Consider the following 55,831-nt stretch of genomic DNA (forward strand, 5'->3'; position numbering starts at 1 on the left):
AATGACGGCTATAGCTAAAGCATCTAAACTTTTATTCAAAGATTTAGTCGATATGCTGACTTAAAAAAAGTGCGATCGCTATTTTAGCGATCGCTTAAAAAATTGGAAGAATCTGCTAGAGTGAAAAAGGAAGTAAAAAGAGAGGCTCGATCAGCGATTTAACCAATCTGAAAATTGATAAACAAACAGCTTAAAAATGTAAGTTGGGCCGTGAGTAAAAACATATAGATCACGGCTCGTTTTTTGAAAATTGTGAGAATTAAACCGATCGCTTTGAGATCGATCGTGGGGCCAAAAACGAGAAATGATAACAGCGACCCACCCGTAAAGGTGGAGGCAAAGGACAGCGCAAAAAACGAGTCTACCGTCGAACAGATCGAAACGATCGCCGCCAAAATCATCATCGCCACAATCGAGCTTACAGGTCCCTGTCCCAAATTGAGAATAATATCGCGAGGAACCCAGACCTGAATGATCGCAGCGATCGCACTGCCCATGATGAGGATGGCTCCTAACTCCCGCATTTCGGCAAGAGTATTATCTAAAAGGAGATTTAGGCGATCGGGCAAAGATTTGGTTACGACTTGATTACTAGCAGCAACATAACTCGCCAAATCTAGGGACTGACTGCGATCTTCACCTAAGAAAAATGTTCCCACAGGCACAGCTCCCACCTTCACTTTCGGAGATGGCAACGCGATCGCAATATTGGGTTGTAGGATGGCTCGCAGATCTTTTTGGGTACTAAATACCATCGAAACAATTGTAGCGATCGCGAAAGATAACACAATGCGAAGTACCGCAATTTCAGGCTGATCGCGAAAAGCCGTCCAAGTCGACCAAATCACCACAGGATTGATCGTGGGAGCCGCTAACAAAAAGCTGACCGCAACGGAGATCGGTGCGCCCTGAGAAATCAGCCGCCGCGCCACGGGCACATTGCCGCATTCGCATACAGGAAACATAAATCCTAAGGCGCTACCCGCTAATGCACCTAAAAATGGATTTTTGGGCAGAATTGCAATTAGTTTGCGCTCATCGACAAATATTAATAAAGCTCCAGATAACAAAACCCCCATCAACAAAAATGGCATGGCCTCAACAAGGAGACTCAAAAACAAAGTAAAGGCGCTGAGAATTTGGTTCATAGTTGCGCAGATTCCTAGTCCCAGATCTAAAACCTGCGGCGCACGCGCAGCGTGCGCCGCAGGTTTTAGGGTTTTATATTTAACTAAGCCCACTTAACTTAATAGGCTAATTTTAAGCTTATTAATTATAGGTGTTTTAGCGGCTTCACTATGCTACTTTCGCAAGCTCCTAAAACTACACATTGTGGTTCAAATCTAAGTGCTGCATAGATCCTATCTATAATTTAAGGACATATTAATGGGCAAATCCCCCTAGAGTTTAGAATTTTTGGGAACTCTTCTCGTAAAATGTAATGTTAATGCAGTTAAACTTAGCTTTGCTGCAATGGGTGACGGGACTAAACCATGTACTAATCATGACTAATGCTTAATAGGATGCTTAATAGGACAGCCGCTATGACCGCACAAGATCCGCAATTACCCGCCCCAAAAATCCCCAATGCTTCTAAAATCAACCCACCGAAGCTGGAAGATTATCGGATTCCTGTGTCTCCAGGGTATGCATTGCCTGAAGATCGATATGTCATGTCTGCGCCTGAACTGGGGGGAGAATCAGCAATTTTGGCTGAGTTTGATGCGGCGGCGCGTTCCGATCAATTTTCGATCGCTTTGCAAAAGCTGATTCGTTGTCGGGATAATGTACTGCCCGCCTTACTAGAGCGTCTTGATAGTGATGAGGTTGCTATTTCTAAAAAAGCAGCGATCGCCTTAGGATATTTGCGATCGCCACAGGCGATCGCGCCCCTGATCGCCGCCACCAAAAATCCCCATCGGCAAATACATTGGCAAGCTGCCGCGGCGCTGAGTTGGATTGGTAGTAACGAGGCGATTAGTGCCTTGATCCAGTTGCTACGTCACCCCTCCATTCAAGTTCAAGCCGCCGTAGCAAAGGCTCTCGGTCGCGCCAGTTTACCTGCGGTATCCCCCCTCGTGGAGGCTTTAAAACATAGTGATGATATGGTTAAAGTCCATGCCGCCCATTCCCTCGGACAAATTAGTTCGCCCCTCGCCGTCACTACCCTCATTACCGCACTGGAGCATGGTAGTAAATCGGTTCGTTTTGAGGCAGCTTGGGCGCTCGGACAGATCAAATCACCATTATCCGCCAATTCCCTAGCCAGTTTGCTGACGGACAATGATATTAGCGTTCAATCTCAAGCAGTACAGGCTCTCAAAAATATCGGTGTCCCCGCGATCGCTCCCGTAGCAAGAATGCTCAATAATCATGCTAGCCATACCCGCAGCGTAGCCGCCCGTACCTTAGGGCAAATTGGCATGGAGGAAGTTGTGCCCCTCCTTGCCCAAGTGCTCCGTGATGATGAATACGCCTATGTGCGTTGTGATGCAGCGCTTGCCCTAGGGGAAATTGGTTCCCATGATGCTGTGTTCTATCTTTCTCAAGCCCTTAAGGATCGCGATCGCTCAGTTCGCAGTGCGATTTTGAGAGCCTTAGCACAGATTAATTCTCCCGAAGCACAGGAAGTTTTGCACAATCTAAAGCACAGCGTATCTATCCCCAATTATTCCGTGTCGAATATCAGAGATTTTGGGGACGAATCAGACTTTACCACTATCCAAGGCTAGAAATAGTTACAGCGCTTCGCGCTGCAACTATAGAGAGAGTAACGCCCGCGCAGCGGGCGTTACTCTCTCTATAGTTGCAGTCACTTGAATGAGGACAAACCCCAAGAATTGAGTGGCGGCGCTTCGCGCCGCCACTCAATTCTTGGGGCTTATGTCCTAATATATTTGGCGACAGCTATAGCTCATGATTTCAGTTTTAACTGTTCCACATTCCATAACGCCCCCGATACGCCTGTGCTTCCCGCCAGTGAGGATGGTTGAACGTTCTCAACGCGATCGCGTACCGCAACCAGATAGAGGGGAACCGTTAAATGGATTAAGGGTAGTTGTTCTTGCACTAATTGCTGATATTCAGCATAGATGGCTTTCCGTTTAACCTCATCAAGTTCCTGTGCGCCTTGAATCATGAGACTATGGATTTTCTTTTCCCAATCCGCCACTTCCCTTCCCTCAAAAGGCTTCTCATCACCTACAGGACCTTTGTTAAACATATGCGAATCCCCATCGGTTGCCCAAAGATTAATCGCACTATTTGGTTCCGCACCCCCTGTAAAGCCCAGTAGAGTGGCATCCCATTGTTTCGAGTTATCCAATTTATCGGTAATAATCCGAAAGTCAACGGGATTAAAATCAATTTTCATGCCGATCTTTTCTAGATCGCTTTTAATTTGCGCTCCTAATAATACGCGACCGCCCGCAGGAGCCATCAGCGTAAATCGAACGGGATTATTTTGAGGATCTAGCAATTGTGGTGCGGAATTGCTATCATTGCTCTTGCCATCATTGCTGTATTTATATCCAGCTTGCAAGAGAATTTCCTTGGATTTTTCGGGCTGATAATCGTAAACCTTAAGCCCTTTTTCGGGCGGCAAAAAATAGGGACTAGGAATAGATATCGGTGAATTTTGGGTTTGAGCTAGCCCGCGTGATAGGTTGGTAATCATGGCTTCACGGTTGAGGGCATAGGCGACAGCCCGCCGAAAGTTCACATCATTGAACCACTTAGATTTAATGGGATCGACAAAAGGCTCGTTGGTTTTTGGATTTTTTCCTTTATTCAAGTTGAACATGATAAATGCTTGCCCTGTTGCGGGACCAGCATTGTAGATTTTGTAGTTATCACGTTTTTCAAAACGTTTGAGCAATTGGAAATCTTCCCCCCGCAAGCGATACATATCTAACTCCCGCGAGCGAAACCTGAGTAGCGCCGTATCGGGAGATTCCACAATCTGCATTACAAATTTTTCGATATTGGGAGTTCCCTTTTTCCAATAGTAAGGATTGGGTTTGTAGATGATGCGTTCGGAAGGACGATATTCTTGGATAATATAAGCGCCACTGCCCACCAGTTGATTAACGGGCGTATTGAGAGTCCATGTTTCTAAGAACTTTAGTTTTTTACTATTCGGATTTTCAATGAGGGTGGGCGCAAACACATGTTTGGGTAAAATGCCAATCCCGCCAATGGTGCGGAGAGCTGGGGCGAAGGATTCACTCAGCAAAAAGGAAACTCGGCGATCGTCAAGTTTTTCCACTTTGGGTAGGGTTCCCGATTGCCCCACGCGCAATACATCTCTGCTACCAGAGGGAATCTTTTCATTAAAGAGAATATCTTGATAGGTAAATAGAACATCATCAACGGTTAAAGGCTCACCATCTGACCATTTCAGGTTCGGGCGCAGAGTAAAGATAAGTTGCTTGCCATCCTGTTGAAATTCCCATTTTTCGGCTAGTTCTGGTTCGACTTCTGAAGTGATTTGATTCTCAGAGATTAGTCCAGTGAGGGTGTAGCCAATGGCGATCGCACTATAGGCATCATTGTACAAAACGGGATTAAAGGTTTTGATATCACTATCAAGGGGAACTACCAACCGATTTTTGAGCGCTTCTGGTTCGATCGCACAACCCCAAAGTAACAGCGAACACATACTAATTAATAGTAGTACTAGAACTGCTTTCCATGGTTTAACTTTGGTTTGTTTTTGACTTCTTCTCACGATCGCTCTTGCCCTCTATTTCTTAAACTCTTTAATTCAGATATTTCTTATACCAATTCACGAAAGTGTGACAATACTTTTGTGAATTAAACACCAAACCCAGTAAGGTTTTGAGATTCTCAAAATGGCAACGCCATTTTGGGAATTGGTATTAATCCTTTGGGATTTAATTATTAAGTATAGCTATAGTCGTTAGGACAAAGCCAAAGTGCAATAGAGAGTTGAGCCGCAAAGCGGCTCAACTCTCTATTGCACCAGCAAAACTACAGCATGAACGGCGATCGCCTCTTTTTGACCGATCGCATCCATGCCCTCATTGGTGGTTGCCTTGACGCTAACGCAGTCGATCGGTAAATTCATGGCTTGGGATAGGCGATCGCGCATCGCCTTAATATGGGGCTTGAGCTTTGGGGCTTCTGCAATTACCATGGCATCTAAGTTATTCACCCGCCAGCCCTGCGCCCCAATCAGTTCCTGAACCTGTTGTAATAACATAATGCTATCGGCTCCCGCCCATTGCGGATCGGAGGGGGGAAAATAATGTCCAATATCCCCAAGGGCAAGCGCTCCCAACATGGCATCCATGATCGCATGGGTCAATACATCGGCATCGCTATGTCCCAACAACCCTTTTTCGTAAGGAATTTCGACCCCTCCAAGGATCAAACGGCGATCGCTAACGAGTCGATGCAGGTCATAACCATTACCAATGCGGATATTCATAAATAATTTATTTGGCTTACTAACTACAATCTTAAACCTATTTTTAAACCTATTTTTAACGTGAGTTCGGGATACTTTGCAACGAGCTTGGAGAGAGGGTTTGCTACGCAAACCCTTTCTCCAAGCCCAAAAGTAAAAGCTTTGCTATGCAAAGCTTTTACTTTTGGGCTTTTAAAATTTGCCAACTTAACCCGAAATGACGTTATTTTTGACGTTATTTTTGACGTTATTTTTATGGTTGTCGTCGCTTATCCTCCCCAGAAGAGGACAAGAAGAGAACCAGAAGAGAAGCGTCGAGATCTAAAAGACCAGTGGCGGCGTGAAACGCCGCCACTGGTCTTTTGGGGTTTATGTCCTAGACAAAAATTTCATTACGAGATTGCGAGATTGAGGAATTATTTAAGGTTCCCAGTTTTGACAAATCACCAATATGCCCTATTCTCAATTAGTTTTATAGCTGCCATAATCTAGCTTAGTTTCAAATTACCCTTATGAGCCATCGCCTGCCAAGCAATAAGACTACAGACAAACCCTTTGCAATCTCCAATTTGTGTCACACCCTAGATGGTTGCGTATTAGTTGTCGATGACAATCCCACAAATTTGAGCGTACTGGTCAATTTATTGCGGGATGTAGGATTGCGGGTATTAGTCGCAACTGATGGCGAAAGTGCGATCGAACAGATTGACTATATTAAGCCCGACCTGATTTTGTTAGATGTCATGATGCCTGGTATTGACGGGTTTGAGACTTGCAATCGACTGAAAACGAATCCTGAGACTGCCAAAATTCCGATCGTGTTTATGACAGCTCTTTCGGAAACAGTAGATAAAGTACGGGGGTTATCCTTGGGGGCTGTGGACTATGTAACTAAGCCCTTTGAACATGAAGAGGTTTTAGTAAGGATTCGCACCCATTTAACGATCGCGAAGCAACAGCAAATGATCGAGATCCAAAATCTAGAGCTACAGGCGGAGATCGCCGAACGCAAACGCGCCCAAGACGCTTTAACAATTTTTCTCCATGCTGTTTCCCATGACCTGCGCAATCCAGTCACAGGTCTGCTAATGGTATTGAATAATTTGGCTAAGACTACAGATTCTACCGAAGCAAATATTCCATTGCCCCGAACTACCCTAGAGCGAATGCGCCAAAGTGGCGATCGCCAGTTAGCCCTAATTAATTCATTACTAGAGTCCCATGTAAATGATGTGCATGGAATGTCAATTCATCCAGAACCAGTGGCGATCGCCACAATTATTCAAGCAGCCGTTGCCGATCTGCAACCACTGTTAGAGCAGGAAGATGCTGAGGTAATCTTACAGATTCCGCAGGACTTGCCCTTGGCTTTAGTCGATCCATCGCATACCTGTAGGGTTTTTCAAAACTTACTGGCTAATGCCATTAAACATAATCCACCTAGCCTTAAGCTGACTATTTCCGTGGAAATATCTTTTAATTCTATATATGAGGGGATTGAATATAGCGTTCTATCCCCTCATATGCTTTGTACGGTTGCTGATAATGGGGTGGGGATGACTAGTGAACAAAGCAAAAATCTTTTCGATCTCTATACTCAAGGTAAAACCCAGAATAAATTGCATCGGCGATCGCTCAGTCTAGGGTTAGGGCTGTATATTTGCCGCCAGATCGTGCAAGCTCATGGTGGTGCGATCGGTGTAATCGGCGAACCAAATGTGGGTTCTCGTTTTTGGTTTACCTTACCGATAAATAGTTAATGCCAATTCCCAAAATGGCAACGCCATTTTGGGAATTGGTATTAGTTAGTGGAGGGGTGGAAGTGCTCGTAAATATGTTGGGCTAATTTTTTGCCAATTCCTTCTGTTTCTGCGATCTGCTCGACGGTGGCTTGGCGAATATATTCAACGGAATGAAACTTCTCCAGCAATACTTTCTGGCGATGATGTCCTAAACCTGTAATCTGATCGAGATGTGATCGCTGCATCCTCTGGGTACGTTTTTTGCGGTGAAATGTAATCGCAAAGCGGTGAGCCTCATCGCGCAATCTTCGTAACACCTGTACCCCAGCCCGTTCTGGATCGCCGCCAATCAATGGCTCCGACTGTTCGGGTAAGAAGATCTCTTCCCGTTTTTTGGCAAGGCTAATGACCGTAAGGCGATCGCGTAACCCTAATTTATCAATGATTTTCATCACCGATGAAAGCTGTCCTTTTCCGCCATCAATCATGACGACATCGGGTAAATCATCTTCTGGGGAATTGGGAATTGGGGAATTGGGAATTGGGGAATTGGGAATTGGGGATTGGTAATTGGCGTGATTTTTAAATCTTCGGGCGATAACTTCTGCCAGACTGGCGAAGTCGTCGGAATGCCCCGTTTGAATATCGGGATTGCGGATTTTGTAGTGACGATAATGCTGTTTGGCGGGAATGCCGTCAATAAATACCACTTGACTCGCTACGGCATCCGAGCCTTGAATGTGGGAAATATCATAGCCTTCAATCCGATGGGGAAGACTATCTAGATTGAGAATTTCCGCAAGGTCTTCTAATCCTTGTAAATTGCGATCGCTTTGTTTTTGGATTCGGGCTAATTCATATTGGGCATTGCGTTCTACCATCTCGATGAGTTCGGCTTTAAGCTGGCGTTGGGGGGTGGCGATCGCCACTTTACGCCCCTTGCGATCGCTCAGCCATGACTGCAAGATTTCGACTTCGGGAAGTTCCAATTGGGTATGGACTTCATTGGGAATTTCTACGGAATCACAATTTTGATAGTGAGCCTCTAAAGTCCGTTGCAAGATCGCTTCGGGGGTATCACTCTGACTATCCGCGACAAAAGCCAAACGTCCCACTAAGCGTCCAGCCCTAATCTGAAAAAGCTGGATGCAGGTATGTTGAGCGTCGTAGGCAAGGGCGATCGCATCGCGGGAAACCGTATCATCGGGCAGCGATACTTTCTGATCGGCTCCTAAATTTTTCAACACTTGAATGCGATCGCGGAGATCGGCAGCCTTCTCAAATTCCAAATCTGCGGCAGCAGTTTCCATCTTTGCGGTAAAGGATTCGACCAACTCACTCGACCGCCCCTGAAAGATCATCGCCACTCGCATGACGATCTTCTGATAATCCGCTGGTGAAATCTTTTCCTGACATACTCCAGGACATAAGCCCATGTCATAGTTCAGGCAAGGACGATCCTTAAACATGGGCACAGGTCTTTGCCGTAAGGGAAAAGCGCGTTTGATAATTCCTAAAGTACGTTTGAGATTAAATACATCCACGTAGGGACCATAGTACTTATCCTTTGTGCCGCCCATCCTCCGTTTGCGCGTAATAAAAATGCGTGGATAATCTTCCGACCAAGTGATACAAACGTAAGGATATTTCTTATCGTCTTTGAGAAGAACGTTGTAATAGGGTTGATATTGCTTAATTAGATTGGCTTCGAGGGCAAGGGCTTCGGCTTCGGAGTCAGTAACAATAAATTCGATTTCATGTACTAACTGCACCATCATAGCGATGCGCGGCGATAAGTCCTGACTACTGCGAAAATACGATCGCACTCGATTACGGAGGGCTTTGGATTTGCCAATATAGATCACCCCATCTTGGCGATCGCGCATAAAATAAACCCCTGCTTCCAAAGGGATTTCCTTTAATCGCGCCTGTAGTTTTTCAGGATTTTGCAATAGTGGATCAGTCATAAATCCAATCATATCAAATCCTTATATCGCTGTCGCCATTCGTTTACCTAATACCAATTCACGAAAGTGTGACAACACTTTTGTGAATTAAAAACTAAACCTAGTAAGGGTTTTTAAGTTAAGAAATGGCTACGCCATTTCTTAACTTGGTAATAAGAAGAGAAAGCGGCGCGAAGCGCCGCCTTCTCTTCTTGGGTTTTAATTATGATGATTAGGCGATCGCCAAAATTACTAACTAAAAGTCAGGCTAGCTTCAGGCTAATTTTGGACAAGCAGATGCTGCCAAGCTTGCTGTTGGGCATTGGTGCGCTAAGCATGGCTGCGTAAAGGCTTCATCCAGTTCTGGATCGGTGGGCATTTGTCCAAAGATCATTTTGCAACTGAGGTCTTCAAAGTTGGGGGTCATGGTGAGTGGAATTCCAAACTTCTCGGTAAAAAATACTTGCGTGGGTACTTTACACATATTGACGCACATGCCCACACAGCCACTATCAACCAGATAGCGACATTTTTTAATATGAACTGCCGATGGTTGCGATCGCAGGGTTCCATCTTCCAAATTGATCTCGGCTTCAATAACCTCGCAGGGACCAACTAACCACTCAAACATTTGCGCCGCAAACCATGCATTGAGAACACATACAAGCCTTGTCGGAGAGAAAAAAGTACGGATTGCCCAGAGCGCTGGCGCAGGTACTAAAGATTGCAAGACTTTAGCAACTAGGAGCTGCTGTTCTTGGGCATTACGTCCCTGCATAATTTGTTTTGATAGCTCGACAAAACCCTCGTAGCCCCCTATTTTCGTCCCTTTGCCTAAAGCTTCTGACATTTTCCGAGAAAACAGCCAGATAAACATGCGATCTATAAAATTGTCATTGTATTCATCTCTGACAATGGTTTGTAGGGCTTTAGGCTGCATAGATTCAGTTAAATCAGACTACCAATATTTGCTGTAACGATTTTAACTGAATTTGCAATCATATGGATCCTATGAATGGTGTGAATGGTGGAGCTAGTCCTATCTCAAACGTCTTATGACTTAGCGATCGCTTGATAGAGCAATGGGGATAGATTAAATCTCCTTAAGCATTCAAATTATGCCAAGGGGTTAGAGCGATCGCTTAAACTTCTTGGGGATTAATCACCAACACGCGCACTTTAGAACTAGTTGTGGCAATGTCTTCGTCAACAGGATCGTTTTGATTTTGTTTTAAGTTAAGTTTTAATCCCAGAAATCCCAAGGATTGACAAATAAGTTCGCGGACAATCTCCGAATTCTCACTTAATTCCGACGTAAACACGATTGCATCCATACCACCTAGACTCATCAGCATAGAACCAAGGCAAGATCTCAACCGATGAATGTATATATCTAAGGCTTGTTTTGCTCTAGAGCGCTCTGTATCGATCACAGATGCCACAGATTTTGGATTGTCAGATTTCGTAGAAGTAGTAACTAAACTCGATTCCCTGTCTGCTTCTTGATTGGATGAAGATTGAGGATCATTGTCCTGTCGCATCATCTCATTCAAAACATCAGTATCAATTGAGCCAGAGCTATAGTCGATCATCAAACCTTCTAAAGGGGTAAATCCAGTCGCCGTATCGATAATCTGACCATTATGAATGGCGGCAAGAGAACAACCACTATCCAAATTACAAGTAATCAGTCGTAATTCTCTAATATCTCGCTTTAAGACTTCAGCGGAGCGCTGAGCGCAATAATAGTGAATGCTTTCATTTAGTCCATAATGTCGCTTATCCACTTCTATAGGACTACTAGAGAGGGTAGAGATAGTAGTAGCTAGATTAGCAATAGGAGAAGCAGTTTGAGGTTTATCATCGGTCATGTCATCGTCTTCCTCTAAGAGTGGCTTGACCACAATCTCCTCCCAATCTAAATCAAGCCTTGCACAAATTTCAAAAAATACGTATCGATCAACAGGCTTCCCTGCAAAAAAACGCCAAATCGGCTGCCTTGTTTTGATACCTACTTCCTCGGCAAGATAATCTTGCGTCCAACCTTTATGAGCAAACCGCTTTTTAGCCTGCTTGATACCTGCTGCTGATGCTTTTAATGATCGCTTAGAGATAACAGGAACCCCCTATTCTTAATTTTAGTAATACATATTAATTCTAGCTAAAAGTTAATAGATTCAATGTATATATTTAAAACAAAATCAAACATTTTTGAGCAAATCAAACATTTGTCATTATAGCAACAAAAAAATAGCTAGGACTAATCACAACCCAAAAGGGAAATGGTGATGAGAAGTGCAGCCACCACTTGCCTTTCAGGTCTATGTCCTAAGCAGATATTCCGTTACTACATATAAAAAAGATAGTCATAATATTTTGATTTTTCAAGAGAATTGTTTGATTTTAAAATTAATGTTTGATTTTGACTGACAATCTAAAATTAGTAACTATAAATCAACAAACAAACTGGGATCGACATGGAAGAATTCACCAAGTGACTTCGCTTGCCCTTTACTAATAGTTCTTTTATCGTTAACAACCTCAGAAACCACACCACGAGAGCCAATCACACCTACAAGGTCAGCTTGTCGCAGTCCTCTTTCTTCCATTAAATGTAACAAGATCGAATGAGGTGTTGAAGCCGCTAACTGATAATGTTCATCTTCAAATTTCTCAATCAGTGTTACTAGAAGACGTAGTATCTGTTCTTTCTCTGGAGATAGATTTTCTTCAGCTAGCAGACTTTCTACAATGCTTAAAGCGCGATCGTTTTCTTCTTCTGTAGTAACGCCTTGTATTTGAATGTTGGCTAATGCTCCATTGTTATACATGTTTCTCTAATGCTAACTCAACAAGCCGATCGCATAGTTGCGTAAACGGAATTCCTGAGTACTCCCATAATTTGGGATACATGCTGAGGGATGTGAATCCAGGAAAAGTATTGATTTCATTGATTAATACCGTTCCCGTTGCTTCGACATAGAAAAAGTCAACTCTGGCTAAACCTGAACCAGCCACAGTCTGAAAAGCTTTTACCGCCATTGATTGCACTGCTTGAGTTACATTGTCTGGTAACTTGCTCGGAATAATTAAATCTGCCTTACCTGCGGTGTACTTGGTTTCGTAATCGTAGAAATCACTCGTGAAAGTAATTTCACCGATCGCCGAAGCTTGGGGTTGTTCGTTACCAAGCACCGCACATTCGATCTCGCGAGCCGTTACGCCCTGCTCGATGATGATGCGCGGATCGTAACTGGTCGCCCTAGCGATCGCTTCTTTTAACTGTTGGCGATCGCGTACTTTAGAAATCCCCACCGACGATCCTAGATTAGAAGGCTTCACAAAACAGGGATAGCCAAGAGTCGCCTCGATATGCTCGCTCCATGATTGCTCGTCCTGCTGCCATTGCCAGCGGTTCAGCGCCACATATTTAACCTGAGGCAAGCCCGCATTCGCAAAGATCGCCTTCATCGCAATTTTATCCATGCCCACCGACGAGGCAAGCACGCCATTACCAACATAGGGCTTATGCATCAATTGCAATAGCCCTTGCACTGTTCCATCTTCCCCATTCGGTCCATGCAATACGGGAAACCATAGATCGACTTTTTGCACTTCCGTAGGCAAGAAAAAAGCCGCATCCGTTAATAATTCTGAATCCTGCAAACCTTTGCCAGAATCTAAAACCTGCTGCGATATATCGGGACTGCGCCATGTGCCGTCCCGTTGAATGTAGAAGGGTTGAACCTGATAGCGGGAATTTTGGTTGAGGGCTGAGGCGATCGCTCTTGCCGATGTAATCGATACATCATGTTCGCCCGACTGTCCGCCAAATAACAAGCCGACATAAAGAGGAGACTTTACCGCCAAATCTTGCATACCCGCCATTAGTAAACACCCTCACCAAATTAATCGCAAACTTTTAGTACTGAATACTTTACCTTATTGAGTAGCTATAGCTATAGTCACTTGACTTAGGACAAATCAAACCCCAAGAATTGATTGGCGGCGCTTCGCGCCGCCAATCAATTCTTGGGGTTTATGTCCTAGACTTGGCGACAGCTATAATATCAATTCACCGAAGTGAGACAACACTTCAGTGGATTAAAAACCAAACCCAGTAAGGTTTTGAGATTACCAAAATGGCAACGCCATTTTGGTAATTGGTACAAGACCCTTGCAGATAAAAATGTTCCACCTAGCCAACGTTAACTGAGCAATGTCAGTTCGGGTTAAGTTAGCAAATTTTAAAATCCCAAACGTAAAAGCCTTGCTAAGCAAGGCTTTTACGTTTGGGGTTAGAGAAAGGGTTTGCTACGCAAACCCTTTCTCTAACCCCGTTTCAAATTATCTCGAACTTACTTTTTTTTTAAGCTGCGATCGCCTTTGTTTTAGTACCCAGAGATTCCATTACCAGTTCGGCTAGATCGTTGATAAATATAGGATGACTGTTTAAGGCAGGAACGCGATCGAAATTGTGAATGCCAGCTTCTTCAGCGACTTCTCGATATTCAATGTCAATTTCCTGCAAAGTCTCAATATGTTCCGATACAAAACTAATCGGGACGACCAAAAGATCGTTAATACCGCGCTTAGCCAGATTCTTAATTGCTTCCTCCGTATAGGGTTGCAGCCACTCTACGGGCCCGACACGACTTTGATAGGCGAGGGTGTGGGCATTGTAGCGATGGTAATCACGACGGAGCGCTTTCATGATCCCATCGACACAGTTTTCCATTTCTGACTGATAGGGATCGCCATATTTAGTTACATATTTTACGGGCACACCGTGGGCACTAAAGAAAATATGCACATTCTCAGGTTCAGCAAAACTTTGTAATTTAGCATCAATGAGCTCGTTCATGGCACGAATATAGCCAGCCCGATCGTACCAAGACTTGATCGTAATCTTCTCGATCGCTTGTAGTTCAGGGTCATTCTCCCAGATCTCCTCCAGTTTCTTGATACTCGATCCACTGGTGCTAATGGAATATTGAGGATAGAGCGGCAAGACGACGAGGCGAGTAATGCCGTCTTGCTTGATCTGAGCGATCGCCTCTTCAGTGTAAGGATGCCAGTAGCGCATAGCAACGTAGACTTTGGCATCCACACCGTGACGTTGTAAAACGTTCTCAATGTTTTCACCTTGCTCTCTGGTAATCTGGCGCAGAGGCGAACCACCGCCGATCACGCGGTAATTTTCTTGGCTGATGGGCGCACGACTTGCCGCAATTAGAGAGGCGATCGGCTTTTGCAGAAAGGGGAATGGCAGACGAATGATTTCTGGATCGGCGAAGAGGTTATACAAGAAAAGGTAGACATCTTCTAACTTTTCAGGGCCTCCTAAATTTAACAGTAGTACTCCAACACGACCAGACATAAAACAGTTTCCTAAATTTGATAAATTAATAATTATTAGTTTTAAATAAACTATCGATAGTTAGCGTTAAGGCTCAAAACTGAATAATAACGGAACAATAACTATTGATAAGAAGGCGATACGAGCGGGACATGAACGATATAAATTTCTAAAAGATGGCAAGTTTTTTAGATTTTTTCTGGATTTTTAAGATGGACAAGTTTGTTTAGAGTTGAAATGAGCAAAGCTCAAAGCTAACAAACAATAAAAACAAACGATAAAAATCGCAAATGATGTAAATGATTGTGAATGATATAGATAAAATTTATTAAATAAATTTAAAAATTAAATTTAAAAATTAAATTTAAAATTGGTTTGAAAGCCCAGTCTAAATATTAGGCTAAGCTACATATAAGTATAAGCTTTTATTTTTGGCTACTGGGCTTTAAAGTAGGCTAATAAAAACTATAAATATTCCTCGCATTGCTTATCTAGCCACAGTTTGACGCAGGCTTCAAGTAAATCTATATCCAAAGGCTTTGTCAGATAATCATCACAACCAGAGGCGATCGCTGATTCCTTATCTCCCTTCATCGCATGGGCAGTGACCGCAATGATCGGAATTTTGGCTGTGCGATCGCTTGCCTTGAGTTGTCTTGCCACTTCCCATCCATCGATCTCTGGCAAAGAAAGATCGAGCAAAATGAGATCGGGATGATTTGTTTCTAGCCAATCTAAAGCTGCTTGACCATCTTGGATGCAAGTTACTTGGTAGCCTGAATCTTGAAACACCTGCTCCACCAAAACTTGGTTGTCAGGGGCATCTTCGACCACTAAAATCAGTGGCGAGCGGTTAGGTGCGAGCATAGGTACTGAGCGGTTCTTGAATGAACTTGATATAGAGATGTTTAAAGGTCGATCGCAAAACTCTGGGCATTCCAAAGTCGATCGCCATCATGGTTTCGGGGAGTTTCCAATCAGGACTGCGCAATTGAGCGATCGGATCGCCAATGATGTCAATTGCCTCCAGATCGCTACAAAGTCCCGTGCGAATAGCAGCCGCAACCGTGGGCACATCGAGGGGGTTAACGCCAAGGATCTCCACCATAACGCGATCGAGGGCAAATACATCACAAGAAGCGGCTAAAACACCTAATTCTTTTGGTTCGCCCGTACTAGGACCATTGCCCTCATGTCCGACGATACCGTCTAGAATGGTAAGTTCAGGAGCGATCGCTCTTGCCGTCTCAATCAGCATTTGGGCAAATCTTTCCACATCTTTGCCTGCTTCCATATGCCACCAAGCCTTCATTTTGCCAGGAACGCAACCAAAGAGATTTTTAACGCCAAGGGTGAGGGTGAGTTGCATATGCGATTTAACCTTGGGCAAATTAATCACCACATCCGCATCCATCGCTTCTTTACTGAGACGTAAATGGTGCAGTTCCCCTTCTCCTTCAGTTTCGTAACGTTTACCGTGAAATTCAATAATGGGAAGACCTAGTTCTTCGGCAAGGGGAAATAGACCATTCGCCTTGGCAATTCCCTTCGCACTCCCAAAGGCAGGGCTATCACCTAAAAATGGCTTGCCCCCAGCATCCTGTACCATTTTGGCAACACAATACACTAATTCTGGACGAGTGGTGCATTCCTTGGTAGGACGGGAGCCTGTAAGCAAGTTGGGCTTGAGGAGAACGCGATCGCCTGCTTTGACGATGCTGGACATACCTCCTAGGGGTGCAAGTACTGCTTCTAGCGATCGCATTAGTGACGTAGTTTCATAGCTAGAAGCATGTAAAAGACTGACAGTTGGTTTCATGAATGTTTCTAGAAGGTGAGTAGGTCAGCAAACTACTTAAAAATATAACCTAATACCAAGTTAAGAAATGGTGTAGCCATTTCTTAACTTGAAAAACCTTACTGGGTATGGTTTTTAATTCATAAAAGTGTTGTCATACTTTCGTGAATTGGTATTATAGCTGCCGCCAACTGGATCAGGACATCAAACCCCAAAGAGAGTTGCCGCGCAGAGCGCGGCAACTCTCTTTGGGGTTTTTATTTTGTCCTAACAAAACTGGCAGCAGCTATAGAGTTATTAAAGGGGCGATCGCTAAACTATCGATCTAAAGACGGATTATGGGGGTGCTTCTACAGATCCTAGGCTACTTACGTTAAGATTGGTTAATTAAATCATTCGTTCTTGGCAAGATCGTCTAAGAACAACTCTATCGATGGAGCAGTAGTAGTGAAAAGCAATAATAAAAACGACAATAATAATAAAAAGTGGAAAAATTTTGGTTTATACGCACTGCTAGGCATTGTCGTTATTACCTTGGGGACAACCCTGCTCGATAGTCAACCCGCCGCTCAAGGAGAATGGCGCTATAGCAAGTTACTCGAAGAAGTCCGAAAGAAACCCGCAGGTGTTTCTAGAGTAACCCTCAGTCCCGATCGCACCTTTGCCGAAGCAACTGTTCCTGGAGGACCCGAAGGCAAGCGTAAGGTTCGCGTCAATCTCCCTAACGATCCTGAATTTATTAAAACCCTTAGAGACAACAACGTCGAACTAGATGTTGCTCCCCGTCGCACCGATGGCGCATTGGTGCAAACCCTGAGTAGCTTGATTTTGCCAATTTTGCTTTTAGTCGGACTATTCTTCCTACTACGTCGCGCCCAAGCAGGTCCTGGCAACCAAGCCATGAACTTTGGCAAGTCCCGCGCCCGCGTGCAGATGGAGCCTCAAACCCAAGTCACCTTCACCGATGTGGCTGGTATCGAGCAAGCCAAATTTGAACTTACCGAAGTTGTAGACTTCCTCAAAAATCCCGATCGCTTTACGGCGGTTGGCGCAAAAATTCCTAAGGGAGTATTGCTCGTTGGTCCTCCTGGAACTGGTAAAACCTTACTAGCCCGTGCTGTTGCAGGTGAAGCTGGTGTTCCTTTCTTCAGTATTTCTGGTTCAGAGTTCGTAGAAATGTTCGTCGGGGTCGGTGCATCCCGCGTCCGCGACCTATTCGAGCAAGCCAAAGCCAATGCCCCTTGTATTGTTTTCATCGATGAAATTGATGCCGTCGGTCGTCAGCGTGGTGCTGGGCTCGGTGGTGGTAACGATGAACGCGAACAAACCTTGAACCAATTACTCACCGAAATGGACGGGTTTGAAGGCAATACAGGTATCATCATTGTCGCCGCAACTAATCGCCCCGATGTACTTGATGCTGCACTACTACGTCCAGGTCGTTTCGATCGCCAAGTGGTTGTCGATCGCCCAGACTTCGCAGGTCGTCTCGAAATCCTTGGAGTCCACGCACGTGGCAAGACTCTATCAAAGGATGTCGATCTTGAAAAGATTGCCCGTCGCACTCCCGGATTCACAGGCGCGGATCTTTCTAACCTATTAAATGAAGCCGCAATTCTTGCCGCCCGTCGCAACTTAACCGAAATCTCGATGGATGAAATCAATGATGCCGTTGATCGCGTCTTGGTTGGTCCTGAAAAGAAAGATCGTGTCATGAGCGAAAAGCGCAAAGAATTAGTTGCCTACCATGAAGCAGGGCATGCCCTCGTAGGTGCTTTGATGCCCGACTTTGATGCCATCCAAAAGGTAACCATCATTCCTCGCGGACGCGCTGGTGGTTTGACATGGTTCTTGCCAACTGAAGAGAGAATGCAAAGCCGCGCTTATTTGCAAAATCGAATGGCAGTTGCCCTCGGTGGTCGCATCGCTGAAGAAATCGTCTTTGGTGAAGAGGAAGTGACCACAGGTGCATCCAGCGATCTTCAAGAAGTAGCCTCAGTTGCCCGTCAAATGGTAATGCGTTTCGGTATGAGCGAGAAACTTGGTCCCGTTGCCCTCGGTCGTTCCAATGGCAATATGTTCCTCGGTCGTGACATTGCTGCCGAGCGTGACTTCTCCGAAGAAACCGCCGCAACTATTGATGAGGAAGTGGGAATTTTGGTCAGCGATGCTTACCGTCGCGCCAAACAGCTTCTCGTTGACAATCGTCACGTTCTCGATAAGATTGCCCACGATCTCATCGAACGCGAGACTGTTGATGCTGAAGAGCTGCAACAAATTTTAGAAACCAATGAATTGAAGCTAGCTGCTGCTCTCTAAAGTTTGAAGGTATACCCTAATTTTTCAAAAAATGCAGACATTACAAAGTAATGTCTGCATTTTTGTTTAGATAACGTCAGTTCGGGTTAAGCTGGCAAATTTTGAAAGCCCAAAAGTAAAAGCCTTGCGTAGCAAGGCTTTTACTTTTGGGCTTGGAGAAAGGGTTTGCGTAGCAAAACCTTTCTCCAAGCCAGTTTCAAATTATCCCGAACTCACGTTATGCTAAGTGGCTAGGTATAAGTAAACTTAAAACCTAGAAGAGCGTACCGCCCGCGTAGCGGGCGGTACGCTCTCTGGTTTTGGTTTTGAATTATGCCTAGCTACTTACAACCAACATTGATGTAGGTAAGGGAGAAAAATGGTTTTGCACAGAATCTGAGGCGATCGCTAGTGGTTGGCGGAAAGCACCAAGATAAAATTAGACAAAATCATATCTTGGCAATAAATCATGATGATCTTAGATAAAATCGTTCCTTTTGGGCGTGCAAAAGCGGAATATGAGTTGATGTTTGCGCTTACCGAAAGCGATCGCGCAAAAACGATAATAGGTATCGGTGATGGACCCGCAAGCTTTAATGCGGAGATGACCGCCGCAGGGTATCAAGTCACATCGATCGATCCCATTTATCAATTTACGGGGGCAGAAATTAAAAGCCGCTTTGATGCTTGCATCGATGGCATCATTGAGCAGGTGCGTAACACCCCTAATAATTGGACATGGAATTATCATAAATCTCCTGAAGATTTACGGGCTAATCGGGAAAAAGCGATCGCTTTCTTTCTGGCGGATTTCGAGCGCGGCAAGTCGGAAGGCAGATATCTTAATGCCGAACTCCCAAAACTAGATTTTCGAGACAATCAATTTCAGCTTGCCCTATGCTCGCACTTGCTATTTCTATATTCCGATCACCTCAGCTTTGAATTCCATTTAGACTCGATCCGCGAACTATGTCGCATTGCCGAAGAAGTACGGATTTTTCCATTGTTAACCCTCGCCCAAGCGCGATCGCCTTATATTGATGAAATATGTCCCATCTTAGCCAAAGAAGGTATTAGCTCCGAAATTATTCAAGTAAGCTATGAATTTCAAAAGAATGGAAATCAAGCGATTGTATTTCGACAGTAAAAAGGCTCGCATTGCGAGCCTTTTTACTGTTTTTTGACTATTTATGCGGAACGGGGGACTTGAACCCCCAAGTCTTTCAACACATGTACCTGAAACATGCGCGTCTACCAATTCCGCCAGTTCCGCAACTGGTGTTTTTGCGCCTTTTGTGCCCTGTGATTAACTTTACGTTTAAAGCTGGGCTCTTAGCTAGCGTGTTACAAGCACCTACTTTCTAACTCGCAGTTACTTAGTTTCCTGTAAAGATCGCACAATGTCAATCAGCAAAACTAAAAAAGCCAAAATTACTCAAAATAGTTATTGCTAAAGTGTTAACGCCCAGCCCCAAAGATAAGTGGTGGCGCATTGCGCCACCACTTATACCAATTCCCAAAATGGCAACGCCATTTTGGGAATCTCAAAACCTTACTGGGTTTGGCGTTTAATTCACAAAAGTGTTGTCACACTTTCGTGAATTGGTATTATCTTTGGGGATTGGAGTTATACGATACAATCTACACTAAAGCGATGGGAATACCGCTCTATAGGGCTAGCGATTTTGTCAATAATCTTGTATCTTAGATTTGTAGCCAAGAAGACTGAACTCAAACAAGAAATAAAAATATGACACTGCGTTTAGGCGATACCGTACCCGATTTTACTCAAGACTCCACCGAAGGCAATATTAACTTTCATGAGTGGATCGGCGATAGCTGGGCAATTTTGTTCTCTCACCCCAAAGACTTTACCCCAGTTTGCACTACTGAGTTAGGCACTGTGGCTAAACTAAAAGGCGAATTTGATAAGCGTAATATCAAAGCTATTGCCTTGAGCGTTGATGGCGTTGAATCCCATAAAGGCTGGGTAGGTGACATTGAGGAAACTCAAAATACAACCCTTAATTATCCGATTATTGCTGATGAAGATCGCAAAGTTTCAGACCTCTATGGCATGATTCATCCTAATTCGGCAACTGGTAATACCCTAACGGTGCGATCGGTTTTTATCATCGATCCCAACAAAAAACTTCGTCTTACCTTGACCTATCCTGCTAGCACGGGTCGTAATTTTGATGAAATTTTACGTGTAGTCGATTCCTTGCAACTGACCGATAACTACAGTGTTGCCACACCTGCAAACTGGAAAGATGGTGATGATGTGATTATCGTTCCTTCTGTTTCCGATGAAGCCGCTAAAGAGAAATTCCCTAAAGGTTTCAATCCTGTTAAGCCCTACTTGCGCCTGACTCCTCAGCCTAACAAGTAAACCTATATAGCGCTTTTCAAGCAAGCGAGGTACAGAGTTTTTTGTCCCCGCCTTCGGCGAGGACAAAAAACTGACAAATTCTCAAAGCTCAAAAGTAAAAGCCTTGCTAGGCAAGGCTTTTACTTTTGAGCTTTGAGAAAGGGTTTGCATAGCAAACCCTTTCTCAAAGCCAGTTTCAAATTATCCCGAACTCACGTTATACCAATTCCAAAAATGGCAACGCCATTTTTGGAATCTCAAAACCTTACGGGGTTTGTTTTTTAATTCACTGAAGTGAGACAACACTTCTGTGAATTGGTATTACTTAAGTAGTTCGGCATAATTAAAAATCAAAACCAAAGAGCATACCGCCCGCACAGCGGGCGGTATGCTCTTCTAGATTTTAAGTTTACTTATGCCTAGCTACTTAATAAAGATATTGAAGATAATAAAGACAAACTTAAATTCAAGAAAGAAAAGCTAGCATTTAAAGCCATTCTCTTTCTTTATATTCCGATCGCTTTAACGGTTCCCATAAAAAAAGATAAAGCAGGCTTAGCCTGCTTTATCTTTTTTTAATGTTTACCAGCTTTCGTCTTCGACAGCCGTTTTATCCCAAATTTCTAAATCTAGCTCTTCTAGATAAATAATTCCACTTTGGATCTGTTGAGTTGTTCCAGTTAGTTCTAGAGTGAACCAGCCGTCATCTTCTGGGTTTTCGCCAAGGAGAGCAGCAATAATGGTCACAATTAGCCCATGTTCACATGAGAGGCGGGAGATAATAGGTTCTCCGAAGCAACTTCTCGGAACGCGCATAGCGATGCGTGTTGTCGTTCGTCGCTTTTCCTCTGTATTTACAGTAGCTCTGGAATCGATGCATTCCGCCGCTAGCATTGAAATATCTCCAGTGCAAATGTCTTAATGTTTTGACATTTATTATCATAGCTAAAGTTTTAAAGGACTGGAAGTGACTTAGGTCACTAAATTTATAAAGAGATCTGAGTAGCTGCGCCTAATTAAAGAATAACGTTAAAACCTGTAGCACTTACTGAGATTAGGTTACAGATTTTTTGGTCTTATATTTAATTGCGCCTAGTTACTTATCTAGTTACTTATCAAGGGCTATATGGGTTTGTATATCTGGATAAAAAAGTATAAATTTACACCTCAGACGATAACTATGAATAGTAATACAGCTTACGATCGCATTTATGAAATTGTACGAAAGATTCCTAGAGGTCAGGTGGCGACCTACGGGCAGATTGCCGAATTATCTAATTTGGCAGGAAAAGCGCGTTTAGTCGGCTATGCCTTATTCCGAGTGCAAAATGCCGATGTTCCTTGGCAGCGGGTCATAAATGCGAAGGGAGAGATATCCCTATCGCCTTTGCGGATGGGGACGGACTACTTACAGCGATCGCTCCTTGAAAGTGAGGGAATTATTTTTAGCGATACTGGCAAAATCGATCTGCGAAAATATCAATGGCGACCCCAACCCTAAAAAGATGCCCGTTCTAAGCAACGCAAAGCATTGTAATTCCTGTTTTGCGTTTGGAATTTGTCCTAACATGATAGGCTACAGCTATATTTGTAAATCATGACTACTGCGACTTTACTGGTTTCTTGTCCCGATCAAAAAGGCTTGGTTGCGAAGATTTCGGACTGGGTATTTTCCCATGGTGGGAATATTCTCCATGCCGATCAACATGCTGATAGCACAGCGGGCTTATTCTTAATGCGGGTGGAATGGGATTTAGAAAACTTCGATCTCGCGAGATCGGAGATCGACCCGACTTTTGAGAAGTTAGCGACGGAAATTCAGGCTAAATGGAGTATCCAGTTTTCTGATTACGTGCGACGTATTGCCATCTTTGTTTCTAAGCAGGATCATTGTCTTTACGATCTGATTTTGCGGCAGCGATCGCATGAACTTTCTGCCACTATCCCTGTCGTCATTAGCAATCATCCAGATCTGGAAAAAGTAGCCCATAACTTTGGCATTAATTACCATCACATTGCCATCTCCCCTAATAATAAATTGGAACAAGAGAAGCAGCAGTTAGCCCTTCTCAAACAATACAAAATTGATTTGGTGGTATTAGCGAAATACATGCAGGTTTTAAGCCCTGATTTTCTCGCTGAGTTTCCCCAAGTAATTAATATTCATCACTCGTTTTTACCTGCCTTTGCGGGAGCTAATCCCTATCACCGAGCCTATAAACGAGGCGTAAAAATTATTGGAGCGACGGCTCATTATGTCACGGATGAACTGGATGAAGGACCTATTATCGAACAGGATGTCATTCGAGTTTCCCATCGTGATTCGGTAACTGATCTGATTCGTAAGGGGAAAGATCTCGAAAGGATTGTCTTGGCAAGGGCTGTCCGCCAACATTTGCAAAATCGCGTGCTAATTTACGGACAATCGGCAAACTCGGATTTAGGATTGCGAACGGTCGTCTTTGATTAGACTGGATTGCTCGCCGATTCGTGTTATCAGCTACAGTCACGATCTCGTTTATAGCTCACAATAGTTTCGATAATTCCATGGGTAGCGATCGCGATCGCCTATAGCCAATGAAACCCCGCATTATCGTCTGTGGTCTAGATCGAACGGGTTACAAAGTTTTAAGCCTGCTCAAACAGCAAGGTTGTTTTGTCATTGGCATCCACGATCGACCGATCCATCAGGCTGATGCGGAAATTGTCATTGGCGATCTTGCGGCAGCAGAGACTTTAATTGCCGCAGGTATAAGGGATGCACAGACCTTGATTTTGGCGGGAGCCGATGAAACTCGCAATTTAACAATTTTAATGCAGGCAAGGGTTCTCAATCCCCATGTACGGATTATTAACCGATTGTTTAATTCCAGTCTAGGGGTAAGGCTAGATTTGACACTGCCCAATCATCTAACGATGAGCGTGGCGGCTCTCGCTGCGCCTGTCTTTGCTTTTAGTGCTATGGGCAATCGAGCGATCGGGCAACTGCGGCTGTTTGCTCAGACTTGGCCAATTCATGAAGAGTACATTGATGAGCGCCATGCTTGGTTGGGTAAGCCATTATCGGGGTTTTGGGAAGATCGATCGCGGATGTTGATTTATTATCTGCCCAGCGATGAGAGCAAGGTCGATCTGGTGAGTGCGGTGCTTGACGGTCGGACTTTGCAATTAGGCGATCGCCTTTTATTAGGGACACAGCCCAACGTACGCAATGCATCCCGCCCAGTGTTGCAAAAGATCGCCAAGATATTCATGGGCGCTCGGCAATTTCACGAACATGGGCAAGAGGTTTTATTTACAGCGATCGCTTTACTATTAACTATTTTTTCGGCAACCTTGGTATATACCAGTTTGCAGATCGGTATTCCGTTTGTGGATGCCCTCTATTTCTCGGTTGGGATGATTACAGGGGCAGGAGGGAACGAGCAGGTAGTCGAACATGCTACCGATAACCTCAAGGTTTTTACAATTATCATGATGTTGATTGGTACGACGGCGATCGGGATTTTTTATGCAATTTTAAATGATTTTATTTTGGGGTCGCGCTTGAGGAATTTCTGGGACGCGGCAAGAGTTCCCCAGCACAATCACATCATTATCTGTGGTTTGGGAAGTGTCGGTGTGCAGACAGCTTTACAGCTAGTCAGCTATGGTTACGAAGTGATTGCGATCGAACGCGATCTGAATAATCGTTTTTTAGATACCTTGCGATCGCAGAATATCCCTGTCATTCATGGCGATGCCAGCCTACCCACCACACTCAAGGCAGCTAATCTCGATCAAGCCGAAAGTCTGCTTGCCGTAACCAGTAACGATACCGAAAATCTGGAAATCGCCCTAAATGCTAAGGGAATAGCTCCCAATTGTCGAGTAGTGGTGCGTTATGACGATCCGTACCATGCAAGGATGGCGCAGGAAGTATTCGATTTTGAAGCGGTTCTGAGCCCTCCCGAAATTGCCGCTCCTGCCTTTGCTGCTTCAGCTCTCGGCGGTCGTATTTTAGGTAATGGCATTGTGGCGGATAGTCTATGGGTAGCGATCGCCACAATGATTACCCCCAATCATCCATTCTGTGGTAAGCCTGTCCGCGAGGCATCCGCAACTGCGGATTTTGTTCCGCTTTATATCGAAACTGCTTCCCAAACTATCCATGGATGGAATCTCTTAGAATCTTCCTTAAATGCAGGTGATATTCTCTATTTGACTATCCCCGCCGCAAAATTAGAACAGTTATGGCGCGTTACTCCTTTTCAAGTTGCCGTTAGCTAAGATTTATAGCAGTATAGAGATTGATATCTTAAAAAATTCAAGAGTATATGAAAACTAGCAAAAAAGCATACAACTATACAGTGCTTCTAGAAAAGGAAGAAGATGGAGGTTATCACGCTTTTTGTCCCGTTCTCAGAGGTTGTCATTCTCAGGGGGATACTTTTGAAGAGGCGATCGCTAATATTACGGAAGCAATTGAGCTATATATTGAAAGTTTAATAGCTGATAGTCAGCCTATCCCTACAGAAAATTTAATTGTCAAACCTTTGAGTGTTTTGGTATGAGCAACTTTCCAAGTGTTAAGGCTAAGGAGTTTATAAGAGTTATCGAAAAGTTGGGGCTTTATTTCGATCGCCAAAAAGGAAGTCATGCTATTTATAAAAATATTTAGGGAAAAAGAGTTGTTGTTCCAATTCATTCTGGAAAAGATATCAAGCAAGGTACTTTAATGGGAATGATTCAAGATATTGATATTGACAAAGAGACTTTTTTCAAATTACTAGAGGAATAATAGCGATCGCCTCTCACCACCCCAACCCCGATCGCTTATTTTTCAACATCAAACAGCGATCGCCCCTCATCATCCATAATGCCCGATCGCCTATTTTTCAACATCAAACAGCGATCGACAAATCTGTATATTTTATTTTGAGACTGATTAGCTATAATATTAGCGATAATTTTGCTAAAGAGGATCAAAGCTATGACTAGTCGTGAGCAGCTTATCCAAGAACTTACAGAGGTTCCAGATGAGTTAGTAAAAGTAGTTTTAGATTTTTTACATCGGGTTAAGACAACACGCATTCATCATCCTCTAGCTAAATTTGCGGGTATCTTGAGTGATGCTGAGGCAGATGATTTACAGAATGTAATTAGAGCTGATTGCCGTCAGGTAGATGTAAATGAGTGGTGAAATTGCTTTAGATACTTCTGTTGCAGTTCGTTTTCTGAATGGCGATCCTGAAGTTGTCCCAAGGGTTTTAGCATTGCCAGAAATATTTTTGTCAGTTATTGTTGCGGGAGAGTTATTGTTTGGTGCTGAGAACTCTACTCGCGCATTAAAAAATTTACCTCGCTATTTGGAGTTTATTGAGGCTTGTGTAGTTGTTCCTATTGAGAGAAGAACGGCGGTTGTTTATGCACAAACCCGTTTGGCTTTGAAGCGAAAAGGGCGACCAATTCCGATGAATGATGTTTGGATTGCAGCGCATTGTTTGGAGCGGGGGTGGGTGCTTGTGACTGATGATTCAGATTTTGATTATGTGGATGGTTTGGTGATAGAGCATTGGTAAGGATCGCCTCTCACCACCCCAACCCCGATCGCCTATTTTTCAACATCAAACAGCGATCGTCCCTCATCATCCATAAAGCCCGATCGCCTATTTCTCAACATCAAACAGCGATCGCCCCCTCATCACCCAAAACCCGATCGCCTAAATCTCAAATCAAACAGCGATCGCCTCCAGCACAAAATTTTTGGATGAACTTGTATTGACAACGTAAATACGCGTTGACTAAAATACAACGTATGGATGTGTGTTTTGTACTGAACGGGATTAAATTCGTTTGGAATGAGGAGAAGGCTCGAATTAATCCTATTAATCATGATGGTGTGACATTTCAGCAAGCTACTGAAGCCTTTTTTGATCCATTTCTAGTAGTAGTTGATGCAAGTCGTAATGATGAGGAGCGAGATGCTGTGATTGGTTTAGATAAATGATGGAATCTTCTTTACGTTGTTTATGTTGAACGGGAGAACGATTTAGTTCGGATTATTTCTGCAAGAAAGGCAACACGCAAGGAGCATGAATATTATGAAAACTGAAGCTTTAAAAAAACGATTGGATCGAAATCGTCCGATGGCAACGGTGACAATCCGTATTCCTGAGGATGTAATTGAAGATTTGAAAAAAGTTGCACCATTGTTAGGATTTTCTGGATATCAGCCTTTAGTTCGTGCTTATATTGGTCAAGGGCTTCGGGCTGATCTTGAGAGACTGGATGGAGACTCTGTTTCTATATTTATTGAGAGTTTAAAGCGTCACGGCGTGAGTGATGAGGTGATTCGTGACGCTTTGAGTGAAGTTGTTTAAAATCAAACAGCGATCGCTCCTCATCACAAAAAAAACGATTGCCTATTCCCTCACGTCAACAGCGATCATCCCCTCACCATACATAAACCCGATCGCCTCTCAGCAAGTATGTTAATCTAAGTTAGATTGATGATTTAAGCAAAGGTAAAGTATGGATACTTTAGCGGAAACATTAAGTGTAAGATTAGCCAAATGGCAACAAGATATTGCTGAATTGGCGAGACAGTTCATTTTGGAAATAATTGATTTAGCTGATCGAGATGCGTTAGATATTTTGCGATCGCGTTCTGTGGAACAAGAGGTATTGGATTTGCTGGATGAATATTAAGTAGGGTGAAGTTTGGTTAGCGGATTTAGGGATATCTGCAAAGACTCGTCCTGTTGTCATTGTTTCTCGTTATGATGCAAATCCTCCGCGAGTTTTAGTGATTTATGTTCCTCTGACGACTTAGTATAGAAATAGTGAGTATGAGGTCGTACTTCCTAACTTGAAGTTTCTCAATCAATCATCTATAGCTAATGTTCAGGGTATTGCTTCTATTCCTTCGGCAAGATTAGAACGCAAGTTGGGAGATTTGCCAAGTGATGTAATGTTACAAATCAAGCAAGCGATTATTTTTGCAATGGATTTAAGTTTGTAAGGCAGCGATCGCTGGTTGGCGATCACCTTACTAATTTGTATTTACAATTACGTTAGAATTAATGCAAAACAAGTAGTAGAGCCGTAATGTTATGCAAATAAAAGAACTCACTACCGAACAGTTTCGTTTACTAGTTCGTGAAGTTGTAATTGAAGTGTTAGAAGAATATATCGATCTAGATGAAGGGAAGAAGTTAAAAACAGCAGTTGTGGAGCGTTTATTACGACAACAACTGCAACCAGCTGTTATTCCTGCGGCTCAAGCTATGCAATCATTGGGACTTAATTGGGATGAGCTATAGTATTGATTTCACTTCTGAGGCGATCGCTGATCTTGCAAAGATTGACCGCACTAATCAAATACGAATAGCTCGTAAAATCAAGTGGTTAGGCGAGAATTTTGAACAAATTACGCCTCTATCGCTTTCTGGCAATTTATCAAGCTTTTTTAAGCTCCGTGTTGGTGATTATCGGGTTATTTATGCGATCGCGTAATCACAAAAAAGTGTGACTATCCATCAGGTCGGACATCGCAGAGAAATTTATGATTAGGTGAGCGATCGCCTATTCCCCCAACAACAAACAGTGATCGCCCCTCATCACCACATAAAACCCGATCGCCTAAATCTCCACATCAAACAGCGATCTCAATTTATGTTCAGTCTATTCTTCGTAATGTCCACCGATGGCAATGATGTATATATTTTCGTCATCAAAACTGTAGACTAGCCTATCTTTATCAGATATTCGGCGCGAGTAATATCCAGCTAATTCATATTTCAATGCTTCAGGTTTTCCAGTTCTTTGTGTGGGATCGCCTTTTTGCATTTCTTTGAGAATATTAAACAGTTTTTTGTGAATGGGTTTATTAGTTTCTCTCAAATATTCGTATGTTTGCAGGGTATCTTCATGAAATACGACTGAGCGCATGATGCTTCTGTTTGTGGGTTTCGATTAGTAGTTGAATTTGTGTAATTAGTTCTGGATTATTCAGGATGTAGTCGAAATCGAGAGAGAGATTTGCTTGGCTAGGGTTCGATTTTTTAGAATTATGCTTGAACTGCCTGATCTGTTGCATTAAGCGCGGGTTACTCAGGACATATTCGGTTTCTTGGTGAGTATCCATAGGTCTTAATAAAGTTTATAATCTACAGCTACATTTCTAGCATATCTGATATGTCGTTGAATAGCGATCGCCTCTCACCATCCAAAATCCGATCGCCTATTCCCCACATCAAACAGCGATCGCCTCTCATCACTCACAAAACCAGATCGCCTATTGCCCCACATCAAACAGCGATCGCCTCTCTCCACCCACAAAACCCGATCGCCATTTCCCCACATCAACCAGCGATCGCCCTCTCACAATCCACAAAACCAGATCGCCTATTCCCTCCAATCAAACAGCGATCACCATAGTCTAAATGCTAAACTTTATTCTCAAGAAATGAGTTGTCTAAAGTATGTCCAATGAAAGCTATATATGAAATTCGTATGGGATGAAGTTAAAAGGCAAAGCAACCTAAAAAAGCACGCTATCGATTTTGTGAATGCTGAAAAAGTCTTTACTGGTTCGACATTTACGTTTGAAGATAACCGTGAAAACTATGGAGAACAGCGTTGGGTAACACTTGGACTCTTAGGCATGAGAGTCTTTGTTATCGTACATACTGAAACCGAAGATGAAATCTGTATTATTTCCATGCGCGAGGCAAACAAAAATGAACAACTTCTCTTCTTCAGAAACCTCTAACGATCGTGGAGAATATCCCGAAGTAACACAAGCAGATTTAGATCGGGCTAAGTTTCGTATTGCACTTAAACCTATGCCACGCAAGCAAAGTATCACTATTTCTTTAGATGCCAATCTCATTGAGTATTTTAAATTGAAGGCGGGAGAATTTGGCTATCAAAATCTGATTAATGAAGTTTTACGTCAAGCTAAGGAGCAGGAAGAATCGGGAAAAGTTTTACAATAAACTATTAAATCAAAGCATGATCGTCCCTCAACACCTAAAACCCGATCGCCCCTCATCATCACCCAACACCCAATCGCCTATTCCCAAAATCAACCAGCGATCGCCCATCACCAACAACAAAACCCGATCGCCTATCCCCTCAACATCTAAACAGCGATCGCCATTGTCACCACCCACAAAACCCGATCGCCTATTTCTCCACCAAACAGCGATCGCCCCCTCAACACCCACAAAACCCGATCGCCTATTCCCTCAAATCAAACAGCGATCGCCCCTCATCACCCAACACTCGATCGCCTATTTCCCACATCAAACAGCGATCGCCTCTCAACACCACAAACCCGATCGCCTAAACTCCACATCAAACAACGATCGCCCCTCAAACTCAAAACCCGATCGCCTATTTCCCCAAATCAAACAACGATCGCCCCACACCACCCACAAAACCGATCGCCTATCACCCAAAATCAAACAACGATCACCTCTCACCACCCATAAAACCCGATCGCCTATTTCTCCACATCAAACAGCGATCGCCCCCCATCACCCACAAAACCTGATCGCCTATTCCCTCAACACCAAACAGCGATCGCCCTCACCAACCACAAAACCCAATCGCCTATTTCCCCTAAATCAAACAGCGATCGCTCCCTCAACACCCACAAACCTGATCGCCTATCAATCAATAAAAATCACCAGACTCTCGGTTGTAAATTTTGACTATTGGCAATAATCACAGAATCTCCTGCGGGTTCGATTAAAAATAGTCCTTCTTGTGTTGCATATTCATCTGCCTTTTCATCAATTTTGATTCCTGCTACAGCTCCGTAAACTTTGTAGTTTTTGTATTTGGGAAATGCTTCTTTAAATCTTGCTAGTACTTCTAAAAATCGCTTCACATTGCGAATTTCTAAGTGGGACTTCACTTCAATTGCTACTATTTCATTACCATTTTCTACTAGAATATCAATTTCCATTGAGCCTCGATCATCATCTCCTTTCACGCGCATGGCAGTGTAATGAACGTCAATTCCATGTTCTCTAAAAATTCTAGCGGCGGCAGGTTTGATTAGGTTTTCGACAAATTCTGCCCATCGGCTGGTTAGTCCTCCAACTTGTTTGTTAGTTTGTTCAATTTGTTTATTAGTTTGTTCAATAGTCTTTCGGAGTTCCGCCATTTCTAGTTCGGCTTGGTGCTGATATTCTTGGCGTTGTTGTTCGCTTTCGCGGAAGAGGGCGAAGATATCGTCTAGGGTGATAGTGTTGTCGGACATAGTATTTATAGGATTAATTGTTGTGTAAGTATTTTAGCAATTAAGCTAGGATTTTGCGATCGCCTATTCCCTCAAATCAACCAGCGATCGCCCCTCAAACTCAAAACCCGATCGCCTATTTCCCACATCAAACAGCTATCTCCAATTAGTGAATTGTTTATAATTGTTGTTAGTGGTTTATCTGACGTGAAGGGTTTATCAAATGGGGAAATCAAACTGGCGATCATTTGAAGAGGCTCGTGCTTTTGTGCATCAACTTCAGTTAAAAAATAGACAGGAATGGAGAGATTGGATAAAAAGCGAATTAAGACCTGATGATATTCCTACTAATCCTTCTAGAGTCTATAAAGATAGTGGATGGATTGATTTAGGTGATTGGTTAGGTAATGGGACGATAGCCTCAATTAATCGCAGTTATCGTTCATTTGAGGAAGCTCGCACTTTTGTACGTCAACTTCAGTTAAAAAATCTAAAAGAATGGTGCGCTTGGAGAAAAACTGAAGACAAGCCATTAGATATCCCAACTAATCCACACACAGTTTATAAAGATAAAGGTTGGATAGATTTAGGTGACTGGCTTGGCACTGGTACGGTTGCACCATTTAATCGTAATTATCGTTCGTTTGAGGAGGCTAGGACTTTTGTTCATCAATTCCAATTTAAAAATCATAAGGAATGGTCAGACTGGATAAAAACTGATGCTAAACCTGAAGATATTCCTGCAAATCCATCATTAGTTTATAAGGAAAGTGGCTGGAAGGGTTTTGGTGATTGGCTGGGGAACAATACAGTTGCTACTCAAAATCGTATTTATCTACCGTTTGAAGAAGCTCGTACTTTTGTGAGTTCGCTTGATATAAAAAGTCGAAACGAATGGGGCAACTGGGCTAAAACTCAGTCAAGACCTGAGAACATTCCTAAAGCCCCTTCTTTGGTATATAAAGATAAAGGTTGGAGTGGTTGGGGAGACTGGCTTGGCACAGGGGCGATTGCTAATTTTAATCGTATTTATCGACCTTTTGAAGAAGCTCGTACATTTGTGCGTCAACTTCAATTAAAAAATGATAAGGAATGGTCAGATTGGGTAAAAAGTGATGCAAAGCCCGATGATATTCCTGCTAATCCAGCATTAGTTTATAAAGATAATGGATGGATTAGTTTGGGAGACTGGCTTGGTACAGGAACTATTGCAACGTTTCAGAGAGTTTATCGACCATTTGAAGAAGCTCGTGCTTTTGTGCATCAACTTCAATTAAAAAATCAAGAAGAATGGTTGGACTGGATAAAAAGTGGTGCAAAACCTGATGATATTCCTGCTAAACCTTCACGCACATACAAAGATCAAGGTTGGGCTGGATTGGGTGATTGGCTTGGTACAGGTACGATTGCACTATTTAATCGTATTTATCGACCTTTTGAAGAAGCTCGTGCATTTGTACATGAACTTCAGTTAAAGAATCAAGAAGAATGGTTGGATTGGGTGAAAAGTGATGCAAAACCTAATGATATTCCTGCTAGTCCATTAGTAGTTTATAGAGATAAAGGTTGGGTTAGTCTTGGAGACTGGCTTGGCAATGGTACGATTGCCACTCGAAATCGTATTTATCTACCTTTTGAAGAAGCTCGTACTTTTGCACGACAACTTAAGCTAAACCGTAAGGATGAATGGTTATCTTGGGCGAAAAGTGAGTTTCGTCCTGAGAATATTCCATCTGATCCAGTTGGAACCTACAAAAATAAGGGATGGCTAGGTTGGGGTGATTGGCTAGGAATTATCAATCGATGGGAATCGAATGCTATTTTGAGCTTTTTGTATAGTTTAAAACCTGTTTTGCATAGCTTGGAGGCATCAGAGCTATATTCGATCATGAGACAAAACGGCATGATTGATTCTATTGGTAATGGCAGAAAGAATGCTGAACTTCTCAAGAGGATCAAAGATCTATGTTCATCAAACGATTTAGCATCTGATTGTCACAGCCTAATCACCCATATAGAAGAGGAACTCGGCAAGGCAATTAGTGAAACATCTGACACTCAATTTGATGATTTTCTAGAGCGTAATGACTCAGATTATATTGAAGAAATAGAAACTAATTTAGTCCCTGATGAAGTTGAAAATACTGATACTGAACTACCACAACTAAAATCCTTTGACTCATTAAAAGCAGTCGATTTACTTGTAGAAGCAGGAATCACCTCAGATTATGAAACCATCGAATTTTTAATCTGCAATCGCGTTAGCGCCCTATGGCAAACCTGCCTAAACAACGACCCCACCTTTGACCTAGACCGACTTCGTAACGAAACAGGCGGCACATACTTTCAGACAATCCGCGATCGCTTCCTCAGTCAACACGATGGCGCAGCAAACCTCACCATACCCAACGGCTATAACTTCCCATATCCACCCAACCTGATGCAACGCCTCACCGCCTATCGCATCTACACGGAAAGAAGGATCGGCAACTGGTCAGGAGTTGGCGCAGGGAAAACCATATCCGCCATCTTTGCCAGTCGCGTCATTAACGCCAAATTCACAATCATCATCGCCTTTAACAGCACCATCGAAGGATGGGCAACAGCGATCGCCCAAGTCTATCCCGACAGCATCATTTACCAAAAAGAACGCGGTGAAATCAGCGTAGATCGCAACCAACATAACTATCTCATCCTCAACTTCGAGAAATTCCAACAACCCTACTCCGCCGAACTTGTCGGCAACATCCTCAACCATCACCAGATCGATTTTGTCGTCATCGATGAAATCCAAAACGTCAAACAACGCGATCCCAATCCCAACAAAGAAAGCAAACGCCGCAAAACCCTTAACTCCCTACTCTCCGAAGCATCCCGTCAAAACCCTGAACTCTGCGTCTTAGGCATGAGCGCCACACCCGTAATCAACAACCTCTACGAAGCCAAAGCACTGCTAGAAATGACAAGGGGCGAAAAATTTGAAGAATTGAAAACCTTCAGCACGATCGCCAATGCCCTCGCCATGCACGAAAAACTGATGCTTCATGGCATCCGCTATCGTCCCAATTACAAGATTGCGATCGCCGAAAGCTTTCCCGAAATCTCAGGCTCACATCTACGCCCCCAACTCATCACCGCCATCAAAACCAGCCCCCTCGCTGTTGAGCAAATCCTTCTCTCAGCCAAAATCGACACGATCATCGCCCATATCAAAACAGGAACCCTCATCTATACCCACTATGTCGATGGCATGGTCGAACCACTCCGCAAAGCGATCGCCGCCGCAGGTTACAAGGTGGGCTTATACACAGGCGTAGAAGACACCAAAGAACGTGATTCTGCTAAAGAGAAATTCATCGCTAGAGAAATCGACATTCTCATCGGCACGGCTCCCATCGGCACAGGCGTAGATGGACTGCAATATGTATGCGATCGCCTGATTATCGCTAGCCTTCCTTGGACTCATGCCGAATACGAGCAACTAGTCGGGCGCATCTATCGCCAAAAATCATCCTTCAATAAAGTAGAAGTAATCATTCCCCAAGTCATCCTCGACCATCAAGGCTATATCTGGTCATGGGATCGCCAATACCGATGGAGTCGCATCCAATGGAAAAAATCCCTCGCTGACACCGCGATCGATGGCGTAATTCCCAAGGGCGAACTCGCATCAGAAAAGGTCGTACTCCAAAAAGCAGGAGAAGCCCTACAAACATGGATTGATCGCGTCGAAAGTGGCGAAATCTATGAAATCAACCGAGAAGAATTGCGCGTCCCCTTACCCGAAGCGATCGCCAAAATCCTGCAACGCCGCTTTGGTGACTTCTCGGCGATGAACAACCGATTCAATAATTCCTACAGCCAAACCACAGGCGATCGCCTCAAAGCCAACCCCGAAGAATGGTATCAATACCACCACCTCTATCGCGCCGCCCGTGAAACATGGCAAGAAATCCCCTACGAAAAAATTGCCGAGAAACTTCAAAACTACACCAATCTCCAGATCGGTGACTTCGGCTGCGGTGAAGCCAAACTAGCCGAACTACTTCCCAATCACCAAGTCCATTCCTTCGACCACATCGCCATCAACCCAAAAGTACAAGCCTGTGACATCTCCCATACCCCTCTCCCCGATGCAACCCTCGATGTCGCTATCTTTTCTCTATCTCTCATGGGCTTGAACTATGCTGACTATCTCCAAGAAGCCCATCGCACCCTCAAAGGCGGCGGCAGTCTCCTCATTGCTGAACCCATCAGCCGATGGACAGACAAAAAACAAGAATTGCTAGATTTGATCACCAGTTTAGGATTTACCATTGTCAAAGAGCAAACAAGCGATCGCTTCTTCTACATCAATGCTACCAAACCGCTTATCACCTTAATTTGATTGTGCTAGGCTAAATATGCTTTGCTTTTAACAGTGATAGAGATGTCAACCAATAGCCCAACAATATTTGCAGAAGAATTAGCCAACGAGCTAGACAAAATACCTGAACAATATTGGTCAAACCTCTTACAGATTATTCGCTTATTTCGTGAAAGCGTTACGCCAGAATCAGAAAGCCATTCTCAAGATCCTGCAATTATCGAAGCCATTGAAGATTTAGGGCTTGTCCATGCCATGCTAGAAGTCAAGGATGAAAAGCCTCTTAGTCTCCAAGAAGCGCTTGCTGAAATGGAAAGAGAATGAACGTTAATTATCTTCCTAGCTTTCTTAAAGAACTTAAAGCTCTCAAAAGTACACCTTACTTCAAACCCATAAACAGCCTTGTATTTGATGAGATTCCCAAACTTTCTGGGTTGGCAGATATCAAAAATGTCAAAAAGCTACAGGGATATGAAAATGCGTATCGAATCAAAATAGGGGATTATCGAATTGGTGTGATCTTTGAAGGCGAAACCGTCACATTTTGTAGAGTCTTGCATCGCAAAGAAATTTATCGCTATTTCCCATAAACTAAATCTCTTGTTGCCGCGTAAGCAATACAGGCTTTAAAATCTTCTCGCGTTAGATCGGGAAAAATAATCTTCGGCAATCATCACAATGCTTGCTCTAGCTTACTAATCTTAACTAAGAGATCTTTTCGCAACTCACATAAACTAAACCACTCAAACAGATCCATCTCATCCCCTAATACTCCTGATTCAAATTGTTCTTGAAACTGACGAGAATCAAGACTATAGTTCTGTTCAAACTTACTAATATCACGGTCATAAACAGCTAATTTCTGCCGATGACGATTTAACATTACACTAAGTAATTGACTTAGAATCCGATCTAACTCATTGCGATCGCTACAATTTGCACTAAGTAACTCTAATTTGTCTAATGTATTCATGGCATACACACATAACTAAACTTAGATCGATATAGCCTTTTTAACATTATATCAACAGTAATTTTTCCTATAAAAAAGGCGGCGCAAACGCCGCCTTTTTTAATTTCTACTCTACACCTTCAATGCGGTCTTCGAGTTCTTGATAGAGTTCACGCAATCTATCGAGATTCTCTTCACTGGTTTCCCAATAGCCGCGACCATTGACTTCTAGCAGAGTGCCAACAATCTTACGGAACGAATTGGGGTTGAGATTTTTGAGGCGATCGCACATCTCTTTATCGTTCACATAGACATCATTGACATCTTCGTAAACCCAGTTATCCACTGCGCCAGCCGTTGCCGACCAGCCCATTGTGTTCACAAGGCGCTTGGAGATTTCGCGCACACCTTCGTAACCACTCTTGAGCATTCCTTCATACCATTTAGGATTGAGAATCTTGGTGCGGGTATCGAGGCGGACAGTCTCAGTCAAGGTGCGAACTTGAGCATTGGCTGTCGTGGTGTCGGCAATGAAAGAGGCAGGTTTCTTGCCATCCTTACGGAGACTGCCAACGAGCTTGGTGGGGTCAGAGTCGAAGTAGTGGGATACATCGGTGAGACTGATTTCTGAGGAGTCCAAGTTTTGGAAGGTCATGTCAACGGTCTTCAGGGAGGCTTCGTAAAGCTGACGCTGTTGGGTATTGCTGACATTGCCACCAAAGGCGAAGGACTTACGCGATAGATACATCTGTTGCAATTCTTCTTCGTTTTCCCATGTGCTATTTTCCACAGCGAGGTTAACGTTGGAGGAATAGGAACCCGATGAGTTACTAAATACACGGGTAGCCGCTTGGCTAATGGTTAAGCCAAACTCCTCGGCTTGGGCGATCGCGTGTTTCCTTACAAAGTTCATTTCCAAAGGCTCATCGGCTTCGGCTGCCATCCGCACGGCGCGATCGATCAAGTCCATTTGATTCACGAATAAATCGCGGAATACGCCAGAGCAATTAACGACGACATCGACGCGGGGGCGACCCAATTCTTCGAGAGGAGTTAACTCTAAACGATTGATGCGACCGAGGGCATCGGGCATGGGCTTCACGCCGATCATGCAGAGAACTTGAGCGAGGGATTCGCCGTAGGTCTTGATGTTGTCGGTTCCCCACAGTACGACCGCGATCGTTTCGGGATAAACTCCATTGTTATCTTGGCGCTGACGCTCTAAAAGGCGATCAACGACGGTTTTCGCCGCCTGTACCGCCGCACTCGTCGGAATCGAGTTGGGGTCGAGGGCATGCATATTCTTGCCTGTAGGCAGTACCAAAGGATTGCGGATGGGGTCTCCACCTGGACTCGGCAAGATATAGTCACCCTCAAGGGCGCGAATCAATCCACCCAGTTCGTTGTCGGCAACGATTTGCTTGAGACAGAACTCTAGGAATTCAAAGAGAGGCTTGATGTCATCTTTATTGACATTGGGATAGCCATTCTCTTGGAAAACTTCAATCCAAGGTTCGGTTTTGCCCATTCTAAAGAAGTTGAGAACGGAGAGTTTGGAAACTCTGCCATCGTCATCAGCTTTAGCTTTGACTAATGCGCCTACAGATTTATTAGCGATCGCCCGAATGTTTGCCAAGAGTTCCACATCGGCGTAAATACCCTTGTCGCTGGATTTGTAAAGCTGTTCGATATCGCGTCCGATGCTTTCACAGATGATTCTCAAAAGCGACTTCATCTTGTCTTCGGGGCGATCGAAACTAGCAATACTGGTCAACACATCGGTGACATCTTCAACTTTGGGAGGCTCACCGACAACGTGCAGCCCGCAAGGGAGAACGCGGGACTCGATTTCCATCAGTTTGTTGTAAACCTGACCGATGACGTTATCACGTTCTTCGAGGGACATTTCCTTGGCATCCTGTTCAGGAAGTTCCACATCCTTATCGAGATTTACCAAGCGCACCTTGTCCATGATCGTATTGGTGATTTGCACGCCACGACTTCCTAAGCGCAGATCCTTATAGGAACCGATCAGTTCGCTTAGTTCCTGCAAGTTGCGGCTCAAGCCTGCATTTTCAGGTGCTGGGGTAATGTAGCTGATGATCGTGGCATAACCGCGACGTTTAGCGATCGTTGCTTCCGATGGGTTATTGACCGCATAGTAGTAGATATTAGGCAATGCACCAATTAAGCTGTCGGGGAAGCATTCGCCCGACATACCTACCTGTTTGCCAGGCATAAACTCCATCGAGCCGTGAGTCCCGAAGTGAAGCACGGCATCGGCTCCCCAAACATGGTTGAGATAGGTGTAGTAAGCGACGAAACCGTGATGGGGTGAGGCAGATTTGCTAAAAAGCAAACGCATAGGGTCGCCTTCATATCCAAAGGTCGGTTGCACGCCAACGAAGATATTTCCGTATTGCTTACCGTAAATGATCAGGTTCTGACCGTCGGAATTGAGATGTCCTGGAGCGGGTCCCCATTGCTCGATAATGCGATCGACATAGGGCGTATTCTCTTCGTATTCCCTCACTGACATTCGATAGGCAACATTTAATTCTGGGCTGCCAACCATTGCTTCGGGGTTATGCAGAATTTCAGACATCATGTCATGGGAGGTCTTTGGCAATCCTTGCACATCATAGCCATTGTTGCCGAGAGCTTCCACTACTTTATGAATGGAAGAAAAAACATCTAAGTAAGCAGCCGTACCGATGTTGCCCTTGTCGGGAGGGAAGCTAAAGATGGTGATGGCGAGTTTCTTCTCATGGCGAGGCTTGCGGCGGAGATTTGCCCATTTAATCGCCCGACTTGCAATCGTTTCTAAGCGATCGCCAATGGCATGGGAACGACCTGTCGCGCTGTCGCGACCAGAGAGCACGATCGGATCGAGTCCTCCATCCAGCTCTGGCAAGGCGACCTGTAGGGCTACTTGGACTGGATGCAAACCGAGATCGCTATCTTGCCATTCTTCCGTGGTTTGGAAGACGAGAGGTAAAGCGACCATGTAGGGACGATTGAGCTTTTCGAGGGCTTCGATCGCCTTCGGGTGATCTTGCTTTGCAGGTCCTCCAACTAAAGCAAATCCAGTAAGGGAAACCACACTATCGACGATTGCCCGATCCTTTTGCTTGGGATCGTAAAAATATTCCTCTACTGCCTTCGAGAAATCTAGTCCACCATTGAATACAGAAATCACCCTTGCGCCCATGGATTCCAATTCCTGCACCATCGCCACATAATGCGCGTCATCGCCCGTGACGAGGTGCGTTCTTGCCATCAGTAAACCCACGCATGGGGCGAGGGGATCTTTCATCTCTTCGGGAATATCGGTACGGGCGTTAAACCAGTTTAAATATTCGGCGGTACTCTCGAACATTTTGGGGGCGAGGGGATGCCATAGCCCCATATCCAAGTAGGTAACGGGATCTTTAATTTGCAGAGGAGCGGCTCCACGCTCTTTTGCGCGGGCTTTGACCGTTGGCAGGTAATTTTGTGCCAACATCAACAAAAAGTTTTCGAGATTTTCCGTCGATCCCCCCAACCAATACTGGAAGCTCAACATAAAGTTGCGCGCATCCTGAGCCTTGTCCATCGGCATATACTTGAGAATCTTCGGCAGGGTTTGGACGACCTTGAGCATACTGTCTTGAAAAGAACTGCCCGATTTCTCTTTACGCTTCCGCATGAACTGGGCGATCGCACTTTTCGACTGCCCCAGATTTTCCATACTGAAACTACCCATCTTATTGAGGCGCATCACCTCTGGCATCGAGGGGAAGACCACGCAAGCCGATAGGCGATCGCGGTGGGGTTGAACGGCAAGGGCGATCTTGGTCGCCAGATCGTCAATAAAAATTAACGAAGCAATGAATATATCGGCTGCGGCAATATCCTCTTTGAAGGACTCGTAATTTTCTGGACTTCGTAGCTCTTCGATTAAATAGCCATTTACCTCGATCGCCAGATGAGGGTTGTTTTTGTTGATTGACTTTACAGCCGCCGACATAGCGCTCTGATATTGGGGTTCAAGCACTACATAGACCAACTTCATTAAGACCCGACCCTGTAGAGTTTCGGGAATGATACGTCTACCAGATAATGTTGCGATCGGTGGCACAGAAGTGAACATGCAGTCTCCTTAAATTACTGTCCTGATTTTTTGGGGATTGTATATATTGCGTTTGGTTATTTGTTGCTTGAACTGTTACAGGATGTAACAATTAGCAATTAAAGATTTATACCTATTCACTATTTAATACCAGACAACCATTGCCGTGGTTGATTTTGGGCAATAAATGCAATAATTTGAAATTGATTTGTTTACATATTGTTACACTTCTTCATCTTTATGACGAGTAAATGTAAATTTTTCTTAAATCTCTTTAACTTTAGTAAGGAATTGCTCCATATATAGTCGTCGCCAAGTGTATTAGGACATAAACCGCAAGAATTGAGTGGCGGCGCTTCGTGCCGCCACTCAATTCTTGCGGTTTGATTTGTCCTCATTCAAGTGACTGTAGCTATATCACAAGGCAGCATTAAGGGCCGCATTATCGGATCTCCAAGAGCATACTAGGGAGCATAGAGGTGCTTTGCCCTGCTATGCTCCTTGGTGGCGATCGCCACTAACTCAAACATTGCGTTAGCTATGATGTTGAGGATATTTGAGCTAAAATCGTGCTTGTACCCAGCTCACTACAAGCCCAAAACTTGAAGGAAATCGCTATGACATGGCAGCAACCTGCAACACCTCTGCATCGATTTTATAGTTGTTTACCTTATCTCTTGCCGTTATCAGCGGGCGTAATTTATGGAGCTGTCCTCTTTCAACAGTTCCCTATTCTTCTATTTCCCTTTTTCCCGTTTATCTGGTTGTATGGCAATGTCTTAGCATTTCCCCTAGTTCCCGTACTTGGCTTGACGGGAGAATTTTTTCTGTTTATGGGGCTTTTCTTTTTGGTGGTAAGGGATGCCCGCGTTCCTCATTTCGTGCGGTTCAATACGATGCAGGCTTTACTAATGCAGATAGCGTTGTTTATCGCTCAACTTCTCTTTCAGTTAGTCGAGCAGATATCTAGCGATGCATTACCATCGGTAATTAATGCGACTATTGCTAATACCATCTTTATCGGCACAACCCTATTAGCTGGTTACGCGATTTATCATAGTATTAAAGGCGAGTATTCCGATATTCCTACTCTCTCACAAGCTGCTTCATTTCAGTGCGAATTATAATCAGTGCGAATATTCAGTACAAATATTCAGTGCGAATATTCAGTGCGAATTATAGATAGATTTAATCGGTTCATACCCCCATACTGAACTCAATAAACCCAAACGATTTAGAAACCAAACATGATTTATGGTACGACGTAGTTCAGTCAGTTATTTAGATCGGCTATACGCGAGCTTAACTTACCTATTACCGATCGCCGCAGTTGTGATATTCGGGGCATTCTTGTTTATTCAATTTCCGCCATTGTTAATCGTTTTTTTGCCAGTGATCAAACTCAACCAAATTTTGTCAATTTCAATTATTGATTTTATTTCGATTCGGTTTGTCACTTGGTTCTGTGTATTTATTTTTGTAGTTAGAAGCTATAAGGTCAACCATTTTACGCGCTTTAATGCGATGCAAGCTTTGCTATTAGATATTGTAGTGGCTCTGGTCGGAGCGATCGCTGAGTTGTTATCCGTAATCTTGGGCAAGGTGGCTTTTTTCCCCTTTTTATTACAAATTATCGCTAGTGTTACTTTTTTGGGCATTACGGCTGCATTTGCCTATTCCGTATTTCAATGCATACGCGGCAAGTATGCCGAAATGCCTGTGATTTCTGATGTTGCCTACTATCAAGTACGTTAAAAACCAAAAAAACTGTAGCGCACGCGCAGCGTGCGCTACAGTTTTTTTGGTTTTTTATAGCTATCGCTAAATGTAAACCCCAAGAATTGAGTGGCGGCGCGAAGCGCCGCCACTCAATTCTTGGGGTTTGATTTGTCCTCATTCAAGTGACTGTAGCTATATGTGAGATTAGCCGATACAAATCTTTCAATTCCTGCATAGTCTTGATGGACTTGGATATTGCTATAGCTACCGTTGACCTGTAAAAGCGATCGCACAGTTTCCGCTTGTCCAGACATCATTTCCACAATCCAAAGTCCGCCAGAAATTAAATATTCTGGTGCAGCATTGACTAAATTCCGAATATCATCAAGCCCATCTTTACCACCATCAAGAGCTGAATGGGGTTCGTGATTGGTAACTTCAGGCTGTAGCTTTAAAACTTCATGGCTGGGGATGTAGGGGGGGTTAGAAACAACTGCCGCTAGCTTATTTTGCAAATTTAATTTGGCTAAGGGTTCAAACCAACTCCCATGATGAAATTGAATTTGCTGACCATGTTTATCGGCATTAATTTGCGCAATTTCTAAGGCGGATTCACTCAGATCGATGGCATGAATTTGCGCTTGGGGGAAATGTTTGGCTAAAGCGATCGCGATCGCGCCGCTACCCGTGCCTAAATCTACCCAAATTCCATTATGGTAAGTCTCAGCTTGACTACTTTGAGCCACCAACTCCGCCACAAGATCAATGATTAATTCCGTTTCTGGACGGGGAATTAAAACGGCAGGAGTGACTGCTAGTTCTAAATCGCGCCATGTTACAGAGCCCGTTAAATATTGCACTGGTACCCGATCGCTTAATCTTTGATGCCAGAGGCGATCGAGATTAGCCAAGGCTGAGGGTGTAATTTTTTGCGTGATATTTGGCGATCGTAATCTTAAGTCCAGTTTATCTAACTGCGTTTGTCGTAATACGAGCCAATCTAATTCATAAACGGGAACATCATGTTGTTTGGCTGCTAATAAATTGCGATCGTACCATTCCCAGAAATTCATAACTTAATTTTTTCATATGTTATAACAAAAGGCTCGCTTAGCGAGCCTTTTCCTTACTTTTTCCGTTTATTCATATCTGCGAGATAAGCCCGTTGGTAATTGAGATAGCTACTATGCCATTCTTGAAAACGGCGATCGCCATCACGTACCAACATTTGACGATACTTTTCCGAAGAAATATATTCCTTTGTATTTGACATAAAGCATGTCCACTAAATTTAACTTGATTTCATCTAAGTAGTTATACCAATTCACGAAAGTGTGACAACACTTTTGTGAATTATAGCTACAGTCACTTGAATTAGGACAAATCAAAACCCAAGAATTAATTGGCGGCGCGAAGCGCCGCCAATTAATTCTTGGGTTTTATGTCCTAAAGAAGCAATTAGTTTTTAAAGCTTTGCCTTGGCAATCCTTTACAGCTTGACCACAAAGGCATCCGTTACGCCTTGAATATGCACGACTTCATCTAGCAAACCACTAGGTAAGGGATCGTCAATATTCAAGACCATGACGGCTTCACCGCGCACCATGCGACGACCGACTTGCATACTGGCGATATTGACATTGAAATTGCCAAGGAGAGAGCCCAGTCTGCCAATGATGCCAGGCATATCGCGGTGCAGGGTCAAGAGCATATAGTGCGTAGGCGCAACGTTGATTGGGAAATCATTAATGCTAGTAATCCGAATTTCGGACTTACCAAGCAATGCACCAGTTACGGACTGTTGACCTTGGCTACCATGGGCGGTGAGATGAATCGAACCACTGTAGTCTTCTACGGAAGGATCGCGGGTTTCGGTAACGTGAATGCCGCGTTCCTTGGCTTCAATACTGGCATTAACAAAATTAACGCGCTCGCGCAGAGCAGGAGTGAGCAAGCCTTTAAGAGCCGCTACCACGATTGGCTGGCTTTCGCTGTTAGCAATTTCACCTTGGAGCTTGACGTTGAGCGTATCCACACGTCCTCCCGCCAGTTGTCCGACCAGATTGCCCAGCATCTCGGCAAGTTGGAGGTAGGGCTTGAGTTTTTGCCATACATCGGGACGCAGCCCAGGAATGTTAACAGCCGATCGCGCTGGTAAACCAAGCAAGACATCGCGAATCTGCTCAGCTACGTCAACGGCTACGTTAGTTTGAGCTTCTTCGGTAGATGCACCGAGGTGAGGAGTCAAGATTACATTAGCTCCGAGTTCACGTAAGCCCGATTCCGCTTCAAGGGGTTCGTTTTCAAATACGTCAAGGGCAATGCCGCCGACTTTACCACTCTTAATGGCCGCGGCGATCGCCACTTCGTCGATGATCCCGCCCCTAGCGCAGTTGATGATTCGGACACCATCCTTCATAATCGCTACGCGATCGGCATTAATTAAGTGATGGGTTTCTTTCGTTTTTGGCAAATGGAGCGTGATGTAATCGGCTTCACGCAACAAAATTTCCAGTTCTACTAAATGTACGCCCAGTTTCTCCGCACGCTCTGCGGTTAGGAATGGATCGTAGGCAAGAATGCGCATTCCTAGAGCCTTAGCAACGGTAGCGACATGGGAGCCGATTTTTCCTAAACCGAGAATACCAAGCGTTTTTTTATAAACTTCAACGCCAGTAAAACTCTTACGATCCCATTTACCACCTTTAAGAGATTGGTTTGCCGCAGGGATAAAGCGGGAGAGCGACATCATCATCGCGATCGTATGTTCGGCGGCGGCGATCGTATTGCCTTCAGGGGAGTTGACAACCACGATCCCCATGCGAGTGGCGGTAGGAACGTCTACGTTATCGACCCCAACACCAGCACGACCGATGATTTTGAGGTTTTTGCCAGCTTCGACTGCTTCTTTGGTGAGTTTGGTGCCAGAGCGAATCATGATCGCATCGTATTCAGGAAGAATTTGGATCAGCTCTTCAGGGCTGAGGGTGGTTTTTACGTCAACGGTGGCGACTTGAGAAAGGATATCGATACCAACTTGATCGATGGGGTCAGAAACGAGAACTTTGGGCATAACGATTAAAAAATGTACCAGTGCCTATAGCGGAAAGTTTGCGGCTACGCTCTAAATCCTAAACGCACTTGAATTAACTCAAAATAAATGCAAGATAAACGCCAGATATCACGCAGCTTAGACACACTAAGACGGCAATAATTGCTTACATCAATAATATTAAAGCAAAAATGAACGCTCCCGCATTTCGTCAACACTTGGCAACACCTAAAAGAGAGAGGTTCGTTTAAAATCAAGCCTCTTTGAGAGCAATAAAGAGAGCCGTAGTGCTTAGCACTACGGCTCTCTTTAGGGTTTTATGACTGTAATTTCAAAATACCTCGCAGCTCACCTGCACGATTAGCTTTGGTGTGAAGATCGACGTATAATCCACCACTGTTCAAAGCTTGGAGCTGTTCGGAGGTGAGTTTGTATTCACCTTTAAGCCCACCACTTAAGCCATTGGGATTAACGGTAACTTGCAAAGCATACTGGAAAGCTCCGTTAGCAGTAGGTGCGCCTTTGTGAATATGTACGCCCGATGTAATGTTGGGATTGGGAGGTACTAAAGGATCTGTGGCATAGTCTCGTAAGGGGCTACTTAGATCGTAAAAACCACCACGGACAATCAAGCGATCGCCATTAAGGGCTGCTCCTACGACACCCGCCGCCGCTGTCGATACGGCATTTGGGTAGATTTCATCCCCTGTCAAAATTGCTGCAAAGCGAGTGAAGGTATAACTTTGACCGATCGATGTTTGTTCGGCGATTAGTTCAGCTTCGGCTTGGTGCTGATAATTTATAGCGGTATCAATTAGCTGAGGGTTAACCGCTGCAAGATTTACGGAATGGGCGGGAGCGCTAATATTGATGGCAAATAAACAGACACAAATACTAAGAACTAGACTGGATAAGAATTTCTGTGGCTTTCTGAGAAACTGAATCATAGTTGTTTAACGCGTTCAAAAAATGTTTTTGCCTTAAGTAGCCGTACATAATTAAAAGCCTGAGACAAAACCTGTGGCACAAACACAGCCTATACCACAGGTTTTTGGATTTTATATTTTGTGCCTAGCTACTTAAATCACCTGAAAAGAGCTATACAACTCTTGCTAGATGTTTTACGACTAAAAGTATTTACGTGCAAAAGATAGATTTGGATTTATTGCAGTGCTTCTGCAAGGGGTATATTTCGTGGTTGTGCAGTATTTACTGATTTTTGTGGCGGCAATGCTAGCAGGAGGTCTAAATGGAATTGCTGGAGGAGGAAGCTTTATTTTATTTCCTGTACTGATGTTTGTTGGTATTTCGCCGATCCCTGCCAATGCGACCAATTCGATCGCTTTATTGCCAGGTACCTTAGCTAGTGCAGGAGCCTATCGTCAGGAATTTGCCAAGGACAAGCGAGCGTTGATCCAAATTTGTGTGCTGGGGGCGATCGGTGGATTAGCGGGAGCAATTTTGCTGCTCAAAACGCCACCGATCGTTTTTTTACGCATTCTCCCCTACCTGTTGCTTACTGCGACGCTCGCTTTTGCCTTTAGCAAAAAACTGACGGTCTGGGTCGAAAAGCAACAGTCGAAATTCGCCCAACTCCAATCTTTGAGAACGGTATTGATTACAATTTTGCAGTTGGTGGTAGCGGTCTATGGAGGTTTTTTTGGTGGCGGCATGGGAATTTTGTTTCTCGCCTCCTTTGCCCTGATGGGAATGACCAACATTAATCGGATGAATGCTTATAAAACCCTCTTAACCAGTTGTATTAATGCGATTACCGTGATTCCCTTTGTCTTCGCTGGGGTAATTCTTTGGCAACAGGGGGCGGTCGCCGCGATCGGGGCATCTATCGGTGGTTATATCAGCGCTTACTATGCCCAAAAAATTGCGCCAATCATTGTGAGACGTTTTGTAATTGGGGTTGGTGCGGCGATGACCCTTTACTTTTTTGTGAAAAGTTGGCTGCCCTAGTTGAAAGGATATGGCTTTTGTCAAGGGTATTACTAGTCGCAATACAGAGTTAGAAAAGAAGGCTGGCGCTTCGCGCCAGCCTTCTTTGTTAGGGTAAGGATTCAGGAAAATCGTAAAAAAATAGCAATGAGGGTTATTTTTGAGGATGTATGGGAATTATCTCACTGGTGACTTCGGGGATTTACACCCTAGTCTTGCTATATGATCGGGTTAGCGATCGCATTTAGTTTGTAACTATAGGCTTTTATCTATATGTCTAATGTCATCATTCAAGGAGCAAAACACAGCTATAACCTCACGCCTGCGCCTCCTGTTGACAGCCATCCAGCTCCGACCATCGCTTTTTTACATGGTTGGATGCTCAGTCAAGCCTACTGGAAACCGCTAATCGATCGCTTACAGCTAGATTTTCAATGTTTATCCTACGATTTAAGAGGGTTTGGACTATCTGAAATTGGCGATCGCGATGAATATTCCCTAATTAGCTACGCAAGGGATCTCGAAGAGTTACTGGATCGTTTAGAAATTTCTCAAGTTTGGTTGGTGGGGCATTCCCTCGGAGGGGCGATCGCTTTGTGGGCAGCAAGTTTGTTAAGCGATCGGATTTTGGGTGTGGTTTGTCTCAATGCGGGGGGGGGAATTTATATTAAAGAAGAGTTTGAAAAATTTCGGAGTGCTGGCAAAATTATTTTAAAGTTGCGCCCCCGTTGGTTACAAAATCTACCTCCCATCCACGCACAATTTGCGAAGGATAGCGTTCAAAGCCCTCTGGATCTATTTTGGGGAAAACAACGAGCGATCGATTTTGTGTCTGCTAAGTATGCAGCCGCAAAGGGAACTTTGCTCGATTCGACCAGTGAAGAAGAAGTTCATAAATTACCGCAAATCGTCTCCAAGCTAAGCCAACCTATTTATTTCATAGCTGGCGCAAATGATAATATTATGGAGCCGAAGTACGTACGCCACCTAGCAAGTTTTCATCCTTCATTTAATGGCTATGGTGAAAATGTATTTGAGCTTCCTAATTGTGGACATATGGCAATGCTAGAACAGACAAATCTATTACATCGTCTTCTATTAGATTTATTAGCTAAACCCGTAGCCTCCTCTTGCATCTAAGTAGCTAGGCATAAGTAATAAAAACCAGAAGAGCATACCGCCCGCTGTGCGGGCGGTATGCTCTACTTGGTATAAATATTTAATGATGGGCGGTACTTTGTACCGCTCATCATTAATGGGAAGTAGGTTCTCAAACCTGCAAAAGAATCACCTGTTGCCTTTGGAGAGATCGCACATCATCTAAGCTTGCCTCCACGGATTGTAAGATCTGAGCGACAGTTTGCTGTTTTGTCTGATTCCCGTCACAAGCTAATAGGAACTTCCATTCAGCATCGCTGATACGCGCAAGCTGATAATTATAATCGAAGAAGTTGGGACTATCTTTCCAGCCATAGATACAGGGGCTAGGTTCGGGAATTGCGGCAAGTAAATCTTCGTCAACTTGCCAAGTCTTTTTAGGAATAGGTGGACGTGCCAAAAAGAACTCGTAATGCGAAATTGTATGGGGATCAAGAACTTCGATCAGGCGATAGCGTTGACGTTCTGTAAGATGTTGCGATCGTTCCATTAAGTCGGGTACTTTGCCAATTAATCGCGCTAAATCCCAAACCTGTGGGTTTGAGAAGCCAAGAAATTCTAATCCCGATGCATCGATTAATTCAAATACGGTATTCACATTGTAATTAATTTCTTGGGGATGCACGTACATATCAGCAAAACAGGCATCCTGTGTATTTTCCATTTCCCAACGTTCTTTCTCGCGACGGCGTAAAGCATTTGTTTCAGGAAGATTAGCAAAGATTTCCCTACCAATTTTTACGCCATCAACAAAATCGCCACGGCGATCGCCTTGTAGTAAGGCGATCGCTTCTTGCATTAAACGAATTTCCCAACGTCCTAATTCGCCATAGACAAAGATATGCAACAGTCCTCCAGGCGCAAGCTTATTAGCTAGTACCTGAATGCCTCGAATGGGATCGGCAGTATGGTGGAGGACTCCGACCGAGTTGATCAGATCGAATTCACCTTCAAGGCGATCGGCATCAAACAAACTGAGATGATGGAATTCGACTCTAGTTGCTCCCGAACTTTTACAACGTTCCTTGGCGACAGCTAAGGTTCCTTCACTAAGATCAATCCCCACGACATTTGCTTCAGGATTGAGATGCACCAGATACTCAGTGCTGACCCCCGATCCACAGCCAGCATCAAGAATCCGAATATTGTCTTTAGCAGGTTTTTGCCCAGTGCAAAAGTTATAGGCAGCCTGCCAATTCCAACGCCAGTTATATCCAGGAGGTGGTTCGTCTAGGATTGGTTCTGGGGGAAAGGGATAGGTATTGTAAAGGCTCGCTACGGCAGCACTGACCTTGGAATCGGACATAGATATTTTTTAGAATTGTTTTATTATTGGTTTAATATTTTAACGTCAGTATTGCCTTGGTTATCGGCTCCCCCTCAATATTCCTTGATAACGTCAGTTCGGGTTAAGCTGGCAAATTTTAAAAGCTCAAAAGTAAAAGCCTTGCTACGCAAGGCTTTTACTTTTGAGCTTTGAGAAATGGTGTTGCCATTTTTTGAATTGGTATAGCTGCTGCCAATCTTGTTAGGACAAAATTAAAGCCCAAAATAGTGTTGCCGCGCGGAGCGCGGCAACACTATTTTGGGCTTTATGCCCTGATGCTGTTGATGGTAGCTATGTTATGCCAATTCACGAAAGTGTGACAACACTTTCGTGAATTAAAAACTAAACCCAGTAAGGTTTTGAGATTCCCAAAATGGCAACGCCATTTTGGGAATTGGTATTATTCGGAATTATTCGGACGGGAAGGGATAAAATTAGCTTTGAGATTTTTAACTTCGGTGATGCAAAAGGTCTCAAAATCGATTTGATTAGGATGTTTTACGATGGCTCCCGTGCATTTGTGTGGTGTTACCAAAAAATTTGGACAAAATATCGTACTTCGAGATATCAATCTCGAAGTGAACGATCGGGAGTTTTTGGTTTTAGTGGGACCTTCGGGCTGTGGCAAAAGTACGCTGCTACGCCTAATTGCAGGACTTGAAGAGTTAAGTGATGGCTCCATTTATCTGGGCGATCGCCAGATCAATCATTTGCCACCTAAAGTACGTGACATTGCGATGGTATTTCAAAGTTATGCGCTCTATCCACACATGACCGTCTATAACAATATTGCCTTTGGTTTGAGAAGACAGCGATCGCTCAATTCATCTCCCTTATCTTGGTTTAATGCGACCAGAAAAAAACACCTTGCCGAGATCGACCAAAGAGTGCAGCAGGTTGCAGAAGCATTGCAAATTTCTCATTTATTAACCCGCAAACCTAAGGAATTATCGGGGGGGCAAAAACAACGGGTGGCGCTGGGAAGAGCGATCGCACGTAATCCTCAAGTATTTCTGATGGATGAGCCTTTATCAAATCTGGATGCCCAGCTACGGAGTGATACACGATCGCAGATCGTTCAGTTACAGAAACAATTGCAAGTAACGACGATCTATGTGACGCACGATCAAGTAGAAGCAATGACCATGGGCGATCGCATTGTGGTTTTAAATAAAGGCGATATTCAACAGGTAGATACACCTCTAAATATCTATCGCCAACCTGCAAATATTTTTGTAGCTGGATTTATGGGGTCGCCACCGATGAATTTCTTGCCCATGCGAGTCAATGGCGATGGCTCTTTACTGGGAGAAAGTTTGCTCAACCCGATCGCCATTCATGAATTACCTCTGAAAGAAGTTGGGCGCGATCGCTCTTTCACGATAGGATTCCGTCCTGAAGATTTACAACCTGCAACTTCAGAAACTGCTCACCTTGAGGGAACGGTGGAACTAGTGGAAGCGCTCGGCTCGGAAACGATTGTATTGTTAAAGTTGCCAGATGGCGAATTGAGAGCGAGAGTTTCGGCGGATGTTGGTTTAGAACACCATTGGCAAATTGGCGATCGCAGTTTCTGGCGGTTCGATCTCAATAAGCTCTATGCCTTTGATATCCAGTCAGGCGCTACATTGCACCATCCTTATAAGTAATACAGCAATTATAGATCAAATGAACCCCAAGGAAATTTTTGAAAGCCTTGCTATGCAAGGCTTTCAAAAATTTCCTTTGTTTGGGTTTGAGCGCAAAGCGCTGTAAGTAAGTAGCTAGGCTCAACCCCAAGAGCTGTAGCGCACGCGCAGCGTGCGCTACAGCTCTTGGATCTGGTTTTTAATTATGCCCAGCTACTTATCTGCTGATATTATGAGATGAATTATTTAGTTTGTGAGGATTATTAGCCATGGGCGAGTCAAAGCGCCGCAAGGAAGTCATGGGCGAAAAGTATGGAACCTCTGAGCCTGTAGCATCTTGGATCCCTTTTTTGACCAAGGACAAGGCAAATAAATTTGTCGAAGTCTCGACTCAAGCAGCTTGGTATGGCATTGGCGTAACCATTGCGATTTGGATAACGATTCGATTTATTGGTCCCGCCTTCGGTTGGTGGCACTTAGCTGACTAACTTATGACCTGTCATTTATTAATTCCTGCGGCGGGTAGCGGCAAACGAATGGGAGCCGATCGCAATAAGTTGTTGCTACCCCTGATCGATAAACCAATTTTGCAATGGACATTAGAAGCGGCGATCGCTTCGGAGGCGATCGCTTGGATTGGCGTGATGGCTCAGCCCCATGACTATCCAGATTTTCAACAGATATTTAATGAGATTAGTCAACTGAAACCAATTCGTCTGATTCAAGGTGGGGCAACTCGTCAAGCTTCCGTATTTAATGGCTTAAAATCTTTACCAACGGACTGCGATCGCGTTTTAATTCATGATGGCGCGAGATGTTTAGCGACACCAGAGCTATTTGATCGCTGTGATGCGGCTTTACAGAGGATGCAAGGTTTTATTGCGGCCGTTCCCGTCAAAGATACGATTAAAGTCGTTGATGGTTTGACCATTGTTGATACTCCTAATCGCGATCATCTTTGGGCAGCGCAAACGCCTCAAGGATTCCATTTGGAAACGCTCAAAAATGCTCATCTCAAAGCCTTAGAGTTAGGATGGGAAGTCACCGATGATGCCGCCTTATTAGAAAAGGTGGGATTAGCGGTAAAGATTGTCATGGGAGAAGAAACCAATCTCAAAGTTACGACGCAACAGGATCTGGCGATCGCTGAATTTATCTTGAAGCAACGCTCATCGAGCAATAAACTCAAAAGCTAGCCTAGCTGTCCTCAGGACTTCCCTTATACCAAATCACAAAATGGCGTAGCCATTTTGTGAATTAAAAACCCTTACTGGGTTTGGTTTTTAATTCACAAAAGTGTTGTCACACTTTCGTGAATTGGTATTACTTAGTATTTTCTCAAATTAACTACTCCCTTCCAATCAAGAAATAGTGGTGCGGGGCTTTGCCCCGCACCACTATTTCTTGACTGGGAAGGGAGTATCATTCAATTAAGCCTTTAAGCCTCGTAAAACGACCAACAGCTCGTTATCTTCGCGTTTAAATATGGGCAAAAATTCAATATGCATGTAGCGGACAATGCCCTGTATGTCGATAATGCAATAGGCGCGTTTGCTGCCAAACAAACTTGCAACGCCATATTTTTTGCAGACTTCTTGATTGCGATCGCTGAGTAGAGGAAATTGCAGCCCCAACTTTTTAGAAAATGCCAGATGTTTTTCGATGGGATCGGTACTAATACCTAAAATCTCGGCTCCTGCTTCCCGAAATTTTGTCCAATCATCTGCAAAACATTGCATTTCACTAGTACAGAGGGGAGAAAAATCGCCAGGGTAAAAGGCAAGTACAACGTTAGTTTTACCAGCATAGCGACTGAGGGTAATATCACCGCGATCGCTAGGTAAAGTAAAATCTGGAGCTTTTTGACCGACTTCGACAGGCATAGATTTTCCTATTCTTTAATTTTGAGCCTTTTGATTTGGGATTTAGACTGGAGCAGAGAACTTGTTTCGCAGCCAAACATCATCTTATCAAGAATACTTCCATGGAACGATCTGACATTAAATCTCCTAATCATTTCCTAACGATCGAACTATCGAGCGAAATCTATGCAGCCCTGTTAGCTAAGGTTGAAAATACGGGCAAAACAGAATCTGAATTAGTAATTCAGGGCTTACAGCATATTTTAAACGAGGATTTTGAGGAAGAGCGGTTTTCTGCTTTAGAAATGGCTTTGGAGCAAAAACTTCGGCAATATGTAGAAAAACTGCTCGAAGATCGGATCTCTTCTACGGCAACGGTTGAGCGTTCTACTAAAGACGATCGCCATACAAATCTTGACGCAGATCGCAACCTGCAAAAACAGCAGAACTCAATGCCAATTCCGACGATTCGACCATTGCAGATAGGCGATCGTGTTTTGATTCTCGAACCCGATAGCCCTTATTACATGGCAAAGTTATTAGTAACCAAAACTAGTTTGATTCGGGCTACAGTGGAGACAGATACGGGCGAAAAAACCTTCTTAAAAAGAGATTTACGGTTTGTCGAATCCCAGTCAGAAATCTAGGTATAGCTATAGCCAAATAAGTTAAGACATAAAACCCAGAAGAGTGTTGCGGCGCGAAGCGCCGCAACACTCTTCTGGGTTTTGTTTTTGTCCTGACATAACTGGCTACAGCTATAAATATGCGGCTGCTTACTTTTTTGCCTTGGGCAGTAGCTTTGGCGATCGCAAAACTTTAATAGCTGCTAATCCTGTAATCGACCCATAGATCGCTCCCTGCAATACACTTGCTAGCAGGCTAGATTGCAACATATAGCCGAGATTTAGTCCAAGGGCACTTAACGAAAGGGCGATCGCACTGGCAAACAGCCACAACCCGCCCGCACGAAACGATTTCAGTAATTGCCACTGGCATATCCCCACAATTGTGCCGATAATTGCAAAATCGATCACCAAAATCGAGAGGGTTGATAAGTTTTGTTCCTGCGCCCGCAGCGATAGGGATGGCGTAAAAAACACAATCGCTAACCCCATGCTCCAGCCACATAAAGTCAGGGGCAGCCACCAACCTTCCTTGGCAAAACGATCGCGCAACACCATTGATTGGGCAATAGAAAGCCCCACACCATGCAGAATCTCATTAAGAAAAATACGCGATCGCAGATCGTAGGGATCTTCCCAAATGAAGCAGGGTAATAGCGTATTGCCAACAATATTGGCAATTAGCCATAGCCACCAAAAGCTGCGTCCTACTTTTTTTGACATAGACTGTTGACGTAGAATCAAGGAAAACAAGTTAAACCATGACAGATACAGTATCAGGTAAATTGCTAGAGAAATTAACAGGCAAACGGGCGATTGTTACTGGTGCAAGTAGTGGAATTGGCAAAGAAGTCGCGCTGAGGCTTTTACAAGCGGGTGCAGAGGTAGGGCTTGTAAGTCGCAATCCCGATCGCATTCTTAGCGAATTGCCCATCCACAGTCATGCTAAAGCCTATGCCATTGACTTAGGCAAGATGGAGCGGGTTTCTAGCGAAATGCAAGCGGTCGTTGCCGATATGGGCGGTGTGGATATTTTAATCAATAACGCAGGGATGGCTTATATTGGTGAACTGATCAATATGCCCCTGACCGAATGGCAGAAATTATTTGACCTGAACCTTACGAGTGTATTTCTGAGCTTACAGGCGGTGTTGCCCACAATGCGATCGCAGAAAAACGGCACAATTATCAACGTCGCCTCGATTGCAGGTAAGCAAGGTTTTCCCAACTGGGCGGCTTACTGTGCCAGTAAATTTGCTCTATTAGGATTGACCCAAGCGATCGCTGCCGAAGAACAGTCCCACGGCATCAAGATCATGTCCATCTGTCCTGGTTCCGTCGATACCCCACTATGGGACAGCCTTGGCGATAAAGTCCCCCCAAGTTTCAATCGGGCTGCCATGCTCCGACCTGAGACCGTTGCTGAGTCAATCATGGCTTTAGTAAATCTTCCCGCCGATGCCATAGTCAATGAGCTTGTACTAATGCCCAATGCGGGCACTTTTTAGCCAAAACCCCCAAAGATAAGTGGCGGCGCTTTGCGCCGCCACTTATCTTTGGGGGTTTAATTATGCCGAACTACCTATTATAGAAATCCTGCGTATTACAGAAAAATTAATAAGTATTTATCATTGAGTATTTCAGCTTATCAACTGCCTACTCAATAAAAAGTATCACTACTCAATCACTACTCTACCCACAGAAAAATTTGCGAGAGATATCCTCTATCCAACGGATGGGATTAACTGAACCTTAACCCCGAAGCGCTTAAGCCATCAAGGAATAGTCTAGAATTATGTTGGCATGTTAAACCACGATTAGAAATGTCAATCTATTGAGAGACGCAATAGCTTCTACAGATCTGCGAATATGGGAGAATATATTAAATTTTATAGTTTGAATTA

At 44.0% G+C, this 55,831-nt stretch carries 58 protein-coding genes, 1 tRNA gene and 3 pseudogenes; 36 read left to right on the forward strand and 26 right to left on the reverse strand.

Going from position 1 to position 55,831, the window contains the following annotated elements; genetic code table 11:
* Positions 1-158 precede the first annotated feature (158 nt).
* Positions 159-1,148, reverse strand: a complete 990-nt coding sequence (locus PseudUWO310_RS12035; protein WP_009626626.1) for a permease — start codon at positions 1,146-1,148, stop codon at positions 159-161.
* A 396-nt stretch (positions 1,149-1,544) separates the two neighbouring features.
* Between PseudUWO310_RS12035 and PseudUWO310_RS12040 the strand changes: the two genes are divergently transcribed.
* The gene (locus tag PseudUWO310_RS12040) at positions 1,545-2,732 is read left to right on the forward strand and encodes a HEAT repeat domain-containing protein (RefSeq protein WP_142601546.1); all 1,188 of its coding nucleotides are present in this window, start codon (positions 1,545-1,547) and stop codon (positions 2,730-2,732) included.
* A 182-nt stretch (positions 2,733-2,914) separates the two neighbouring features.
* Here the strand turns inward: PseudUWO310_RS12040 and PseudUWO310_RS12045 are convergent, their stop codons facing one another.
* Both PseudUWO310_RS12045 and ispF read right to left on the reverse strand, forming a co-directional pair.
* On the reverse strand, positions 2,915-4,660 hold the full coding sequence (locus PseudUWO310_RS12045) for an ABC transporter substrate-binding protein (protein WP_223805639.1): 1,746 nt from the start codon (positions 4,658-4,660) through the stop codon (positions 2,915-2,917).
* 315 nt (positions 4,661-4,975) lie between these two features.
* A complete protein-coding gene (ispF, locus tag PseudUWO310_RS12050; RefSeq protein ID WP_009626623.1) occupies positions 4,976-5,452 on the reverse strand; it encodes a 2-C-methyl-D-erythritol 2,4-cyclodiphosphate synthase in 477 nt (158 codons plus the stop codon).
* A gap of 491 nt (positions 5,453-5,943) precedes the next feature.
* Here ispF and PseudUWO310_RS12055 point away from each other — a divergent pair, with 491 nt between their 5' ends.
* Positions 5,944-7,191, forward strand: coding sequence for a hybrid sensor histidine kinase/response regulator (locus tag PseudUWO310_RS12055; protein WP_142601551.1), 1,248 nt, complete (start codon positions 5,944-5,946; stop codon positions 7,189-7,191).
* A 41-nt stretch (positions 7,192-7,232) separates the two neighbouring features.
* Here the strand turns inward: PseudUWO310_RS12055 and uvrC are convergent, their stop codons facing one another.
* The 8 genes from uvrC to PseudUWO310_RS12095 all read right to left on the reverse strand — a co-directional run bounded on the left by uvrC (position 7,233) and on the right by PseudUWO310_RS12095 (position 16,297).
* Positions 7,233-9,140, reverse strand: a complete 1,908-nt coding sequence (gene uvrC, locus PseudUWO310_RS12060) for an excinuclease ABC subunit UvrC (RefSeq protein WP_263363429.1) — start codon at positions 9,138-9,140, stop codon at positions 7,233-7,235.
* 253 nt (positions 9,141-9,393) lie between these two features.
* Positions 9,394-10,059: a DUF4033 domain-containing protein gene (locus tag PseudUWO310_RS12065; protein ID WP_142601556.1), complete on the reverse strand. Its 666-nt coding sequence runs from the start codon at positions 10,057-10,059 to the stop codon at positions 9,394-9,396.
* A 202-nt stretch (positions 10,060-10,261) separates the two neighbouring features.
* Positions 10,262-11,023 carry an acetate/propionate family kinase gene (locus PseudUWO310_RS12070; RefSeq protein WP_142601558.1) on the reverse strand — a complete coding sequence of 254 codons (762 nt, stop codon included), beginning with the start codon at positions 11,021-11,023 and terminating at the stop codon, positions 10,262-10,264.
* 543 nt (positions 11,024-11,566) lie between these two features.
* Positions 11,567-11,950, reverse strand: a complete 384-nt coding sequence (locus tag PseudUWO310_RS12075; protein WP_142601561.1) for a type II toxin-antitoxin system HigA family antitoxin — start codon at positions 11,948-11,950, stop codon at positions 11,567-11,569.
* Positions 11,943-13,007: a D-alanine--D-alanine ligase family protein gene (locus PseudUWO310_RS12080; RefSeq protein WP_142601563.1), complete on the reverse strand. Its 1,065-nt coding sequence runs from the start codon at positions 13,005-13,007 to the stop codon at positions 11,943-11,945. Before PseudUWO310_RS12080 ends, PseudUWO310_RS12075 begins: the two co-directional genes overlap by 8 nt.
* Before the next feature lie 481 nt (positions 13,008-13,488).
* Positions 13,489-14,499, reverse strand: a complete 1,011-nt coding sequence (gene hemH / locus PseudUWO310_RS12085; RefSeq protein WP_142601565.1) for a ferrochelatase — start codon at positions 14,497-14,499, stop codon at positions 13,489-13,491.
* A gap of 444 nt (positions 14,500-14,943) precedes the next feature.
* Positions 14,944-15,345 carry a response regulator gene (locus PseudUWO310_RS12090; RefSeq protein ID WP_142601567.1) on the reverse strand — a complete coding sequence of 134 codons (402 nt, stop codon included), beginning with the start codon at positions 15,343-15,345 and terminating at the stop codon, positions 14,944-14,946.
* On the reverse strand, positions 15,332-16,297 hold the full coding sequence (locus PseudUWO310_RS12095) for a DUF362 domain-containing protein (protein WP_142601569.1): 966 nt from the start codon (positions 16,295-16,297) through the stop codon (positions 15,332-15,334). The genes PseudUWO310_RS12090 and PseudUWO310_RS12095 overlap by 14 nt, the downstream gene beginning before the upstream one ends.
* Before the next feature lie 426 nt (positions 16,298-16,723).
* On the opposite strand from PseudUWO310_RS12095, the gene ftsH reads away from it, so the two are divergent.
* On the forward strand, positions 16,724-18,595 hold the full coding sequence (ftsH, locus tag PseudUWO310_RS12100) for an ATP-dependent zinc metalloprotease FtsH (protein WP_142601572.1): 1,872 nt from the start codon (positions 16,724-16,726) through the stop codon (positions 18,593-18,595).
* A gap of 448 nt (positions 18,596-19,043) precedes the next feature.
* Positions 19,044-19,721 carry an SAM-dependent methyltransferase gene (locus PseudUWO310_RS12110; protein ID WP_142601574.1) on the forward strand — a complete coding sequence of 226 codons (678 nt, stop codon included), beginning with the start codon at positions 19,044-19,046 and terminating at the stop codon, positions 19,719-19,721.
* Positions 19,722-19,765: 44 nt separating this feature from the next.
* Here PseudUWO310_RS12110 and PseudUWO310_RS12115 read toward each other — a convergent pair.
* Positions 19,766-19,847, reverse strand: a tRNA-Leu gene (locus PseudUWO310_RS12115).
* Positions 19,848-20,324: 477 nt separating this feature from the next.
* On the opposite strand from PseudUWO310_RS12115, the gene PseudUWO310_RS12120 reads away from it, so the two are divergent.
* Positions 20,325-20,966: a peroxiredoxin gene (locus PseudUWO310_RS12120; RefSeq protein WP_009628741.1), complete on the forward strand. Its 642-nt coding sequence runs from the start codon at positions 20,325-20,327 to the stop codon at positions 20,964-20,966.
* A gap of 561 nt (positions 20,967-21,527) precedes the next feature.
* On the opposite strand, the gene PseudUWO310_RS12125 is transcribed toward PseudUWO310_RS12120, so the two are convergent.
* Complete coding sequence (locus tag PseudUWO310_RS12125) at positions 21,528-21,839, reverse strand: NIL domain-containing protein (protein ID WP_009626569.1); 312 nt, start codon at positions 21,837-21,839, stop codon at positions 21,528-21,530.
* A 286-nt stretch (positions 21,840-22,125) separates the two neighbouring features.
* Between PseudUWO310_RS12125 and PseudUWO310_RS12130 the strand changes: the two genes are divergently transcribed.
* The 5 genes and pseudogenes from PseudUWO310_RS12130 to PseudUWO310_RS23930 all read left to right on the forward strand — a co-directional run bounded on the left by PseudUWO310_RS12130 (position 22,126) and on the right by PseudUWO310_RS23930 (position 25,725).
* Positions 22,126-22,446 carry an MGMT family protein gene (locus tag PseudUWO310_RS12130; RefSeq protein ID WP_142601577.1) on the forward strand — a complete coding sequence of 107 codons (321 nt, stop codon included), beginning with the start codon at positions 22,126-22,128 and terminating at the stop codon, positions 22,444-22,446.
* A 96-nt stretch (positions 22,447-22,542) separates the two neighbouring features.
* Positions 22,543-23,415: a formyltetrahydrofolate deformylase gene (gene purU, locus PseudUWO310_RS12135; protein ID WP_142601580.1), complete on the forward strand. Its 873-nt coding sequence runs from the start codon at positions 22,543-22,545 to the stop codon at positions 23,413-23,415.
* Between the two features lie 107 nt (positions 23,416-23,522).
* Positions 23,523-25,214: an NAD-binding protein gene (locus PseudUWO310_RS12140; RefSeq protein ID WP_142601583.1), complete on the forward strand. Its 1,692-nt coding sequence runs from the start codon at positions 23,523-23,525 to the stop codon at positions 25,212-25,214.
* Positions 25,215-25,261: 47 nt separating this feature from the next.
* A complete protein-coding gene (locus PseudUWO310_RS12145; RefSeq protein ID WP_142601586.1) occupies positions 25,262-25,498 on the forward strand; it encodes a type II toxin-antitoxin system HicB family antitoxin in 237 nt (78 codons plus the stop codon).
* Positions 25,495-25,725, forward strand: a pseudogene (locus PseudUWO310_RS23930) (type II toxin-antitoxin system HicA family toxin). The gene PseudUWO310_RS12145 and the pseudogene PseudUWO310_RS23930 overlap by 4 nt, the downstream one beginning before the upstream one ends.
* A gap of 35 nt (positions 25,726-25,760) precedes the next feature.
* On the opposite strand, the gene PseudUWO310_RS22920 reads toward PseudUWO310_RS23930, so the two are convergent.
* Positions 25,761-25,913: a hypothetical protein gene (locus tag PseudUWO310_RS22920; RefSeq protein WP_190316001.1), complete on the reverse strand. Its 153-nt coding sequence runs from the start codon at positions 25,911-25,913 to the stop codon at positions 25,761-25,763.
* Positions 25,914-25,917: 4 nt separating this feature from the next.
* On the opposite strand from PseudUWO310_RS22920, the gene PseudUWO310_RS12155 reads away from it, so the two are divergent.
* The 10 genes and pseudogenes from PseudUWO310_RS12155 to PseudUWO310_RS12190 all read left to right on the forward strand — a co-directional run bounded on the left by PseudUWO310_RS12155 (position 25,918) and on the right by PseudUWO310_RS12190 (position 28,442).
* A complete protein-coding gene (locus tag PseudUWO310_RS12155; protein WP_142601588.1) occupies positions 25,918-26,127 on the forward strand; it encodes a hypothetical protein in 210 nt (69 codons plus the stop codon).
* Positions 26,117-26,506 carry a type II toxin-antitoxin system VapC family toxin gene (locus tag PseudUWO310_RS12160; RefSeq protein WP_142601591.1) on the forward strand — a complete coding sequence of 130 codons (390 nt, stop codon included), beginning with the start codon at positions 26,117-26,119 and terminating at the stop codon, positions 26,504-26,506. The genes PseudUWO310_RS12155 and PseudUWO310_RS12160 overlap by 11 nt, the downstream gene beginning before the upstream one ends.
* Positions 26,500-26,709, forward strand: a complete 210-nt coding sequence (locus PseudUWO310_RS12165) for a hypothetical protein (RefSeq protein WP_142601593.1) — start codon at positions 26,500-26,502, stop codon at positions 26,707-26,709. Before PseudUWO310_RS12160 ends, PseudUWO310_RS12165 begins: the two co-directional genes overlap by 7 nt.
* A 33-nt stretch (positions 26,710-26,742) precedes the next feature.
* Positions 26,743-27,039 (forward strand): annotated as a pseudogene (locus PseudUWO310_RS23935) (BrnT family toxin).
* Entirely contained in the window at positions 27,029-27,307 is a 279-nt protein-coding gene (locus tag PseudUWO310_RS12175) for a hypothetical protein (protein WP_142601595.1), read from the forward strand. The pseudogene PseudUWO310_RS23935 and the gene PseudUWO310_RS12175 overlap by 11 nt, the downstream one beginning before the upstream one ends.
* Positions 27,294-27,422, forward strand: coding sequence for a hypothetical protein (locus PseudUWO310_RS23620; RefSeq protein WP_263363431.1), 129 nt, complete (start codon positions 27,294-27,296; stop codon positions 27,420-27,422). Before PseudUWO310_RS12175 ends, PseudUWO310_RS23620 begins: the two co-directional genes overlap by 14 nt.
* A 36-nt stretch (positions 27,423-27,458) precedes the next feature.
* On the forward strand, positions 27,459-27,635 hold the full coding sequence (locus tag PseudUWO310_RS22925) for a hypothetical protein (RefSeq protein WP_190316002.1): 177 nt from the start codon (positions 27,459-27,461) through the stop codon (positions 27,633-27,635).
* Between the two features lie 16 nt (positions 27,636-27,651).
* A pseudogene (locus PseudUWO310_RS12180) lies at positions 27,652-27,948 on the forward strand (type II toxin-antitoxin system PemK/MazF family toxin); the annotation flags it as partial.
* 91 nt (positions 27,949-28,039) lie between these two features.
* Positions 28,040-28,249 carry a hypothetical protein gene (locus PseudUWO310_RS12185; protein WP_142601597.1) on the forward strand — a complete coding sequence of 70 codons (210 nt, stop codon included), beginning with the start codon at positions 28,040-28,042 and terminating at the stop codon, positions 28,247-28,249.
* Positions 28,239-28,442, forward strand: a complete 204-nt coding sequence (locus tag PseudUWO310_RS12190) for a type II toxin-antitoxin system RelE family toxin (RefSeq protein WP_142601599.1) — start codon at positions 28,239-28,241, stop codon at positions 28,440-28,442. The genes PseudUWO310_RS12185 and PseudUWO310_RS12190 overlap by 11 nt, the downstream gene beginning before the upstream one ends.
* Positions 28,443-28,610: 168 nt before the next feature.
* On the opposite strand, the gene PseudUWO310_RS12195 is transcribed toward PseudUWO310_RS12190, so the two are convergent.
* Positions 28,611-28,877 carry a Txe/YoeB family addiction module toxin gene (locus PseudUWO310_RS12195; RefSeq protein WP_142601602.1) on the reverse strand — a complete coding sequence of 89 codons (267 nt, stop codon included), beginning with the start codon at positions 28,875-28,877 and terminating at the stop codon, positions 28,611-28,613.
* Positions 28,855-29,073, reverse strand: coding sequence for a hypothetical protein (locus PseudUWO310_RS12200; protein WP_142601605.1), 219 nt, complete (start codon positions 29,071-29,073; stop codon positions 28,855-28,857). The genes PseudUWO310_RS12195 and PseudUWO310_RS12200 overlap by 23 nt, the downstream gene beginning before the upstream one ends.
* A 50-nt stretch (positions 29,074-29,123) precedes the next feature.
* Here PseudUWO310_RS12200 and PseudUWO310_RS12205 point away from each other — a divergent pair, with 50 nt between their 5' ends.
* The 4 genes from PseudUWO310_RS12205 (at position 29,124) to PseudUWO310_RS12220 (ending at position 30,659) form a co-directional block, all read left to right on the forward strand.
* On the forward strand, positions 29,124-29,366 hold the full coding sequence (locus tag PseudUWO310_RS12205; protein WP_142601607.1) for a hypothetical protein: 243 nt from the start codon (positions 29,124-29,126) through the stop codon (positions 29,364-29,366).
* A gap of 64 nt (positions 29,367-29,430) precedes the next feature.
* Positions 29,431-29,700 (forward strand): BrnT family toxin, encoded by a 270-nt coding sequence (locus tag PseudUWO310_RS12210; protein WP_142601610.1) that lies wholly within the window; start codon positions 29,431-29,433, stop codon positions 29,698-29,700.
* Entirely contained in the window at positions 29,669-29,926 is a 258-nt protein-coding gene (locus PseudUWO310_RS12215) for a BrnA antitoxin family protein (protein WP_142601612.1), read from the forward strand. Before PseudUWO310_RS12210 ends, PseudUWO310_RS12215 begins: the two co-directional genes overlap by 32 nt.
* Positions 29,927-29,942: 16 nt before the next feature.
* A complete protein-coding gene (locus tag PseudUWO310_RS12220) occupies positions 29,943-30,659 on the forward strand; it encodes a hypothetical protein (RefSeq protein WP_142601614.1) in 717 nt (238 codons plus the stop codon).
* Here the strand turns inward: PseudUWO310_RS12220 and PseudUWO310_RS12225 are convergent.
* The gene (locus tag PseudUWO310_RS12225) at positions 30,619-31,200 is read right to left on the reverse strand and encodes a DUF3782 domain-containing protein (RefSeq protein ID WP_142601616.1); all 582 of its coding nucleotides are present in this window, start codon (positions 31,198-31,200) and stop codon (positions 30,619-30,621) included. The genes PseudUWO310_RS12220 and PseudUWO310_RS12225 overlap by 41 nt on opposite strands.
* Before the next feature lie 202 nt (positions 31,201-31,402).
* Between PseudUWO310_RS12225 and PseudUWO310_RS12230 the strand changes: the two genes are divergently transcribed.
* From PseudUWO310_RS12230 to PseudUWO310_RS12240, 3 genes are read left to right on the forward strand one after another with little or no spacing between them, the layout of a single operon-like run.
* Entirely contained in the window at positions 31,403-35,566 is a 4,164-nt protein-coding gene (locus PseudUWO310_RS12230) for a helicase-related protein (RefSeq protein ID WP_142601619.1), read from the forward strand.
* A gap of 42 nt (positions 35,567-35,608) precedes the next feature.
* Positions 35,609-35,869: a hypothetical protein gene (locus PseudUWO310_RS12235; RefSeq protein WP_142601621.1), complete on the forward strand. Its 261-nt coding sequence runs from the start codon at positions 35,609-35,611 to the stop codon at positions 35,867-35,869.
* Positions 35,866-36,135: a type II toxin-antitoxin system RelE family toxin gene (locus PseudUWO310_RS12240; protein WP_142601624.1), complete on the forward strand. Its 270-nt coding sequence runs from the start codon at positions 35,866-35,868 to the stop codon at positions 36,133-36,135. Before PseudUWO310_RS12235 ends, PseudUWO310_RS12240 begins: the two co-directional genes overlap by 4 nt.
* An 83-nt stretch (positions 36,136-36,218) precedes the next feature.
* Here PseudUWO310_RS12240 and PseudUWO310_RS12245 read toward each other — a convergent pair whose 3' ends face one another.
* Positions 36,219-36,518, reverse strand: coding sequence for a hypothetical protein (locus PseudUWO310_RS12245; RefSeq protein ID WP_142601626.1), 300 nt, complete (start codon positions 36,516-36,518; stop codon positions 36,219-36,221).
* A 106-nt stretch (positions 36,519-36,624) separates the two neighbouring features.
* Positions 36,625-40,629 carry a magnesium chelatase subunit H gene (locus tag PseudUWO310_RS12250; RefSeq protein ID WP_142601629.1) on the reverse strand — a complete coding sequence of 1,335 codons (4,005 nt, stop codon included), beginning with the start codon at positions 40,627-40,629 and terminating at the stop codon, positions 36,625-36,627.
* Positions 40,630-41,225: 596 nt separating this feature from the next.
* On the opposite strand from PseudUWO310_RS12250, the gene PseudUWO310_RS12255 reads away from it, so the two are divergent.
* Together PseudUWO310_RS12255 and PseudUWO310_RS12260 are read left to right on the forward strand one after the other, a co-directional pair.
* Positions 41,226-41,735, forward strand: a complete 510-nt coding sequence (locus PseudUWO310_RS12255) for a Tic20 family protein (RefSeq protein WP_142601631.1) — start codon at positions 41,226-41,228, stop codon at positions 41,733-41,735.
* Between the two features lie 127 nt (positions 41,736-41,862).
* The gene (locus PseudUWO310_RS12260) at positions 41,863-42,363 is read left to right on the forward strand and encodes a Tic20 family protein (protein ID WP_142601633.1); all 501 of its coding nucleotides are present in this window, start codon (positions 41,863-41,865) and stop codon (positions 42,361-42,363) included.
* 113 nt (positions 42,364-42,476) lie between these two features.
* Here PseudUWO310_RS12260 and prmC read toward each other — a convergent pair whose 3' ends face one another.
* The 4 genes from prmC to PseudUWO310_RS12275 form a co-directional block, all read right to left on the reverse strand.
* A complete protein-coding gene (prmC, locus tag PseudUWO310_RS12265; protein WP_142601635.1) occupies positions 42,477-43,400 on the reverse strand; it encodes a peptide chain release factor N(5)-glutamine methyltransferase in 924 nt (307 codons plus the stop codon).
* A gap of 53 nt (positions 43,401-43,453) precedes the next feature.
* Positions 43,454-43,600, reverse strand: coding sequence for a hypothetical protein (locus PseudUWO310_RS22930; RefSeq protein WP_190316003.1), 147 nt, complete (start codon positions 43,598-43,600; stop codon positions 43,454-43,456).
* Between the two features lie 216 nt (positions 43,601-43,816).
* On the reverse strand, positions 43,817-45,400 hold the full coding sequence (gene serA, locus PseudUWO310_RS12270) for a phosphoglycerate dehydrogenase (RefSeq protein WP_142601637.1): 1,584 nt from the start codon (positions 45,398-45,400) through the stop codon (positions 43,817-43,819).
* Between the two features lie 296 nt (positions 45,401-45,696).
* Positions 45,697-46,326, reverse strand: coding sequence for a CHRD domain-containing protein (locus PseudUWO310_RS12275; RefSeq protein WP_142601639.1), 630 nt, complete (start codon positions 46,324-46,326; stop codon positions 45,697-45,699).
* Positions 46,327-46,549: 223 nt separating this feature from the next.
* Between PseudUWO310_RS12275 and PseudUWO310_RS12280 the strand changes: the two genes are divergently transcribed.
* Together PseudUWO310_RS12280 and PseudUWO310_RS12285 are read left to right on the forward strand one after the other, a co-directional pair.
* Positions 46,550-47,347 (forward strand): sulfite exporter TauE/SafE family protein, encoded by a 798-nt coding sequence (locus PseudUWO310_RS12280; protein ID WP_142601642.1) that lies wholly within the window; start codon positions 46,550-46,552, stop codon positions 47,345-47,347.
* 252 nt (positions 47,348-47,599) lie between these two features.
* Positions 47,600-48,466 carry an alpha/beta fold hydrolase gene (locus tag PseudUWO310_RS12285; RefSeq protein WP_142601644.1) on the forward strand — a complete coding sequence of 289 codons (867 nt, stop codon included), beginning with the start codon at positions 47,600-47,602 and terminating at the stop codon, positions 48,464-48,466.
* 130 nt (positions 48,467-48,596) lie between these two features.
* Here PseudUWO310_RS12285 and PseudUWO310_RS12290 read toward each other — a convergent pair whose 3' ends face one another.
* Positions 48,597-49,790 carry a class I SAM-dependent methyltransferase gene (locus PseudUWO310_RS12290; protein ID WP_142601646.1) on the reverse strand — a complete coding sequence of 398 codons (1,194 nt, stop codon included), beginning with the start codon at positions 49,788-49,790 and terminating at the stop codon, positions 48,597-48,599.
* A gap of 524 nt (positions 49,791-50,314) precedes the next feature.
* On the opposite strand from PseudUWO310_RS12290, the gene PseudUWO310_RS12295 reads away from it, so the two are divergent.
* The 3 genes from PseudUWO310_RS12295 (at position 50,315) to ispD (ending at position 52,635) form a co-directional block, all read left to right on the forward strand.
* On the forward strand, positions 50,315-51,460 hold the full coding sequence (locus PseudUWO310_RS12295; RefSeq protein WP_142601648.1) for an ABC transporter ATP-binding protein: 1,146 nt from the start codon (positions 50,315-50,317) through the stop codon (positions 51,458-51,460).
* A gap of 248 nt (positions 51,461-51,708) precedes the next feature.
* Positions 51,709-51,927, forward strand: coding sequence for a DUF2839 domain-containing protein (locus PseudUWO310_RS12300; protein ID WP_009627911.1), 219 nt, complete (start codon positions 51,709-51,711; stop codon positions 51,925-51,927).
* A gap of 3 nt (positions 51,928-51,930) precedes the next feature.
* Positions 51,931-52,635 (forward strand): 2-C-methyl-D-erythritol 4-phosphate cytidylyltransferase, encoded by a 705-nt coding sequence (gene ispD / locus PseudUWO310_RS12305; protein ID WP_142601650.1) that lies wholly within the window; start codon positions 51,931-51,933, stop codon positions 52,633-52,635.
* Between the two features lie 234 nt (positions 52,636-52,869).
* On the opposite strand, the gene PseudUWO310_RS12310 is transcribed toward ispD, so the two are convergent.
* Positions 52,870-53,322, reverse strand: a complete 453-nt coding sequence (locus tag PseudUWO310_RS12310) for a peroxiredoxin (protein ID WP_009627913.1) — start codon at positions 53,320-53,322, stop codon at positions 52,870-52,872.
* A 101-nt stretch (positions 53,323-53,423) separates the two neighbouring features.
* Between PseudUWO310_RS12310 and PseudUWO310_RS12315 the strand changes: the two genes are divergently transcribed.
* Positions 53,424-53,948 carry a hypothetical protein gene (locus PseudUWO310_RS12315; protein ID WP_142601652.1) on the forward strand — a complete coding sequence of 175 codons (525 nt, stop codon included), beginning with the start codon at positions 53,424-53,426 and terminating at the stop codon, positions 53,946-53,948.
* A gap of 129 nt (positions 53,949-54,077) precedes the next feature.
* Here PseudUWO310_RS12315 and PseudUWO310_RS12320 read toward each other — a convergent pair whose 3' ends face one another.
* Entirely contained in the window at positions 54,078-54,650 is a 573-nt protein-coding gene (locus PseudUWO310_RS12320; protein WP_142601654.1) for a hypothetical protein, read from the reverse strand.
* A gap of 38 nt (positions 54,651-54,688) precedes the next feature.
* Between PseudUWO310_RS12320 and PseudUWO310_RS12325 the strand changes: the two genes are divergently transcribed.
* Positions 54,689-55,435 (forward strand): SDR family oxidoreductase, encoded by a 747-nt coding sequence (locus PseudUWO310_RS12325; protein WP_142601657.1) that lies wholly within the window; start codon positions 54,689-54,691, stop codon positions 55,433-55,435.
* Positions 55,436-55,831: the final 396 nt, after the last annotated feature.

This window comes from Pseudanabaena sp. UWO310 (genome assembly GCF_006861605.1).
Taxonomy (GTDB): Bacteria; Cyanobacteriota; Cyanobacteriia; order Pseudanabaenales; family Pseudanabaenaceae; genus Pseudanabaena.

What these genes read in the sequence shown, in the direction of transcription:
- PseudUWO310_RS12195 (WP_142601602.1), bottom strand. Translation starts at nt 28,877, where the DNA reads ATGCGCTCAGTCGTATTTCATGAAGATACCCTGCAAACATACGAATAT.
- PseudUWO310_RS22930 (WP_190316003.1), bottom strand. Translation starts at nt 43,600, where the DNA reads ATGTCAAATACAAAGGAATATATTTCTTCGGAAAAGTATCGTCAAATG.
- PseudUWO310_RS12125 (WP_009626569.1), bottom strand. Translation starts at nt 21,839, where the DNA reads ATGCTAGCGGCGGAATGCATCGATTCCAGAGCTACTGTAAATACAGAG.
- PseudUWO310_RS12290 (WP_142601646.1), bottom strand. Translation starts at nt 49,790, where the DNA reads ATGTCCGATTCCAAGGTCAGTGCTGCCGTAGCGAGCCTTTACAATACC.
- uvrC (WP_263363429.1), bottom strand. Translation starts at nt 9,140, where the DNA reads ATGACTGATCCACTATTGCAAAATCCTGAAAAACTACAGGCGCGATTA.
- PseudUWO310_RS12260 (WP_142601633.1), top strand. Translation starts at nt 41,863, where the DNA reads ATGGTACGACGTAGTTCAGTCAGTTATTTAGATCGGCTATACGCGAGC.
- PseudUWO310_RS12065 (WP_142601556.1), bottom strand. Translation starts at nt 10,059, where the DNA reads ATGCAGCCTAAAGCCCTACAAACCATTGTCAGAGATGAATACAATGAC.
- PseudUWO310_RS12145 (WP_142601586.1), top strand. Translation starts at nt 25,262, where the DNA reads ATGAAAACTAGCAAAAAAGCATACAACTATACAGTGCTTCTAGAAAAG.
- PseudUWO310_RS12055 (WP_142601551.1), top strand. Translation starts at nt 5,944, where the DNA reads ATGAGCCATCGCCTGCCAAGCAATAAGACTACAGACAAACCCTTTGCA.
- PseudUWO310_RS12310 (WP_009627913.1), bottom strand. Translation starts at nt 53,322, where the DNA reads ATGCCTGTCGAAGTCGGTCAAAAAGCTCCAGATTTTACTTTACCTAGC.
- PseudUWO310_RS12095 (WP_142601569.1), bottom strand. Translation starts at nt 16,297, where the DNA reads ATGAAACCAACTGTCAGTCTTTTACATGCTTCTAGCTATGAAACTACG.
- PseudUWO310_RS12255 (WP_142601631.1), top strand. Translation starts at nt 41,226, where the DNA reads ATGACATGGCAGCAACCTGCAACACCTCTGCATCGATTTTATAGTTGT.
- PseudUWO310_RS12160 (WP_142601591.1), top strand. Translation starts at nt 26,117, where the DNA reads ATGAGTGGTGAAATTGCTTTAGATACTTCTGTTGCAGTTCGTTTTCTG.
- PseudUWO310_RS12110 (WP_142601574.1), top strand. Translation starts at nt 19,044, where the DNA reads ATGATGATCTTAGATAAAATCGTTCCTTTTGGGCGTGCAAAAGCGGAA.
- PseudUWO310_RS12155 (WP_142601588.1), top strand. Translation starts at nt 25,918, where the DNA reads ATGACTAGTCGTGAGCAGCTTATCCAAGAACTTACAGAGGTTCCAGAT.
- prmC (WP_142601635.1), bottom strand. Translation starts at nt 43,400, where the DNA reads ATGAATTTCTGGGAATGGTACGATCGCAATTTATTAGCAGCCAAACAA.
- PseudUWO310_RS12250 (WP_142601629.1), bottom strand. Translation starts at nt 40,629, where the DNA reads ATGTTCACTTCTGTGCCACCGATCGCAACATTATCTGGTAGACGTATC.
- PseudUWO310_RS12045 (WP_223805639.1), bottom strand. Translation starts at nt 4,660, where the DNA reads ATGTGTTCGCTGTTACTTTGGGGTTGTGCGATCGAACCAGAAGCGCTC.
- PseudUWO310_RS12130 (WP_142601577.1), top strand. Translation starts at nt 22,126, where the DNA reads ATGAATAGTAATACAGCTTACGATCGCATTTATGAAATTGTACGAAAG.
- PseudUWO310_RS12215 (WP_142601612.1), top strand. Translation starts at nt 29,669, where the DNA reads ATGAACAACTTCTCTTCTTCAGAAACCTCTAACGATCGTGGAGAATAT.
- PseudUWO310_RS12230 (WP_142601619.1), top strand. Translation starts at nt 31,403, where the DNA reads ATGGGGAAATCAAACTGGCGATCATTTGAAGAGGCTCGTGCTTTTGTG.
- PseudUWO310_RS12275 (WP_142601639.1), bottom strand. Translation starts at nt 46,326, where the DNA reads ATGATTCAGTTTCTCAGAAAGCCACAGAAATTCTTATCCAGTCTAGTT.
- PseudUWO310_RS12205 (WP_142601607.1), top strand. Translation starts at nt 29,124, where the DNA reads ATGTCGTTGAATAGCGATCGCCTCTCACCATCCAAAATCCGATCGCCT.
- PseudUWO310_RS22925 (WP_190316002.1), top strand. Translation starts at nt 27,459, where the DNA reads ATGGATACTTTAGCGGAAACATTAAGTGTAAGATTAGCCAAATGGCAA.
- serA (WP_142601637.1), bottom strand. Translation starts at nt 45,400, where the DNA reads ATGCCCAAAGTTCTCGTTTCTGACCCCATCGATCAAGTTGGTATCGAT.
- PseudUWO310_RS12295 (WP_142601648.1), top strand. Translation starts at nt 50,315, where the DNA reads ATGGCTCCCGTGCATTTGTGTGGTGTTACCAAAAAATTTGGACAAAAT.
- PseudUWO310_RS12320 (WP_142601654.1), bottom strand. Translation starts at nt 54,650, where the DNA reads ATGTCAAAAAAAGTAGGACGCAGCTTTTGGTGGCTATGGCTAATTGCC.
- PseudUWO310_RS12140 (WP_142601583.1), top strand. Translation starts at nt 23,523, where the DNA reads ATGAAACCCCGCATTATCGTCTGTGGTCTAGATCGAACGGGTTACAAA.
- PseudUWO310_RS12235 (WP_142601621.1), top strand. Translation starts at nt 35,609, where the DNA reads ATGTCAACCAATAGCCCAACAATATTTGCAGAAGAATTAGCCAACGAG.
- PseudUWO310_RS12040 (WP_142601546.1), top strand. Translation starts at nt 1,545, where the DNA reads ATGACCGCACAAGATCCGCAATTACCCGCCCCAAAAATCCCCAATGCT.
- purU (WP_142601580.1), top strand. Translation starts at nt 22,543, where the DNA reads ATGACTACTGCGACTTTACTGGTTTCTTGTCCCGATCAAAAAGGCTTG.
- PseudUWO310_RS12240 (WP_142601624.1), top strand. Translation starts at nt 35,866, where the DNA reads ATGAACGTTAATTATCTTCCTAGCTTTCTTAAAGAACTTAAAGCTCTC.
- PseudUWO310_RS12120 (WP_009628741.1), top strand. Translation starts at nt 20,325, where the DNA reads ATGACACTGCGTTTAGGCGATACCGTACCCGATTTTACTCAAGACTCC.
- PseudUWO310_RS12285 (WP_142601644.1), top strand. Translation starts at nt 47,600, where the DNA reads ATGTCTAATGTCATCATTCAAGGAGCAAAACACAGCTATAACCTCACG.
- PseudUWO310_RS12080 (WP_142601563.1), bottom strand. Translation starts at nt 13,007, where the DNA reads ATGGCGGGTATGCAAGATTTGGCGGTAAAGTCTCCTCTTTATGTCGGC.
- PseudUWO310_RS12175 (WP_142601595.1), top strand. Translation starts at nt 27,029, where the DNA reads ATGAAAACTGAAGCTTTAAAAAAACGATTGGATCGAAATCGTCCGATG.
- PseudUWO310_RS12200 (WP_142601605.1), bottom strand. Translation starts at nt 29,073, where the DNA reads ATGGATACTCACCAAGAAACCGAATATGTCCTGAGTAACCCGCGCTTA.
- hemH (WP_142601565.1), bottom strand. Translation starts at nt 14,499, where the DNA reads ATGTCTGGTCGTGTTGGAGTACTACTGTTAAATTTAGGAGGCCCTGAA.
- PseudUWO310_RS12315 (WP_142601652.1), top strand. Translation starts at nt 53,424, where the DNA reads ATGGAACGATCTGACATTAAATCTCCTAATCATTTCCTAACGATCGAA.
- PseudUWO310_RS12225 (WP_142601616.1), bottom strand. Translation starts at nt 31,200, where the DNA reads ATGTCCGACAACACTATCACCCTAGACGATATCTTCGCCCTCTTCCGC.
- PseudUWO310_RS12190 (WP_142601599.1), top strand. Translation starts at nt 28,239, where the DNA reads ATGAGCTATAGTATTGATTTCACTTCTGAGGCGATCGCTGATCTTGCA.
- PseudUWO310_RS12075 (WP_142601561.1), bottom strand. Translation starts at nt 11,950, where the DNA reads ATGTATAACAATGGAGCATTAGCCAACATTCAAATACAAGGCGTTACT.
- PseudUWO310_RS12245 (WP_142601626.1), bottom strand. Translation starts at nt 36,518, where the DNA reads ATGAATACATTAGACAAATTAGAGTTACTTAGTGCAAATTGTAGCGAT.
- ispD (WP_142601650.1), top strand. Translation starts at nt 51,931, where the DNA reads ATGACCTGTCATTTATTAATTCCTGCGGCGGGTAGCGGCAAACGAATG.
- PseudUWO310_RS12185 (WP_142601597.1), top strand. Translation starts at nt 28,040, where the DNA reads ATGCAAATAAAAGAACTCACTACCGAACAGTTTCGTTTACTAGTTCGT.
- PseudUWO310_RS12220 (WP_142601614.1), top strand. Translation starts at nt 29,943, where the DNA reads ATGATCGTCCCTCAACACCTAAAACCCGATCGCCCCTCATCATCACCC.
- PseudUWO310_RS12035 (WP_009626626.1), bottom strand. Translation starts at nt 1,148, where the DNA reads ATGAACCAAATTCTCAGCGCCTTTACTTTGTTTTTGAGTCTCCTTGTT.
- PseudUWO310_RS12090 (WP_142601567.1), bottom strand. Translation starts at nt 15,345, where the DNA reads ATGCTCGCACCTAACCGCTCGCCACTGATTTTAGTGGTCGAAGATGCC.
- PseudUWO310_RS12300 (WP_009627911.1), top strand. Translation starts at nt 51,709, where the DNA reads ATGGGCGAGTCAAAGCGCCGCAAGGAAGTCATGGGCGAAAAGTATGGA.
- PseudUWO310_RS12210 (WP_142601610.1), top strand. Translation starts at nt 29,431, where the DNA reads ATGAAATTCGTATGGGATGAAGTTAAAAGGCAAAGCAACCTAAAAAAG.
- ispF (WP_009626623.1), bottom strand. Translation starts at nt 5,452, where the DNA reads ATGAATATCCGCATTGGTAATGGTTATGACCTGCATCGACTCGTTAGC.
- PseudUWO310_RS12325 (WP_142601657.1), top strand. Translation starts at nt 54,689, where the DNA reads ATGACAGATACAGTATCAGGTAAATTGCTAGAGAAATTAACAGGCAAA.